This is a genomic window from Rhodospirillaceae bacterium (assembly GCA_028819475.1).
Classification (GTDB): domain Bacteria; phylum Pseudomonadota; class Alphaproteobacteria; order Bin65; family Bin65; genus Bin65.
On record JAPPLJ010000026.1, the window covers coordinates 10,851 to 67,889 of the forward strand.

Genomic DNA, 57,039 nt, shown 5'->3' on the forward strand with positions numbered 1-57,039 from the left:
GGGCCGGGGCAAACACCATATTCCCCCTGCCTTTGGGCGGGCGCCGGGGGGCCGCCTTGTCGACCGCCCCTAAACGCCGGCACCCCCCCCCCCGCCGCCCCGGGGCCCGGCCCCCCCCCGGGCCCCGCGCCTCGTTGGTCTCGATGATGACATGGAGGAATGAGGCGGCGCCGGCTTCGCTCAGCACGTCGTCCAGCATCGCAACCTCGCCGGGGCCCTTGACCTTGGTGAGCATGAAACCGGCAGGCGGGTTGGGCAGGTCGGCCAGCGCGGCCACGTCCTTCATACCGTCCAGCGAGTGCAGGCTGTTGATGCGGACCACGGTTTCCGGGCCTGCCGCCTGCGGGTCGAGATCGCGGAAGATGCCGACGGCGCCTTCTCTGGCCGCATCCTTGTCGCCGGGCGCCACGGCGTCTTCCAGGTCGATGCACACCATGTCCGCGCCGGTATCGCGCGCCTTCAGGCACAGGCGCGGATTGTCGCCCGGCGCAAAGATCATGCTGCGGCGCGGGCGGTAACGGGATTCGGGCATGGCGATCTGCCGGCTTCGGGATTTGGCTGCGGGCTGCGATGGCCGGCAGGTTTAGTGCATTTGTCCGGGCCTGTTAATGCGGCCCTTGATCCCCGTCAGCGGTTCTCTCCCGGCGTCCAAAGGACGTCGTCGGCGCCGTTATCGTTGTGCGCCCGCGCCATGACGAAGAGATGGTCGGACAGCCGGTTGATGTAGGCGACGGCCAGGGGATTGACGTCTTCGGCTTCGGCCAGCGCCGTCATCTCCCGCTCGGCGCGCCGCGCGACCGTGCGGGCGAGGTGGAGCCAGGAGGAAAGCGCAGACCCGCCCGGCAGAATGAAGGATTTGAGCGGCGGGATGTTCGCGTTCATCGCGTCGATCTCCGCCTCCAGCCGGTCCACCTGGGCCTGGGACATGCGCAGGGGCGGCCATTTCGGATCGTCCTCGTGGGGCGTGCACAGGTCGGCGCCCAGATCGAACAGGTCGTTCTGGATGCGCGCGAGCATGACGTCGGCCGCCCCGTCGTTGTCCACCCCGTCGCCCGCCGCGTGGCGCCGCGCGAGGCCGAGGACGCTGTTGCATTCGTCGACCGAGCCATAGGCCGCCACGCGGGTGTCGTGTTTCGGCACCCGCGCGCCGCTGCCCAGGCTGGTCAGCCCCTTGTCGCCGCCGCGGGTGTAGATCCTGTCCAGCTTGACCATGCTCCGCCTAACTCTGGTACACGGCGAACAGCAGCAGCAGAAGAACGACGGCGATCAACTGCAGGCCGACCCGCGCGCGCATCAGCTTGTTGCCCCACCGGGCGTTGGCCTCGCCGCCCCGGCCCATCAGCACGACGCCGGTGAACAGCGCGGCGACGACGCCGATCAGGGCGATGACGGTGAGCACGATGAGGACGGTCTTCATAAACGGAGATTAGGGGCACGGCGGGGTCCGCGCCAGAGCGACTGACTGGCGCGACCCTTGGGCCGAAAATTCCGGCTCAGACCCAGTTCGCTTCGCGCAATGCCCGGGCGTAGCGGCGGCTGACCGGCACTTCGGCGCCGTTCTCGAGAAAGGCCACCGTCCGGCCGGTGCGCCGCACGATCTTCTTCAGGGCCGTGCGCGCGATCCAGTGGGAGCGGTGGACCTGCATCCCTTCGGTTCCGCCCAGTTCCTTCAGCGCGTCGCCGAAGCGCATGAGCACCAGCTCCGAGCCCCGGTCGGTGTGGACCTCGACACAATGGTCGCGCATCTGGAGGTGCAGCAACCGCCCGCGCCGCTCCGCCGGCAGCCTGTCGAGGAGCGGTGGCGCGGCATCGCCCGCCAACGGACCGTCCATCGCTCCCGCAGCCGGATGCTCGGCGAAGGGCGCGCCGCCGCCGTAGCGCATCGGCAACTCGACGGTCCCCCAGACGATCAGGCCCAGCACGAGGTGAACGAGGGCAACGGCGAGGAACAATTCCCCGGTTCCGAACGTCTCGGGCAAAGCGCCGGAAAACAGGAATTCGAGGGCCGAGATCAGGAGCGTTCCCGGCAAGGCTGCGGCGACACTGCCGCCCAAAACGCAGGCGATGTCCGGGAGGCGTCCCGACAGCCACGCGATCGCCGGCAGGATGCAGGCCAGGGCGAACGACCAGTTGCCGGCCACCGCGATGACCCAATAGGCCATCCGCTCGCCCAGCGGCATCCGGAGGAAGGTGCCGAACGGGCCGAGATAGCCGAGAAACAGGATTGCGACGGCCAGCAGCGCCAGATGCCAGCGCAGCCGCCGCCAGACGAACCATTCGCGAAGCGTGAACGGCGTTTCCCGCACCGTTCGCGAACTATCCGGGCCGTTTGCGTAGCCGCCGTTGGTCATTGCCGTCCGCCGTGCTCCCTCAGCGGCGCAGCATACGCACTCGAAAAGGAGCACCCAACCATGAAGCGCATTCCTCCTCTTCTCGCCACCCTGCTCGCCACTGGCGCGATTCTCCCGGGACTGCCGGCTCCGGCCGCATCGGAGACCGGCGGCGCGGCGCAGGCGGCCGAACTGACCGTCGCGGTGAGCGGCGTCAACTCCGGCAAGGGCCGCGTCTATGTCGCGCTGCACCGCGTCAAGGCCGGCGTGAAGTTTCCCGATCAGAAGGGCGCCGTCGCCGGCGCATGGCGCATGGCCGGCGAGGGAGGGTTCAGCATCACGTTCACCGGGCTGGAACCCGGCCGTTACGCGGTCAACGGCTTTCACGACGCCAACGGCAACGGCGATCTCGATACCAACCTGCTGGGCATTCCCACCGAAGGTTATGGCTTCGGCAACGGCGCGACCGGCATGTTCGGCCCGGCGAGCTTCGATGATTCCTCGGTCGACCTGAAATCGGCGGCGACGATTCGGCTGCCGATCGGCTATGCCGCTTCCGCCGGATCGACGAGCGGGGAGAGCAACCGATGACCGCCGGCGGCATTCCGCGCCGCAGCTTCCTCGCTGCGTCCGCCGCCTCCGGACTGGCCGGGCTTGCGCCTTTCGCGCCGGCGCTCGCCGCATCCGGCGAGGACTGGGGCGGGGCCTTCGCCGCCGCCCTCGGGCGCAACCCGATGCTGCTCGGCTGGACGACGCCGCCGGACCGGCTGGATACGGGGTCGCTCGCCGTTACCGGCGCATGGCCCGCAGGGCTGAAGGGCCGCTTCTTCCGCAACGGGCCGTCGATCCACGACCGGTTCGGCCGGCGCTACCGCCACTGGTTCGACGGCGACGGCATGATCCAGGAGTTCGCCATCGACGGCGGCCGGATCGCCCATCGCGGCCGGACGATCCGCACGCCGAAACTCGACCGCGAGGACAAGGCCGGCAAACGGCTGTACAGCGGCTACGCCACCCACTTGGAGAACGCCGCGCCGGTCCGCGGGCCGGACGGCCTGAACGCCGCGAACATCTCCGTCCTGCATCATGGCGGGGAATTGCTGGCGCTGTGGGAGGGCGGCTCGGCGACGCGGCTCGAAGAATCGACGCTTGCGCCGTCGGGCTTCAAGCGCTGGAGCCCGCAGCTCGGCGGCGTTCCCTTTTCCGCCCATCCGAAGGTCGATCCGGACGGCACCCTGTGGAACATCGGCTGCGCCCTGCTGCCCCGGCCGGCGCTCGTGCTCTACCACATCGACCGCGCCGGCAAGCTGATAAAGGCCGCCCTGGTCGATGCCGGGCCGATGGGTCTGGTCCACGATTTCGTCGTTACGCACAAGTCGCTGGTCGTCCTGATCCAGCCCTTCCTGTTCGATCCCGGCCGGGCGGAACGGGTCAGCGTGCTCGATGCCCATGTCTGGAAGCCCCAGGCGGAGACCCGCGTTCTCGTGGTCGACAAGGCCGATTTCGGCAAGCGCCGCTGGCACGCGCTGCCGGCCTGTTTCGGCTTCCACTACGGCAACGCCTGGGAAGAGGCCGACGGCACGATCCGGCTCGACCACTGCCTCGCCGGCGACCCCGGCATCCTCACCGAAACACTGCGCTATGTGATGAAAGGGGAATTCCGGCCGTCGGCGCCGCTGCGTTACGCGCAGATCGTCCTGCCGCCGCAGGGCGACGGCCGGATCGAACGCCGGGCGGAAGAAGCAGAGTTCGCGAAAGTGGCGCCCGCCGTCGTCGGCCGGCGGCACCGCTATGTCTACACGCTCGGCGCCCCGGACAATCCGCAAGGCTGGCACTTCCGCACCGTGGTCAAGCGCGACCTCGAACGCGGCACGGCGGAGCGTTTCGACTATGGGCCGGGCCGGATTCCGGAGGAGCATATCTTCGTCCCGAAACCCGGCGGCCGGCGCGAGGACGACGGCTGGCTGATCGGAACGGTATTGGACTGGAAGAAGGGCGTCAGCGGGCTATCGGTGTTCGACGCCCGGGCGGTCGTGGCCGGCCCGGTCGCCCAGGCGTGGCTGCCCTATCCGTTGCCGCTCGGTTTCCACGGCGCTTTCGTCGGGGGCTAGCTGCGATCTCTCGACAGGTTGTCCATCCGGGACCGGTCCTGGAAGCTGATGAGTGACGAAATCCTGTCCCTTTTCATTTCTACGGATTATACGTATATTAAGCGAAGTCCCCAGGGCCTGAGGACTCTGCCATGCCCACGGTGAGCGCCCTCGAGTTCCAGCGCAAGTTCGGCCGGTTCCAGCACGAAGCGCAGCGCGAGCCGGTGGAGATAACCCGGCACGGGCGCCGCGAGTTCGTGCTCATGTCTGCGGAGCAGTATGACTGGCTCCGGGCTTCGGCACAGCGGAGCCACCGCACGGAAGACGCCGCCGATGTCGTGATCGACGCGGTGGAGCGCGCCGAAATGGATGTGGCGCACAAGCCGCTGGACGACCTGCTGACGTAAGGACAGGACCGTGGCGCTGCCCGATCCGGAGCCGGGTCTGGTCGTCCGCTACGACTATCTCTGGACGCACGAGGCCGCCGCCGGCCGCGACCAGGGCAAGACCCGGCCGGCCTGTCTGGTCGCCGCCACCGATCCGTCCGTTCGTCCGCGCTATGCCGTGCTGCTGCCGATCACCCATACACCGCCCAGTGACGATACGGTTGGCGATACGGTGGGCATCGCGATCCCGGCGCGCGTCGGACAGGCCCTCGGCCTCGACGACACGCCGGGTTGGGTGATCGTGTCGGAACACAATATCGACGAATGGCCCAATGGCGGGCTGTCTCCGCTGCCCGGCCGGCCGGACACCTTCAGCTACGGTTTCATCCCGCCGGGACTGTTCGCGCAGATCAAGGCCCGCTTCCTCGAACTGGCTCGTGCGAGGAAAGGCCGGTTCGTGCGCCGTTGACCGATAGACCCGCGAAACGCGACCGAGAGTTTTCCAACCGGGACGCCCGGTTCGCTCGTCTTTGCGCCGGTTCAATCCGAAGCGGAGGCACTCCGGGCTGCGGGATGTAGTTCAGGATGCAGCGCAGCGCGCAGGTCGGCGGCGGCGTCGTCGAACGCGGACTTCGCCGCCGTCACCGCGCCGCCCATGTTGAAATAGCCGTGGATCAGCCCGGCATAGTGGCGCTTGACGACCGGCACGCCGGCGGTCTCCAGCTTCCCGGCATAGGCGATGCCCTCGTCCTGGAGCGGGTCGAAGCCGGCGGTGTGGACGGCTGCGGGCGGCAGGCCGGCGAAATCTCCGTAGCGCAGCGGCGACATCCGCGGATCGGTGCGGTCGGCCCCGCCGGCATAGCCGTCGCCGAACCAGCTCATGTGCGGCGCTTCCAGCAGGTAGCCGTTGGCGTAGGTCTTGCGCGACGGGAAGCCGCCGGTCATGTCGGTCGCCGGATAGATCAGCAATTGGAAGCAGGGCAGGGGCAGCCCGGCCCTGCGCGCCTCGTGGCACAGCACGGCGGAGAGGTTGCCGCCGGCGCTGTCGCCGCCGACCGCGATGCGCGCCGGATCGATGCCGTAGTCCGAAGTGCGGGCCAGCAGCGTCTCCCACACGAACATCGCATCCTCGACCGCCGCCGGGAACGGATGCTCCGGCGCCAGCGCATAATCGACCGAAAGCACCCGGCATTCCGCCCCGGCCGCCAGGCCGCGGCAGGTCCGGTCGTAGGAGTCGAGGCTGCCGATGGTCCAGCCGCCGCCGTGGAGCCAGACCAGCAGCGGGTCGGCTTTCCCGGTCTGCTTCGGCGTGTAGAGGCGCGTGCGGACGAACCGGCTCTCCCGGCCGAGGGCGATCTCGACCACCGAGTCCATCGGCGCCGGATCGATGTCGAGCTTGACGGCGGTTTCGTCATACTGGGCGCGGGCGGCGGGCGGCGAAAGCGTATAGACCGGCGGGTAGGGCGACTTTTCGATCAGTTCGAGCACCCACGCGATCTGGGGGTCGATGGTCATGGGTGTCGATGGAATGGGGTAGATCGGAAGGGATGGCATTGCCGCTTCGGGCAACTGGCCGGTGCGCCCGGCCGCTGCGGGAAAGCGCTGCCCGAGGGTTCGTATCGCTGCCGCCGGGTCATACAGCGGCGGCCATCGCCGGTTGCCGGTCTTGCGCCCCGGCGCGCCTGGCGAAGGCGGCAAGGGCCCGGTTGGCGTAGGCCACCGCAGTATCGTGTTCGCGGATCAGCAGGGGCCGTTCGGGATCGCGCAGAATGACCCGCTGTTGGCCCTCCATGATCGCCTTGTCTTCCAGGAAGGTCGGGTAGATTTCGTCGAACAGGTCCCGGTTGGCGTCCGGATCGTTCAGCCGGTAGCCGTTGCCGACCGAGAAGAAATAATGGCAGGTCGTCTCGGTTTCGGGCGTGGCGTGGTGCAGGATGCGGATGCGCAGTGCACCCGGCTGGTCCGGATTTTCGCGGGCCCCGCGGCCGACATCCATTGCCGTTGTGAACTGGATCACGGAGGCCGGCGCGACATATTCGAAGTCCGCCATACGGTCGATCATGCCCTTGAAAGGCATCGCCTTGGAAAATGTCGGCGGCGGGGGGCTGTTCATCGTCCAGCGCACCATCCGGGCGCCGTTTTCCGTCCGCTTCGTCTCCTGCTCGGCCGCGACATGGAATTGCGGCGTTCCGCCGATGGTCCGGCCGTGGACATAGCCCAGATGGGTGAGGTCCATCAGATTGTCCATGACCAGCATGAAACTGCAGTCGATGGGCATATGGCTGTAGCGGAAGCACCATTCGCCGGTCCGGTCGTGCCACGGGAATTCGACGATATCGGCCGGGTCTGCCAACGCCGGGTCGCCCATCCAGATCCACACCGCCCGCTGTTTCTCCGCGACCGGAAAGCCCTGTACCCAATGGTCCGACGGATCCTCGCCCGGATTGACGGTGCAGCGGCCGTCGCCGCTGAAGGTCATGCCGTGATAGCCGCATTGCAGGCCGTCATCGACGATCATGCCGAGGGACAGCGGTGCGCCACGATGGCAGCACCGGTCTTCGAGCGCCGCGGCCCTGCCATTGGCGCCGCGGAACAGCATCAGCGGCCGGTTCAGGATGGTCCGGGCCAACGGCTTTCCGCCGGCTTCGAATTCCGGCAATTCGTCCGACCAAGCGGCGATATACCAGGCATTCGGGATCAACGGTTTGATGTTGCGGCTGGACATACTTTCGCCCCGCTGACGGTTCGACATCGTACTATGTACCGGCATTCGCGGCGCTATCCATCGCGCCCGCCGAAGTCGGTCCGCAGCGCGTCGGCGCCCCTCGCCAGCAGCAGCAGGTCGATGCCGACGGCGACGAAGGTGAAGCCCCACTCGATGTAGCGCCGGGCTTCCTCCGGATTGACGGTCAGGATGCCGGCCGGCTTGCCCGCGGCCTTCAGGCGGTCGGCGGCGTCCCGGATCGCCGCCTGGACGTCCGGGTGGCCGGGCTGCCCGACGACGCCGAAGGAGGCGGCGAGGTCGCCCGGGCCGATGAAGACGCCGTCCACGCCGTCCACCGCCGCGATGGCCTCCAGTTCGCCGAGCGCCGGCCGGGTCTCGACCTGCACGAGCACGCAGAGTTCCTCATGGGCGCGCCGGGCATAGTCCTTGACCCGGCCGTAGCGCGCCGCCCGGCCGCTGCCGGTGACGCCGCGCACGCCGGCCGGCGGATAGCGGGTCGCGGCGACGGCGGCGGCGGCCTCGTCGGCGTTCTGGACGTAGGGCAGCAGCAGGCTCTGGGCGCCGATATCCAGGATGCGTTTGACCAGCACGGTATCGTTCCAGGCCGGCCGGACGATGGCCGACGTCGCGCTGCGGCCGAGCGCCTGCATCTGGGCGAGCAGGTCGGGCAGTTCGTTGGGCGAGTGCTCGGTATCGAGCAGCAACCAGTCGAAGCCGCTGTCGCCGAGGATCTCCGCGCCGACCGTACTGCCCAACGTGCTCCACAGCCCGATCTGCAGCCGGCCTTCGGCGATGGCGCGCTTGAAGCTGTTGCGGGGGAGGTCCATGGCCCGATCTCTACGCCTCCGCCGGGTCCAGCACGATCTTGCCCATGACCTTGCGGCCGGTAATGACGCCGAACGCCTCGACGAACTCGGCCAGCGGGTAACGCGCGGAAATCGCGGAAGCGAGCTTGCCGGCCGCCAGGAGCGACAGCCAGGCGTTCACGCCCTTTTCCATCGCGGCGTAGACCATGTCGAACTGGATATCGAGCGGCGCGCCCATGACCGTGAGGTTGTTGAACAGCAGGTAGTTCGCCTTTGCCGCCGGGATCGTGCCGCCGGCGAAGCCGACGATCACCAGCTTGCCGGCGAAGCGCAGCACGCGCAGGCTGGCCTCGAACAGGTCGCCGCCCACCATCTCGATCACGGCGTCGCAGCCCCGGCCCTCCGCCGCGCCGGTAGCGGCGGCGACCTGGGCCTTGAGATGGGCCTTGAGGGCATCGACGTCCGGGGCGTTGGTGTCGATCGCCGCGTCGGCGCCGCAGGTGCGCACGAAATCCGCCTTCTCGGCGCTCGAGACCGCGGCCAGCACCGTCGCGTTGCGCGCCTTGCACAGCTGGATTGCGGCCGAGCCGACGCCGCCGGCCGCGCCGGTGATCAGCACCGTGTCGCCGGGCCGGACGCCGGCGCGCATGTCGATGGCGACCCAGGCGGTGTTGAACACGGTGATCATGGCGGCGGCGTCCTCGAACGAGACGCCGTCAGGCAGCAGGAAGCAGCGCTCCTGGGGCGCGGGGACGAGCTGGCCGAACGCGCCGGTGAAGACCTGCGCCACGACCCGGTCGCCCGGCTTGCAGCGCGTCACCCCGTCGCCGACCGCCCGCACGACGCCGGCGCAGTCGCGGCCGGGCACGAAGGGCCGCGGCGGGCGCTTCTGGTACCGGCCCTGGAGCATCAGCGCGTCCGGCAGGTTGATCCCGATGGCCCGGTTCTCGATCAGCACCTCGCCCGGGCCGGGTTCCGGATCCGGCAGGTCCGCGATGGCGTGGCTTTCGACGGGACCGAATTCGTTGACCAGAACCGCGCGCATTGTGCCTCTCAGTCTTGCTGCCGCCGCTCCCTGAGCGCCCTGGCGGCGTCCAGGCTGGCGTTGATGATTTCGTGATAGCCGGTGCAGCGGCAGATGTTGCCGCTGAGCGCGACCTTGATTTCATCGACCGTCGGGTCGGGGTTCCGCTCCAGATAGTCGCTCAGCGACATCAGGAAGCCCGGCGTACAGAAGCCGCACTGCAGGGCGAAATTCTCGTGGAACGCCTGCTGCAACGGGCCGAACGAGCCGTCGGCTTCGGCGAGCCCCTCGATGGTCTCGATCTCCGCCTCGTCGGCCTGGACCGCCAGCATCAGGCAGGCGCGCACTGCCCTGCCGCCGACGCGGACCGTGCAGGCGCCGCAGACGCCGTGCTCGCAGGCGACATGGGTGCCGGTCGCGCCGATCTCGTGGCGCAGGAAATCGGTCAGCAGCATCCGCGGCTCGGCAAAGCCCTCTTCCGGCATCCCGTTCAGGGTGAAACGGACCGGATGGCGGCCGTTGCGGTCCAGCGTCTTCATGCGCCGGCTCCGTCGGCGGCGGTCGCGTCGATGGCCCGTTTGCCCAGATGGCGCACGAGCTGCCGGCGGTGGCGCGCCGTCGCGTGGATATCGTCGCCGCCGCCGAGCGTCCAGGCGAGGTCGTTGAGCGCATCCTCCACGGCGTCGCCGGGCAGAGCGTCCCAATGGCAGACCTCCGGCCGATCCGCCACGCCGCCGACCGCCAGGCTGACCGCGTCGCCGCTGCGCTTTGCGGCGACCGCCACCACGGCAAAATCGCCGTGGCGGTGCTGAAACTCCAGAAAGGCGAAACGCTCGCCGTCTTGCGCTTTCGGCAGGCGTGCGCGCACGGCGAGTTCGTCCGGTTCCTTCGCCGTCGTCAGGACGCCCCGCTGAAATTCGTCCGCCGGAACCGTTCGCACCCCTCGCGCGCTGTGCAGGTCGACCTCGCCGCCGAGCAGGGCGAGGCAGAGCGGCAGTTCGGAGGACGGATCGGCATGGCAGATCGAGCCGCAGACCGTGCCCCGGTTGCGGGTCTGGAAATGGCCGACATGGGGCAGCGCCGCGGCGACGACGGGAAGGGCCGTTCCGAGTTCCGGCCAGTCGGCCAGATCGCCCTGGGTAACGGAGGCTCCGATGGCAACGGCATCGCCGTCGACTTCGATATGCGCAAGTTCCGGGAGGCCGCCGATGTCCACCAGTACTTCCGGCCGGACAAGCCGCATGTTGAGCATCGGCATCAGCGACTGGCCGCCGGCCAGCACGCGGGCTTCGTCGCCATGTTCGGAGAGTACGGCAACGGCTTCTTCGACGCTCTCGGCGCGCACATAGTCGAACGGCGCCGGCTTCATGCCTTGCCCCCGACCAGGCGCCGGAGCCGGCCCGACAGCCCGCCCGGCGGAGCCGTCCCGGCCTCGCCGCCGGCTTCGCGGATCAGGCCGCGCAGGAAGCGGTCGATGAGTTGCCGGGCCGCGCCGCGGACCATGCGCCCGCCGACCGCCGCGACCTTGCCGGACAGTTCGACGGCGTAGCGGTAGCGCACCAGCGTGCCGCCATCCTGCGCGACCAGTTCGAATTCTCCGCTGCCGCGCGACGAACCCAGCGGCCCGTCCGCCGCTCCGACGAGCCTTGCGCGCCGCGGCGCTTCCAGATCGGTCAGGTCGATCCGCGCCTCGAACCGGCCCCTGACCGGCCCGGCGCCGAGCACGACCGCACCGGTGAAACTTTTTTCGCCGGCTGCCTCCAGCCGCTCGCATCCGGGGACGATGCGGGCCATCCGTTCCGGATCGAGCAGCATGGCCCAGACCTGCTCCGGCGGCGCGGGCACCTGCACTTCGCCGGACCCGTCGATGGTCGGGCGCCCGGGTTCTCCGGCCTCGCCGTCCGGCGCAACCGCGGCCGAGGGCGGCGGCTCGTCCGCCTCCATCCACGCCAGCACCCTGGCCGGCTTGAGCGGCAGTTGAATGTCTTCGACGCCCAGCGCGTCGGCCACCGCGTTCGCAACGCAGACCGGCGTCGTATACTGGTTGCCCTCGGCGATGCCCTTGGCCCCGAGGCGGGTGTAGGGCGAGGGATGGGGCGTCGGATGGACCAGCCGGATCTCCGGCAGTTCGGCGGCCGTCGGCACGAGATATTCCGCGAAGGTGCCGGAGCGGAACGTGCCGTCCGCCTCGTAGCAGAATTCCTCCAGGAAGGTCGCGCCATAGGCCGAGGCCCAGGAGCCGCGGATCTGGCCTTCCGCGAGGCCGGGATTGAGGATGGTGCCGCAGTCGTGGGCCGAGACATATTGGTCAACCATCACGACGCCGGTATCCGGATCGACCTCGACGCCGCAGAAATCGAACCCGAAACCGTAGGCGAGCGACGTGTTGATCTCGTCCTTCGCGGTCGTCGGCGTCAGCTCCGGCGCGTTCCACATGGCGGTCTCGCGGATGCCGGGCTCGACATCGTCCGGCAGGCTCGACGGCGACCAGTGGGCCAGCCCGCCGATGCGGTAGAAGGGGATGGCGTTGTCCGGGTTGTTGGCGGCGTGAATATTGCCGTCGGTGAATTCGACCTCCGCAACCGGCACGTTCAGGTTCGCCGCCGCGATCCGCGCCATCTTCTCGCGCACCCGCGTTGCCGCCTGGTGGGCGGCGCTGGCGGAGGCCGGCGCGAAGCGGCAGGAGTAGTTGCCGGCGGCGATCGACCAGCCGTCCTTGGCGGTATCGGTATCGAGCGCGACCACCACGTCGTCCGGCGTCAGGCCGAGCCGGTCGGCGACGATCTGGGCGAGCGCCGTCTGGTGGCCCTGGCCCTGGGGCACCGAATCGCCGATCACGTTGACCGAGCCCAGGGCGTCGACCGAAACGGTGACCGAGGCGACGGCGCCGTCCTTCGGCCCGGCGCGCTCGCGCTCCAGGCCGGTCTTGACCGTCGAGATATAGCCCATGTTGGACTGGCTGGGCTCGACGCAGGCGGCATAGCCGATGCCGTAGAGCCGTCCTTCGGCGCGCGCCGCGTCGCGCCGTTTTTTCAACGCCGCCAGATCGCCGTGCTCGACGGCTTCGTCGACCGTCCGGCGGTAGTCGCCCGAATCGAGCAGCGAGCCGGCGACTGCCTTGTAGGGAAATTGGTCGGCGGCAACCAGGTTCTTGCGGATGACGGCGAGCGGGTCCTGCCCGGTCAGCACGGCGACGCGCTGCATCATGCGCTCGACGGCGAAATAGAGCTGCGGCCCGCCGAAGCCGCGCACCGCGCCGGTCGGGCACTTGTTGGTCATCACGATATGGTTGGTGACTTCGAGATGGCGGATGAAGTAGCCGTTGGTCGAGACGCCGTGCATCCGGTAGATCGGCGCCGGCATCGGCGCGCGCAGATAGGCGCCGTGGTCGTCCCAGTGGGTGAGCCGGAGGCCCGTGACCGTGCCGTCCGACCTGTAAGCGGCCTCGACCTTCGTAACCCGGTTGGGCGCGACGCTGGAGGCCGACAGGTGCTCCAGCCGGTCCTCGATCCACTTGACCGGCCGGCGCGCCTTGCGGGCGAGCACGCAGAGCACGACGATATAGGGGAAGATCACCAGCTTGGAGCCGAAACTGCCGCCGGAATTCTTCGGGCTGCGGTGGCGCAGGGCGGCGGTGCGGATGCGCAGGGCGAGCGCCATCACCGTGTGCACCGAAAACGGCCCCTGGAAGTTGGACAGCACGTCGAAGCCGCCGGTCTCGCTGCTGGCCTCGGCCACGACGGCGTAGGTCTCCATCGGCGTGATGGAATTGCGCGGGTAGCGGATGGTCAGTTCGGTCGTGCGCTCGGCTTCGGCGAAGGCCGTGTCCGGGTCGCCGTGCACGAAATGGCGTTTCGAGACGCAGTTGGAGTCGCTGCGCGGGTGCAGGATCGGTGCGTCCGGCGCACAAGCAGCGACCGGATCGACGGCCGCGGGCAGCACGTTATAGGTCACCTTGATCAGGTCTGCGGCGTCCTCGGCGCGGTAGCGGTCCGTCGCGGCCACCGCAACCACCGGCTCGCCGACATAGCGCACCTTGTCGACGGCGAGTCCGTAATAGTCGATCGGGTTCTCGAAGCCGACGATCATCGGATCGGTCTCGGCCGCCATGTCCGCGCCGGTCACGACCGCGAAGACGCCCGGCATGGCGAGCGCCGCGCTCGCGTCGATGGCGACGATTTCGGCATGGGCATGGGGCGCGCGCACGAAGGCGGCGTGCAGCGTGCCCCTCTTCACCGGCACATCGTCGACGAACCCGCCTTCGCCGCGCAGCAGGGAGCGATCCTCGATCCGCGGCAGGCGACGGCCGACATGGCTGTCTTCCGGGCGGACCTGTTCCGGGATGGCAAAATCGGGCATGAGGTTCCTGGCAGGTGCGGAGAGAGGCGCGCCCTCAGATAGCCGACCGGCCTTGCACCGTGCAACGGCATTGCGCCGCGGTGCGGTATCGGTCGCCTCATACGGCCGAGGCGGCAGCCATTCGGCGATGCGCCGGTCTTGTTCCTGAAGAACCGGCTCAAATGCGCAACGCGGCGCCGGAGGGTGCGACCGGCGAAAGTGCTCGCCGGGCCGCGCGGGGCGTCTCCGCCCCCGAACGGCATTACAGTACCGGCGCGCCGAAAAGCACGCCGTGAAAACCCGCCAGGAGCCCGGCGGCGATCGCGCCGACGACGACGGCAGCAATGTCCATGGCGATACGGGGCGGCGGCTCCTTCGGCGGGCCTTTGCCTCGCGCGGCTGCACTGGCGATCTCGACCGCCGCGAACGCCGCGAAGCCGCCGAACAGCACCAGGGAGCGTATTTCGCCATTGGCGAGAAGGTGGGCGAAGGCCCACAGCAGGAGCCCGAGCAGCATCGGATGCCGGACCAGGGCGCGTATCCGGGTGGGCATGTTGGCCGCAGCGAACAGCACCAGCGCGATCGGCGTCAGGATCATTGAGACCGGATGTCCCCATGCCGGGGGCGCATAGACCTGTTCGACCGGGGAGCGCGAGAAGCCCCACACGACGACCGCCAGAGCGAGCAGCGCGACCGCGCTGAACGCGCCGCGATAGGGCTTTGCCCCCAGCCGTCCCACCAGGGCAAGGCGCAATCGCGGCGCTTTCGGTATCAGGTGGACTGCCATGAACAGCGCAAGGCCGGTTATCAACAGCGACATGGATATGCTCTAGGTTCGGTTGCCGGCCACGGATAGCAGAGCAACGGACGCCGGAAAAGACTGTGCGCCGGCGCCGGAGCGGCATTCCCACGCCGCGCGCGGCGTTTGCGGTCCGTTCGGACGGGGCGGGAACGCCGCCCGGCGAGGTCGCGAGCGCCGACGACGATACGGAATACGGCCTTGCCGCGGCGGTTTTCGGCGGCGATATTGCGCGCGCGATGCTGCCGGGCGGATCGACGGACTTGCCGGGCTTCGACGGATCGAGGCGCAGACCGGACCGCAGCGGCATCCCATCCGGCTTTCCCGGCGCCGGAGTGGCAGTCATGCGCCGGCGTCAACGACGACAACCTGCCTGGGAGGTAAACATGGTCAGACATCTGGTTCCGGCGCTCGCCGGACTCGCGATTGCGGCGGCTGTGGGCGGCGGCGGCGCGCTCGCGGCCGAAATCAAGATCGGCGCATCGGCGCCGAAAACCGGTCCGCTGGCCGGCGGCGCGGCGGTGACCCATTGGCCGAACATCCGGCTGTGGGTCCATCAGGTCAACGCCCGCGGCGGCCTGAAACTCAAGAGCGGCAAGGCCAAGATCAAGCTGATCGAATATGACGACCGGACCAATCCGGGCGAGGCCATCAAGGCGATCCAGCGCCTGGCGACCCAGGACAAGGTCGATTTCATCGTCGCGCCCTTCGGCACCGGGTTCAACCTGGCCACGGCGCCGATCTTCGCGCGCTACGGCTATCCGCAGCTCGCGGTTTCCGCGATTTCCGACAAGATCGAGGTCCTGACCAAGCGCTACCCGAATATCTTCTTCATGCTCGGCTCGACGACGACGTTCGCCGGGTCCGTCGCCGATATCCTGTCGGAGATGCGCAAGAAGGGCGTGATCGGTAACCGGGTCGCGATGGTCAACGTCGCCGACGCCTTCGGTATCGAGCTGGCGAACGCGGCCCGGCCGATCTTCAAGAAGGCCGGTTTCGAGATCGTGTACGACAATTCCTATCCGCTGGGCACGCAGGACCTGTCGCCGGTCGTCAAGGCGGCCAAGGCGGCGAAGCCCGACGCCTTCGTGGCCTGGTCCTATCCGCCGGACACCTTCGCGCTCACCGAGCAGGCGAAGATCGCCGGCCTCGACGTCAAGGTTTTCTATACCGCGGTCGCCACCTGCTTCCCGGCCTACGCTGCCAAGTTCGGCAAGTCGATCGAAGGCAATCTCGGCGCCGGCGGCATCAACCCGGACACGCCCGAGATGAAGGCGTATTTCGCGGCCCACACGAAATTCATCGGCAAGTCGCCCGATTACTGGGCGAGCGCGGTGACCTACGCCAGCCTGCAGATTCTCGAACAGGCCATCGAGGGCGTCGGCTCGACCGACCGCAAGGCTGTCATCGCCTACATCAAGAAGAACACGTTCAAGACCGTCATCGGCGACGTGACCTACAAGAACCAGAACAGCGAGAAGTTCTGGACCGTCGGCCAGTGGCAGAACGGCGTGTTCTACGGCGTCCGCAGCACCGGGCGGCCGGGCGCGAAACCCGTCAAGGTCAAGCAGGGCTGGTAATTCCTGCCGGCCGCGGACGGCGGATCGCCCACCAGGGCGGTCCGCCGTTCCGGCCTTGAGGTCCGGGAATGGATATCCTCGTCCTCGGCGTCCTGCTGGGCGGTTCCTATGCGCTGATGGCGCTCGGCCTGCAATTGCAGTACGGCGTCGCCCGCATCATGAACCTCGCCAACGGGGAGGTGCTGGTCGCCGGCTCGTTCGGCGCCTTCTGGTTCTGGACCGGCCTGAAACTGTCGCCGTTCCTGTCCATCGTCCCGGCGGCGCTGCTCGCCTTCGTCGCCAACTGGCTGGTCTACCGGTATGTGCTCCGGCCGCTGGTCCGCCGCGCCAAATCCCACGGACAGCTCGAGGTCGACAGCATCCTCGCGACCTTCGGCATGAGCTTCATCCTCGTCGGCGTGATGATCGCCGTCTTCGGGGGCGAATATTTCAGCTATTCCTATCTGGCGCGGCCCTTCGAGATATTCGGCCAGCCCTACGGCCTGAACCGCATCGTCGCGTTCGCCGGGTCGGCTGTCCTGTGCATCGTCCTGGCGCTCTGGCTCACCCGGTCGCGGACCGGGCTCGCCCTGCGCGGCGTCGCCGTCAACCCGACGGCGGCCGGGCTGGTCGGCATCGACGTGCTCAAGGCGTCGGCGCTGGCCTTCGCCCTGGGCGGCGCCGTCACCGCCACCGGCGGCGCGCTCCTGAGCACCTTCCTGACCTTCGACGCCTCGCTGGGCGTCATCTTCACCATGAAGGCGCTGATCATCATCATCTTCGGCGGCGTCAGCGACATCCGCGGCGCCATCGTCGCCTCCTTCATCCTGGGCATCGTCGAATCCGCCGTCGCCCGGCTGATCGATCCGGGGCTGACCCTGGCGGCCGCCTATATCCTGTTCATCGCGGTCCTGCTGTGGCGCCCTCAGGGCCTGTTCGGCCGGAAATCCGCATGACGCCGACGGCGAAGGAGCAACGATTCTTTGCGGTCGCGGCGGCCGGATTCGTCGCGGCCGCGGCGCTGCCCGCGTTCGACGACGGCTATTGGCTGTCGATGGGCATCACGATCGCGATGTACACCGTCCTGGCGACGTCCTGGGCGCTGTTTTCCGGCCCGACCCGCTATATCGCGCTTTCGACGGCGGCCTTTTTCGGCATCGGCATGTACACGGTCGGCATCGGCATCGCGACCGTGCCCTATCCCCTGCTCGTCCTCGTCGCCGGCCTGATTGGCGCCGCGCTGGGCGGCATCGTCGGGCTGGCGACGCTCCGGGTCTCCGGCGTCTATTTCGTGATCTTCACCCTGGGGCTCGCGGAACTGGTCCGCCAGTTGTTCACCTGGGTCCAGACCACCATGGGGACGAGCAGCGGTCTCTATGTCCTGGTCGATACCAGCGAGCGGCTGGTCTACTGGCAACTGCTGGCTCTGGCGGCGGCGGTCTATCTTGCCGGCTGGGCGATCGGCCGGTCCCGGCTGGGCTTCGCGTTGCGGATCATCGGCGACGACGAAACGGTCGCCTCCCATTCCGGCATCAACACGGCGCGCGCCAAAGTCGCCCTGTTCGTCGTTTCCTGCACCTTTGCCGCCGTGACCGGCGCCGTGCTCGCGCCGCGCTGGAACTATGTCGAGCCGACCAACGCCTTCAGCGCCATGCTGTCGTTCCAGGTGGTCATCATGGCGCTGCTGGGCGGCGCGCACCGGCTGTGGGGGCCGCTGGTCGGCGTGATCCCGTTCGCCCTGATCTGGGACCTAATCTCCGCCCAGGCGCCGAACCAGTCGACCCTGCTGCTCGGCGTCGCCTTCCTGCTGATCGTCTATTTCATCCCGAACGGCGTGATCGGCCTGATCGAGAAGCAGTTCCGGCGCCGGAGGGCCGGACATGGCTGACCCGGCGCCCCGACCGGTCTTGGGGCCGGTCCTCGAAGTCCGCGCCGCGTCAAAAAATTTCGGCGGGCTGCTCGCGGTCGACGGCCTTGACCTGGCCCTCAACGACGGCGAGGTGCTCGGCCTGATCGGCCCCAACGGGTCGGGCAAGACGACGGCGATCAACCTGATTTCCGGCGCCCTGCAGCCGACCGGCGGCGCGATCCTTCTGGACGGCGAGGATATTTCCGCCCACACGGCCCACCGGCGCGCCCGGCTGGGGATCGCCAGGACGTTCCAGATCGTCCGGGTCCTGCACTCGCTGAGCGTGGTCGAGAATGTCATGGCCGGCGGCGTCTTCGGCCACACGCGGCTGTGGGGCGGGGAATTGCGCGAGGCGGCCGTCGCCCTGCTCGACCGGGTCGGCCTCCGCGGCAGCCCGGCGGCCCCCGTCGATGCGCTCACCTATATCGACCAGAAGCGGGTCGAACTGGCGCGCGCCCTGATATCCGATCCGAAGGTCGTCCTGCTCGACGAATGGCTCGCCGGCCTCAATCCGACCGAGTTGAAGACCGGCATCGAACTGGTCGAATCGCTGGCGGCGGAAGGGCGCAACATCATCGTCGTCGAGCATGTCATGGACGCCATCCGCAGCCTGTGCCGGCGCTGCATCGTGATGAATTCGGGCCGGAAGATCGCCGAGGGCTCGACCCGGGAAGTCCTCGCCGACCCGGAGGTCGTCCGGGCCTATCTCGGGGAAGACGATGCTTGAAGTCCGCAACCTCTCGGTCTTCTACGGCCAGCATCACGCGGTCGAGGACGCCTCCGTCACCGTTGGCGCCGACGAGATCGTCGTCATGCTCGGCGCGAACGGGGCCGGCAAGAGCACGCTGATCCGCAGCATCGCCGGGCTGGCCCCGGCGCGCCCGGGGTGCAGCATCCGGATGGACGGTGAGGAGATCGCCGCCCTGCCGCCCCACGAGATCGTCGAGAAGGGCATCGCCCTGGTGCCCGAGGACCGCGGCATCTTCGGCGATCTGACGGTCGACGAAAACCTGACGCTCGGCGCCTTTCCCGACAGGGCGAGGGGCGCCGAGGCGGCGAACCGGGAGCGCATCTACGCCCTGTTTCCGGTGCTGAAGGAGCGGCGGCGCCAGGCCGTGCGCACCATGAGCGGCGGCGAGCAGCAGATGGTCGCCGTCGGCCGCGCCATCATGTCGGCGCCGTCGATCCTGCTGCTCGACGAACCGTCGCTGGGCCTGTCGCCCCTGTTGTGCCGCGACCTGTTCCGTTCGCTGGCCGAAATCCGCGGCCAGGGCGTCGGCATCTTCCTGGTCGAACAGAATTCGAAGCAGAGCCTGGCGATCGCCGACCGCGGCTACCTGCTGGAGAACGGCCATGTCGTCGGCGCGGACAGCGCCGCGAACCTGCTGGCGGACGAGGCCGTCAGCCGGTTCTATCTCGGCGCCGGCGAAACCTGAACCCTCCAACCAAAAGCGAAAGAAGCCCCCATGCTCGATGGAAAAACGATTGTCGTTACCGGCTGTTCCTCAGGGATCGGCGACCGGATCTGCCGCGAGATCGCGCGCCGGGGCGGCTCGGCGATCGGCGTCGACCGGAACGACCCCACCGTCGACCTGGCCGGCTTCTTCCGGGCCGACCTTTCCGAAGCGGCGGCCATCGACAGCCTGGTCGAGGCGCTACCGGACGGCGCGGACGGCCTCGTGAACTGCGCCGGCCTGCCGCCGACCGCGCCGGCCGAACAGGTCCTCAGGGTCAACCTGGTCGGGCTGAAACATCTGACGCTGCGCCTGGTCGGCAAGCTCGCCGACGGCGCATCGATCGTCAACCTGGCCTCGCTGGCCGGTTTCGGCTGGCCGCAGGCGGTCGACCAGATCAAAGCCGCCGCGACGCTCGATTTCGACGGCGTCGCGGCGTTCGTCGAGCAACACGGGGTCGGCAACGAGGGCGGCCGGTCCTACTTCTTCACCAAGGAGGCGCTCGTCGTCTGGACCATGCAGAACCGCTGGACCTGGCGCGACCGCGGCATCCGGATGAATTCGGTGTCGCCCGGCCCGGTCGACACGCCGATCCTGCCGGATTTCATCGAGACCCTCGGCGAGCGCGCCGAAGAGGATATGCGGGTCATGGACCGCCCCGGCCGGCCGGCCGATATCGCACCCGTGGTCGCGTTCCTGCTGTCGGACGGCGCCGGCTGGATCCGCGGCACGAATATCCCGGCGGACGGCGGCATGTCCTCCCACATCCTGTGCGGCATGCACGGCTTCGAATAGCAGCAGGCGGCAGGTCGGCGGCGCGCAGACCGTGACCGCGACGCGGCGTCCGGGCTAGACTGGCGAATCGGCGGCGTCCGATTTATCCGGGAAAACAACCGATCATGGCAAAGCCGCGTACCGGATGGCTGGTCGGCGTCGATGTCGGCGGCACCTTTACGGATTTCTTTGCGCGCCGGCTCGAAGACGGCGCCACGCAGGTCTACAAGCGGCCGTCCACGCCGCACAATCCGGGCGAGGCCATCGTCCGGGGCCTGCAGGAGATGGCGGCGGCGCTGGATTTCGATCCGGCGCAGATCGACCGCCTGTGCCACGGCACCACCGTGGCCACCAACGCCCTGATCCAGCGGCGCGGCGGCGCCGTCGCCCTGGTGACGACCGAAGGCTTCCGCGACCTGCTGGAGATCGGCCGCCAGACCCGGCCGCACATGTATTCCCTGCAACAGGATCACCCGGCGCCCCTGGTGCCGCGGCGGCGGCGCTTCGAGGTGCGCGAGCGGCTGGGGCCGGCCGGCGAGGTGCTGACCGACCTCGACGAGGTGGGGCTTGCAAAGGTCGCCGAGGCCGTCGCGGCGAGCGGCGCCCAATCCTGTGCCGTCTGCTGCCTGTTCTCCTTCGTCGATCCCGCACACGAACGGCGCATCGCCGACGCCCTGAAAGCGCGCCTGCCCGATCTTTCGCTCTCGCTGTCCTCGGCCGTCCGGCCGGAGTTCCGGGAGTATGAGCGGTTTTCGACAACCGTCCTGAACGCCTATCTCCAGCCGGTCATCGCCGACTATCTGGCCTATCTCGAAGCCGAGACGGCGGCGCTGGCCCCGGACGCCGCGATCCGCATCTACCAGTCGAGCGGCGGGCTGATGTCGGTCGAAACGGCGAAGGCGTTTCCGATCCGCACCGCACTGAGCGGCCCGGCGGCGGGCGCGGTCGGCGCGGTCCACACCGCGAAGGGCGCGAACCGCCCGAACGTCATCACCCTTGACATGGGCGGCACGAGCGCAGACGTCGCCCTGATCCGCGGCTACGACGCCGGGGTCGGCCTGGACCGGGAGGTCGCCGGCTTCCCGGTGCGCCAGCCGATGGTGGATATCCACACGGTCGGCGCCGGCGGCGGCTCGATCGCCTGGTTCGAGCGCGACGGGCTGCTCAAGGTCGGGCCGCGCAGCGCCGGTGCCGATCCCGGACCGGCCTGCTACGGCCGCAGCGGCACGGAGCCCACGGTGACCGACGCCAATCTCGTGCTCGGCCGCCTGTCCGCCGAAGGGCTGGCGGGCGGCGAACTGGCGCTCGATGCCGATGCGGCCCGGCGCGCCATCGAACCCGCCGCGCAGCGGCTCGGCTTCACGGTCGAGAAAACCGCGCAGGGCATTCTCGGCATCGTCGTGGCCAACATGGTGCGCGCGGTGCGCACCATCTCCGTCGAGCGCGGCCTCGATCCGCGGGACTACGCGCTGATGCCGTTCGGCGGGGCGGGGCCGCTGCACGCGGTCGAGGGGGCGCGGGTGCTCGGCATCCGGGAGATCGTCGTCCCCGGCGCGCCGGGCATCCTGTGCGCCCAGGGGCTGATCGTGTCCGATCTGAAGGAGGAATTCGTGCGCAGCGGCCGCTTTGCCCTGAACGAGGAGGGCATGGCGCGCATCGCCGGCACGATGGACGGTCTGGAAGCGGAGGCGCGCGCCTGGTTCGACGCGGAAGGAGTCGCGCCGGACGACCGCGGCGCGGCCCTGTGCTTCGACGCCCGCTACGTCGGCCAGAATTTCGAACTGCCGGTTTTCTTTGCCGGCGGACCGCAAGGCGCGCTGGCGCGGCCGGCCGGTCCCGACGCGGTCGCCGCGGCCTTTCATGCCGAGCACGAGCGGCATTACGGCTTCCACAGCGCCGGCGAGCCGATTGAAATCGTCAACGTCCGCGTCGCCGCGACGGGCCGGATCGCGTCGGCCGCCGCGCCCGCTTCCGGAGAAGCGGCGGAACGCACGCCGGCGCCGTCCGGCCGCCGCCCGGTCTGGTTCGACGGCGGCAGCGCGGTCGAGACGCCGGTCTACCGGCGCGACTCGCTGACAGCCGGCATGGACTTTGCCGGCCCGGCCATCGTCGAGCAGCTCGATTCCACGACCGCCGTGTTTCCCGGCGACCGGGCCGCGGTCGACGAGGCCGGGAACCTGGTCATCGCTGTCGGAGACGCAGGATGAGCGCCGTTGCAACGCCGGTCGATCCGGTCACGCTGGAGATCATGGCCAACGGCCTGCGCTCGGTCGCCGACGAGACCTTCGCCGCCCTGATGAAGAGCGCCTATTCCACCAACATCAAGGAACGGCGCGACCATTCCACGGCGGTCATGGACCCGGCCGGCCGGCTGATTGTCCAGGCCGACGCCTCCCTGCCGATCCATCTCGCTTCGATGGGCGGGCTGATGGAGAGCCTGCTCGCCCGCTTTGGCGACGAGCTGCGCGACGGCGACCTGTTCGTTGCCAACGACCCCCACGTCGCCGGCGGCACCCATCTGCCGGACATCAATATGGCGATGCCGGTGTTCCACGGCGGCGAGCTGATCGCCTTCATGTGCAACATCGCCCATCACGCCGATGTCGGCGGCGCCGTGCCCGGCAGCATGGCCGGCGGGCTGACGGAGATTTACCAGGAGGGCCTGCGCATCCCGGTGGTGCACCTGTTCCGCGAGGGCGTGCTGCAGCAGGACCTGCTCGACCTGATCCTGCTCAACGTGCGCGTGCCCACCGAGCGGCGCGGCGACTATTTCGCCCAGATCGCGTCCTGCCGGCTCGGCCGCAGCCGGCTCGTCGAGATCGTCGACACCTACGGGGTTCCGGCGCTGCGCGACGGCTTCGAACAGATCGTCCGGCGCAGCGCCGACCGACTGCGGGCCGCCGTTGCCGAACTGCCCGACGGCGTCTACCGCTTCGAGGATGCGATGGACGACGACGGCATGGGCGCGACCGACATCCCGATCCGGCTCGAAATCACGGTGAACGGCGGCGATATCCATTTCGATTTTTCCGGCTCGGCAAGGCAGGTCACGGGCAACATCAACGTGACCCGCAACGCCACCCAGGCTTCGGTCTGCTATGCGCTCAAGGCGCTGCTCGATCCCGACGCGCCAAACAACCAGGGCGTGCTCGACCTGCCGCGGCTCACGGTCGAGAAGGGCAGCCTGCTAGACGCTGCCTTCCCGGCGCCGGTGGCGGCCCGGGCCAACACCTGCCAGCGCATCATCGACGTCATCCTCGGCGCGCTGGCGCCGGCCCGGCCTGAAGCGGCGGTCGGCGCGGCCAACGGCGCCAACACCACCGCCGTCTTCGCCGGCACCGATCCGCGCACCGGCGACGACTATGTCTATCTGGAAACCCTGGGCGGCGGCTTTGGCGGGCGCGCAACGAAGGACGGCAAGGACGGCGTGCAGGTCCACATCACCAACACGTCGAACCTGCCGGTCGAAGCGATCGAGATGGAATATCCGCTGCGCGTCCGCTCCTACGGTCTGATCGCCAATTCGGGCGGGCCCGGCCGGCAACGCGGCGGCATGGGCCTCGAACGGATCGTCGCGCCGGTCGATCATGCCTGCACGTTCAACGGCGCTGGCGAGCGCTTTGCCCGGCAGCCCTGGGGCGTCTTCGGCGGCGGGGCCGGGGCGACCGGCGCGTTCCGCCATGTCGCGGCGGACGGCACGGCGGCCCGCCTGCCCAACAAGCCGATCGCCGTGACCATCGCGCCGGACGAGGCGGTCGTCGTGCGCACGCCCGGCGCCGGCGGCTACGGCGATCCCGCCGAACGCGCGCCGGCGGCGCTGGAGGACGACCTGACCAGCGGAAAGTTCGATGAAACCTGGCTCGCGGAGCACTATCCGCGGCGCGACGGGGGCAGCGAAGAGTATTGAATTCGCCGGGCCGGCCCTCCGTAGCGGCGCCGCTGCCCCGTACGATCGGACGTTTATCGGCCCGATCTTGAATTTGTACCATGGGCGCAACACTTCTATTTTGCTTTCGGGTATTTTGCCTTCGGGCGCTGCCGTTCGGGATCGAAATCCGGCGTTGGGCATAGGCCGGCCTCCTGCCCGAAATTTCCGCCGGAACTGTCTCTCGGGTATTGACCGCGCAATACAAGCGGCACGAAAATTCGCGTCGACCGATGTAAACGGGGATCGCACGATGGCTGAGAACATTGCGGTACCTGACGGTCCGGACCCGGCGGCTGCAAGAACGGTCGAGCCGTCCTTCTTCAACGCCCTGCCGCAGTTTCTGCCGCTGGCAGTCTTTCCGCTGATTTTTCTCGCCCTGGTTTACGGCGGCTGGTGGATCGTCGCGCCGCTCGTCTTTTTCATGCTCGCCGGACCGCTCGATCTGGCGTTCGGCGACGACGAGCGGACCATGGACCCGGCGAAGACGCCGGAACGGAAGCTGTTCTGGCACAACCTGCCGGTCTGGGGATGGGCGCTGCTCTGGCCGCCGACGCTGGCATTCGGGCTCTGGCAGATCCTTGTCTCCGGCCAGTTCACGGTCTGGGAAGGCATATTGCTGGCGCTGATTCTGGCCGTCGAGGCCCAGGCGGTCTTCATCGTCGGCCACGAGCTGATCCACCGGCGCGCGACCTGGGAGCGGCGGCTCGGCGAGTTCCTGCTCGCGTCCGCGTCCTACCCGCAATACGCCACCGAGCACGTCTACATCCACCACGCCCAGGTCGGTACGCCGCTGGACGTCGGCTCCGCGCCCAAGGGCCAGAGCTTCTGGCACTACTTTCCCCGGGAGGTTGCGAGCAACCTGACCGGTTCGTGGCGGGTCGTCCGGGAGCGGCTGGCCCGCAAACGCCTGCCGGTCTGGCACTACAGCAACCCGTTCTGGCGCTACGGCGTCGAAACCGCGTTCTGGTACGGGCTGGTCTTCTGGATGGGCGGTATCTGGGCGGTCCTGGCCTACGCCTTCCTGTGCCTCGGCGCCGTCTTCTCGATGAAGATCAGCAACTACATGCAGCATTACGGGCTGCGCCGGGTCCGCCTGCGCAGCGGCCGGTTCGAGAAGGTCCGGCCCCGGCATTCCTGGAACGCCAACTACAAGTTCAGCAACTGGATGTTCTTCAACATGCAGCGCCACCCGGATCACCATGCCGTGGCGAGCCGGCCCTACCCGCTGCTGCAGAATTGCGGTCCCGACGAGTCGCCGCAACTTCCGTACAGCTACGCCAAGATGTTCAACCTGGTCGTGCGTCCGAAACGCTGGTTCGCGACGATGGACCCGCTGGTCGACCGGTGGCGCGCGCAATTCTATCCCGAAATCGAGGACTGGAGCGCTTACGACAGCCTGGTCTCGGCCGCGCGCCCGGAAGCGTTCGACGCGATCGTCGAGATTTACGGCGCTGCGCCCCGGCTGGCCAAATGGATCGAGCGGCACCCGGAATTGCTCGACAACCTGCAGGACAGGGAATTCACCGATCTCGACCTGCCGAAGGGGTTCGGGCCGGACCCGGCGGCCGAGGCGATCGCGCGCCGGGGCCTGACGCGCCTCTATTGGACGCACGAATTCGGCATTGCGGAAATGAAGGAGCGGATCGCGGAAACCCCGGTCCAGGATGTCCGGGACAGCGTGGAGACCGTGCGCAACTGGTCGAACGACAAGGCGTTCCAGATCGCCATGCACACCCTGCGCGGCAACCTGACTCCGGTCGAGGCGGGAACGGCCCTGTCCAACCTGGCCGAAGCCGCGATTGCCGCCGTCCTGTCCGCCGTCGCGGATGAATTTGCCGACCGGCTCGTGCCGGGCGGCGAGGGCGGGGTGGCCGCCGCAGTGCTCGGCGACCTGGCGAGCCGGGAGGCCGCGCCCGGCGCGGCGCTCGATATTCTCTTCGTCTACGAAGGGAGTTCCGTCGACAGCTACGACGGCCTGTGCTGGCGTTTCCTCGACGCGCTCAGGGAACTGTCGCGGGACAGCCTGTTCCTGGCGCCGATCCCGGGCGGCCGGAAGGGGCGTCCCGTCCGGTCCCTGGCCGGATTCGCGGAGCATATCCGGACCGCCGCGCCGGCCGGCGAGCTCCTGGAGCTGACCCGGGCGCGTTGCATCTTCGAGCATGGCGCGGCCGGTATCGGGCAGCGTTTCGAAGAGGCGCGGCGCGAGGCCCTGGGCGCCGGCGCCGCGCGAGACACGCTGATCGCCGAATTGCGCGAGGCGGCAAACGGCGCCGCCGAGCCGGGCCTGTCCGCGCTGGAGGATATGCGCGGCGGCGTGCAGCATGTCGAGCGCACCGCGCGGTGGCTTCAATTGCACCTTGCCGGCGCTGCGCCGGACGACCCGGCGCCCGCTGCCTCTTCGGTCTTCCGCGCCGCCGCCGCACAGGGTCGGATCGCCGAGGGTGCGGCAGAGGAACTGGCGGACGCCGCGACGCTGTGGCGGAACCTCCGAGGCGCCCTGCGCTTGGTCGCGGACGACGGCGATTCGGTCGAAGCCCTGGGCTCCCGCGCCAGGGCCGTGCTCGCGCAGTCGTGCGGCCGGGACGATGTCGACGCGCTGCGCGCCGCGATCGGCGAAACGGCGGCGCGCGCCGCGGCGCAGATCGACTCCCTTGACGATACGGCCGATTGTGCTCCGGCCGGAAACGGGCGCGCGGCGGCGCCGGACGATCCGGCCTGAGACCGTTTCTGCCGGATGTCTGACAGACTGCAACCGGGCGACGATCCGGCGCCGGGGCGCCGGCCGATGCCTCAGGGAATTCTCACGAAGGTTTCGGCGGAAGACCGGGGCCTTGTCGAACGGCCGGCGCTGACCCCGCATCTCGACTTTCATCCTGTCGAGGAAGGGCGGACCCTGCTGGTTTCCGAATCCTTCAATACCTTGCTGCACGGGCCGATCTACGGCGATCTGCTGCCGCTGCTCGACGGCCGCCCGCAGGACGACATCGTCGCGGCCCTCGACGGCGTTCACGGCGCTGCCGACGTTCGCGCGGCGCTGGCAGGGCTGGCCTCCCGGGGCTATGCGGTTTCCGGCGACCATTCGATGGACCGGGGCAGGGCGGCCTACTGGTCGTCCCTCGGCGCCTCGCCGCGATGGGCGGAACAAAGCCTGGCGGCGGCGAAGGTGGCGGTCGACGGCGATGGCGGCCATCTCTCCCGGCGGCTCGAAGCCATGGGCGTTGCGACAGACGCGGATAACCCGACGCTTTCGGTCGTCGTCTGCGCCGACTATCTCGACGCGCGTTGCGATACGATCAACCGGCGCCACCTCGCCTCCGGCGCGCCGTGGATCCCGGTCCGGCCCAAGGGATTGCAGCCGCTGTTCGGGCCGGTTTTCCGGCCGGCGGAGGACGGACCCTGCTGGGCCTGCCTCGCCTACCGCCTGCGCAGCCATCGGGAGGTTCACAATTTTCTGCGCAATCTCGCCGGCGACGAGGCGGCCTTCCGGCCGGGCGCTGCCGAGCCGGCGGTGCTGGATACGGTCTACGGGCTGGTCGCGGCCGAAATCGCCAAATGGCTGGTCCTGGAGGAAACCGCGCCGCTTCATGCGCACGCCATCTCGCTGGATGTCGGCAAACTGGGGAGCGAGCGCCACCCGGTGATGCGCCGGCCGCAGTGCTTCGCCTGCGGGGACGCGGACCTGTACCGCGCCGACAGGCCACCGGTGCCCCTGCAACTGCGGCCGAGCCCGACGGGCGTCAGCAACAGCGGCGGTGTGCGGTCGGTCTCCCCGGAGGCGACGCTGGCCCGCTACCGCCATCTGGTCAGCCCGGTCAGCGGCGTCGTCACCTGGGTTGCGCGCACCACCGACGAGGCCGATCCCTGGCTCCATGTCTACTGGGCGGGAACCAACTACGGATTGCGCAGCCGGAAGCTCAGTTCGTTGCGGCGCAGCCTGCGCAGCAAGAGCGCCGGCAAGGGCAGCACGCGGGAACAGTCGGAGGCGAGCGCCCTGTGCGAGGCGATCGAGCGCTATTCCGGCGCCTTCCACGGCGATGAGATCCGCTGCCGCAAACGCTTCGCCGAATTTGATGCGGCCGGCGGCCCGGCGGCGATCCATCCGAACGACGTGCAGCTGTTCAGCGAACGCCAGTTGGACGACGCGGAAACCATCAACGCCCGGGGCCATCCCTACAATGTCGTGCCGCCGCGCCTCGACCCCGAGGCCGAAATCGACTGGTCGCCGGTATGGTCGCTGACGCAGGCGCGCCACCGCTATCTGCCGACATCGATGCTCTACAGCATGCCTGCCGAGCAGCGGGGCGCCGCAGACTTCATCGCCGATTCGAACGGCTGCGCGGCGGGCAACACCCTGGAAGAGGCGATCCTGCAGGGCTTCCTCGAACTGGTCGAACGCGACGCCTTCGCGATCTGGTGGTACAACCGGCTGGCCATGCCGGGCGTGGACCTGGAGAGCTTCGGCGACGACTATCTCGCCTCGGCGCCGGACTATTACCGCCGGCGCGAGCGCGATATGTGGGTCCTCGATGTCACCGCCGATCTCGGCATTCCCGCCTTCGTCGCCGTCTCGCGCCGGGCCGGCGGCGACAGCGAGGACATCATCTACGGTGCCGGGGCGCATACCGATCCGCGCATCGCCGCCCTGCGCGCGGTGTGCGAGCTGAACCAGTGCCTGACCTGGCTGCCGCGGCCGGGCGGCGGCCCGGGGCCGGCGATCGACGATCCGCTGGCGCTGCGGTGGTGGAAAACCGCGAAACTGGCGGACCATCCCTGGCTGGCGCCGGCGGCCGATGCAGCGCCGCGCGGCATGGCGGACTATCCGGTATCCGATGCGGCGGACGCGCGCGACGCGGTCGAGCGATGCCGCGCGCTCGTCGAGGCCCGCGGCATGGAATTCCTGGTGCTCGACCAGACGCGGCCGGATATCGGCATGCCGGTGGTGCGGGTCATCGTGCCCGGCCTGCGCCATTTCTGGGAACGCTTCGCGCCCGGCCGCCTCTACGATGTGCCGGTCGAAACAGGCCGGCGCGATCGCGCGCTCGCCGAAGACGAACTCAATTCCGTGCCGGTCATTGCGTAAGCGCCAGGCGCAAACCGCCGCCGAAGAGTTCCGGAATCCGGCCTAACAGCCAAGGCCCTGGGACACCTGGGCGTAGCTGGTCAGAGGGACCGCGCACATCCGGTCCCGGTCCGCCTTGTCGATGACCGGCCGGTTCAACAGTCCGATCATGTCGTCGAACTTGCCGAGCGCATCGCAATCCACCGCCTCGGGGTCCGCTGCCGTGCGGTGTTTCGGCCAGGCGGTGTCGCGGGCGTAGCGCCAGAATTCGCTGTCATACCGTGAGCCGGCGGAATAGTGCCAGCCGACGAACAGGCCGTAGCGCAGCATGGTGTCGACGAGGAAGCGGTTGACGACCGGCGCGTCGCGCTCGAGATGCTCGCCCGGACGGTTGAACCGTAAAAGGAGGACCATTCTGATCTGCAACTGGGCGGACACGATGGCGGTCGCTTCGAGGGGCTCCATGAAGGCCGCCGCGTTGCCGATGCGGGCCACCGCGCCGTCGTAGATCCGGCGGTGGACGAAATTGGGAAACGGAATGACGGCGCGCTGCTCGAATTCCGTCACGCCGTCGGTGTCCAGGAACGCATCGAAGTCCGCTTCGACCTCTTCGAGGCTGGAGACATCGCGGTTGAAGATGTAGCCGTAGGATGTGTGCACCGTCAGCGGAATGACGAAAATCCAGCCATGCGGCCGCGCAACCGCGCGGGTGTAGGTATGGTGTAGAACCGGCCCGTTCTCTTCTTCGACGATTGCCGGACAGCGGCGGATGACGGCCGTATCGGTGGGGATGAAGGAAATGTCGATATGCTCGTCGGGATCGAGTTCCTTCGGAAACCCGCGGGCATCGAAGACCAGATCGTAGCGTTCCGGCGCCCGGCCCTCGAATTCCACCTGGGCGCCGCCGTCAACCCTCGTGATCCTGTGCACTTTCGCGTCGATGTGGCGCGCGCGGGTGCTTTCGTGCAGCATATCGGCCAACAGATCGGCGGACAGGTGATAGGCGTAGGACACCTGCTGCGGCGTGAAATAGTGGGTAAAGTCCCGGTCGCGGTGCCCCCATCCCTCGAACGCAACGCCGTATTTGCGGGTTCCTTTCAGGCGCTGCTGAACGGCTTCGTGGGGCAAGTCCGTCAGCTCATGCAATTCCTGAACCAGACTCGGCCAGCTGCCTTCGCCCACGCCGATGATCGGGATACGCGAATCGAAAATGTGATGCAGTTCGTGATCGTCGTCTGGGTGAAGGCGCGATACGCTGGCAGCCGCAAGGGACCCGGCGGTTCCCCGGCCGACGACCGCGACCTTCCGTAAGGATCTGCTGCGCACGACTAGCCCCCACGGACAGGTTCCGTTCGAAAGTTAGTGCATCGACGGTCTGACGGGCAAGCTGGCTGGAGGAACGCGGCAGGGCCGCTTCGCCCTCGATCGGCGGAGCGGCTCTTGCCCCGCGTCGGCCTTCGGTGTGTATTGTCGCGAACGCTAAATGCCTCGATCGTCTTACATTTCGATTCTGCAGGTTCGGAGCATGAGTCTGTATTGGATTGCCCCCGGCGCAGCCGGGCTCCAGGCTGCAGGTTCGCGGGATTGCCGTCCGGCCGCAGGGCTTCTGTCGCAATGAAGCCCGGCGCGCCGCCTGCCCCCGGGGAGCGTACGAAACCAATGGCGCCGGTTCCGTGGACGAGCACGGCATAGCAAGAGAGCCGTTCGCAAAGCGATTTGCAGAACGGGTGCTCGCGGCCCGCTGGCCGGTCATTCTGGGCACGCTTCTCTTCGTTGCGGCCGCGTCCGGCGGCATTGCGCTGCTCGAATTCTCGGCCAACTACCGCATCTTCTTCGACGAAGACAATCCGCAGCTTCGGGCGCTGGAAACGCTGGAGGATACCTACGGCAAGAACGACAACGTCGCCTTCCTGATCGTTCCGGACGATGGCGACGCCACGTCGCAAAAGGCGCTCTCGGCTGCCGTCTGGCTCACGGAAGCCGCCTGGAATACGCCGCATTCCAGGCGCGTCGACTCGCTCGCCAATTTTCAATACACGACCGCCGACGGCGACGATCTGTATGTTCAGGATCTGGTCGATCCCCAGGAACTCGGCCGGGCGGACGTGCGGTCGCGTATCCGGTCCGTCGCGTTGTCCGATCCGCGTATCGCAGGGAGCATTCTGGCCCGGAACGGGGATGTCAGCGTTGTAAGCGTCACCATCGAACTGCCGGAGGAGGGCCTCCTGGAGGCTTCGGCCGAAGTTGCCGAATTTGTCAGGTCGGTCGCCGCGGAGGCGGAGAAACGATTTCCCGGCATCGATCTGCGCGTCGTCGGCACGGTCATGGTCAACCAGACCTTCGTGGAGGCCTCGATCGGCAGCCAGACGGTCTTCCTGCCGGCAAGCCTCCTGCTCATGGCCTTGATTCTCGGCGTTCTCATCCGGGGCTGGGCCGGGGTGGCGGCGACCGGGCTGGTCATCGTCTTTTCCATACTCGCGTCGATGGGCCTGGGCGCCTGGGTCGGATTGCCCTTCAGTCCGCCGATCTCGCCGGCGCCGACCATCGTGCTGATGATCGTGGTGGCGAACTGCGTGCACCTGCTGGTGGCTTTGCAGCAGCGCTTGCGCGCCGGGGATTCGAGGCACGATGCCATCGTCGAAGCCGTCAGGCTCAACCTGCACCCGGTGTTTCTGGCCAGCCTCACCACGGCGCTCGGTTTCCTGAGCATGAATTTTTCCGAAGTGCCGCCCTACCGTCATCTCGGTAACTTCGTCGCCTTCGGTATCGCCGCCTCTTTCATCCTTTCCGTCACCTTCCTGCCGGCCGTGCTTTCGCTTCTGCCCGTCCGCGCCGCAAAGGACCGCCGGTTCCGCGGACCCACGATGAACCACCTGGCGGAATTCGTTCTGCGCTACAGGAAGGCGCTGATCTGGGGATGGCTGGCGTTCGTGGCCGCGATGGCCCTGGCCGTTCCGCGCAACGAACTGAACGACGTCCTGGTCCACTTCTTCGACAAGAGCGTCGAGTTTCGCCAGGACACCGACTTCATGGACGAGCGCCTGAGCGGCAATACGCTGCTCGAATACTCGCTGCGGGCGTCCGCCGAGGGCGGCGTTACCGATCCGCGTTTCCTCTCCGAGGTTTCGAATTTCGCCGCCTGGTACCGCAAGCAGCCCCGGGTACGCCATGTATCGACCGTCACCGATACCTTCCGGCAACTCAACAAGAGCATGCACGGCGACGATCCGGCCGCCTACCGGATTCCGGAAAGCCAGGACCTGGCGGCGCAATATCTGCTTCTGTACGAAATCTCGCTTCCGCAGGGTCTGGACCTGAACAATCAGATGGACAGTTCCAGATCGGCCACGCGGGTTTCGGTGTCGGCGCAGACGCTCAGCTCGCAGGAGCTTCTCGAACTGAACGCGCGCGCCGAGGCGTGGCTGAAGGAAAACGCACCGCACGTTGCCGGCGTCAACAGCACCGGCCCCGCGGCGCTGTTCGCCTATATCGGCCAGCGCAACATCCGCGCCATGCTGATCGGGACGATCGTCGTGCTCCTGGCGATTTCCGCCATTCTCCTCTTCGCCCTGCGATCGCTGCGGCTGGGGTTGATCAGCATCGTTCCCAATCTGGTTCCCGCCGTGCTGGGCTTCGGCGTGTGGGGATTGACGGTCGGGCAGGTCGGTCTCTCGCTGTCCGTCGTGGTGGCCATGACCATCGGCATCGTCGTCGACGATACGGTGCATTTCCTCGCCAAGTACCGCCGCGCGCGGCAGGAACACGGCCTGGGCCCCGAAGACGCGGTGCGCCAGACCTTCGACACGGCCGGCCGGGCCCTGTTCACAACGACGGTCGTGCTGGTGGGCGGCTTTTTGATTCTGGTGTTTTCGCCGTTCGTTCCCACCGCGCAGGTCGGGGTTCTGACCGCAACGATCATCGGCTTTGCGCTGATCGCCGACCTGACGCTCCTGCCGGCGCTGTTGACGGCGTTGGATCGGAGTCCTGCGGAGCGGGCCGAGCCGGCGGCCTGATCTGCCGCTTTCCCGAATCCGGTTTCCGGAATTTCAGACCGGCCGGGCCTCTCCCGCGGATTTTTTCGGCTTGACCTTGTGCCGGAGCGGCGTTACCTGCGCATAAGGATTGGGTTCGTTCGCCACATGTGTCGAAGGAATATTGCCATGCGAAGTGGCGATGAAATGCTGCAGCAAATTGTCGAGAAGTCCGCCCTCGACGCGGATTTCAGGCAACAGCTGATCGCGGATCCGAAGTCTACCATCTCTGAGGAACTGGGTATTACGATTCCCGATTCGATGAATATCCAGGTCCATGAGAGCGACATGCAGACGGTGCATCTTGCATTGCCGCCGGACCCGCACATTACAGAGGAGCAGCTCGAAGCCATCTCGGCCGGCCTTTGCTGCTGCTGGTAGTCTTAAATCCCGGCGGGTAGCCGGTCGGGATTCGGAGCGGTCCGAATCCGCATTTGAATACAGTCCGGACCGAATGCACCCGCCCCCGGCCGGGGGCGGGTCCGGCGCGTCTTGATTCAGGCTGAAATTCAGTGGGCGACCGCGCCGGATAGCACCATGAACACGTAGGCCTTGGCTTGCCGAAGCCGGTTTCCGGATATGACCAGCTTTATGTGGTGAATGCCGCGTAACAGAATAAAGCGGCCGGATTTCGCAAACAGGGTTGTCGGTTTCGAGACCCAGTCGGCAAGCGCCGTGAGTTTTTCCGGAACGACAAGCTCCTCATGGCTCAGGGCTTCGAGAAACGGATCCCAGTCCGTCAGGCCGTCGAGCCAGTAACGGGAATCCTTCGTATATCTCTGCTTGACGATGAGCGTGAGGCCCAGCGTCGGGCCGACACCCTCTTCCCGCACGTCGATATTTGCCCCGATCCTGACGATGTTCACGCGTTTCCCGAGGCGAGCAATCACGGAATCGACGGCCGGGATCCGGCCCGGCCAACCCGTTTTTTCGAGATAGGAACATAGGTCCCGCCGCGATTTGAAGCCCATGATCGCCAGGCGGATCGCCCGCGAGCGGGACGGGAACACACCGAACGAATCCATGCGCGTATCTTCCGGCTGCGCCAGGTAGACCCGTTCGACATTCTCCCGCTCGGCGTCGGTCATCGTCCAGCCGACGCAGGAAACGAGCGCATCGACCACCGTCGCGACATCGTTCTCCTGACCGCCGGCGCCGACGATCGGCCGTTCGCCGGGCCGCAGGAACATGCCCGGAAAAGACCGGTCGCCGTTCCGCGCCGACCCGATATCGTATTCCAGCATCAACTTGCGGCCGACGATCTCGCGCAAAGGCGAGCGTTCGGCTTCCATTTCCCTGAACAGCCGCACGATCGCGCTCGCGGTCTCATCCGTCGTGTCGGTGCGCGCGCGCTCCTCGAAAAACGCCGCCGGTCCGGTGCCGCTCGCCAGGGATGCGCCGAAATCCGCCTCCGGCCTGCGTTCATGCAGCGGCAGTTCGAAGCCGAACGGCAGGGCGCCCATCGCGATCGGAAGTTTCCCGGCGCATTCGAGCACGCGCTCCCATTCCGCTTCGCCGATGAGAACCGGCGAAATCCGGTTGCGAAAGTACCCCAGCAGATCGCCCATCGTGCCGCCCTCTCCCGCGAGACGGTCCTGGGTCAGGGTGACTGCTTCATCGATATCCATGCGGCCTCCTCACGCAACGAAGGGGCGGAATTATCCGGCCTTCAGGATTTCGACGAGACGTTCCAGAGCCTCGATGCAGAACGCAGAGGTCACGGCTTCGGCGCCATGCCCGATCTGTCCGACCGTGCCCCATTTCAACTCCTGGTCGCCGAATGCGAGAAGTTCCGGCCAGCTGCCGTCCTCACGCTGCGAACTCACGATCCGTTCGGTCTCGCATTTCGCATCGATGCGTTCGAGGCTTCCGGCATTGTAGAGCGCCGACACGGCCAGCGCGGTCTGCAGTATGTTGCCGAAGCCTTCCTGCCCGGCGTGCAATTCCAGGATTCGATCCGCAAGGATCGGGCGCAGCCGTTCGAGGGCAGTCGGCGCGCGGACCATGGCGCGGGCGATCGCATAGTAGATCGCGACCGCGTCGGGATACCATTTGGACGAACCGTCGACTCCGTCCTCGGCAACCATGGTTTCCAGCCACCTTTGGGCATCCACGGTTTCCGGGCAGTCGCCGAGATACGCGATGATGTTCGCGTTGACGACGGGATCGGCTTCGATACGAAACCTCGAGACGACATCGGGTTCATCTTCTGCCAGGACCCAGGTCATGAACCGGCCCGCCTCGTCGCGATTGGCCAGTATTGGCGGAAGGTTCCTTTCAAGAAAAATCCAGGGGTGGGCCGCGATGACAATCGAACAGAGCGCGGTGCTGTCGAGATCCGGGGGAAGATGGCGGTAGTAGCGCCACAGGCCGGGAAATTCGATGGTGTCGACGAGATAATCTCCGGTCGCGGCGCACAAGGCCTTCGCCTGCGGTTCCTCGCTGCATTCGAGGGCCAGGACGCAGAGCGCCGAAACAAAGGGCGGCCTTTCGAAATGCCGGGGAATGTCCGGGTCGGCTATGTTGAACCGGATGCAGGACCAGGCTCCGTTTTCGTCGACGGTCGATTCCAGGAAATCCAGGCCGCGGCGGATGCTTTCCCTGCCGGCTGCTGCAAGGTCCCCGGACGCGGCAGCGCGCTCTCCGGGCGTCGTCCGTTCGACGGCGGGGGGACGAAGGGGCGGCGCGGGGTCGTACATTGTCTTGCGAAGAAACTCGAGCGACGCGGCGCCGGTCTTTGCCGCCTCCCGCTCGGCCTCGCTGAGCTTGCCGGGCGGCGGAAGCACCAGATGGGTGGCGTTATAGGTTTCTTCGTGCACATGAATTTCATGGCTTCCGGCCAGCGTCACGCCGAATTCCTTTTCTATCGTTTCCCTCGGGCTGGCGAGCAGACGTTCGCGAAAATCCCTGTCTTCGCCAGCTCTCGAAACGAGATTTTCTGCCGAACCGACCAGCTTCTTCATTGATGTCTTCCAATTTCGCCGGTTCCGGCGGAGCGTGAATTTCCGGCAGCCGAAATCAAGCCGGAGCGCAAATCACGACGAGACCGGTCGCGCGAGGAGTGCGGTTGCCGGATCAGGCGATCTGCCTCTTGACCAGTTCGCTGAACACGCCTTCGACCTCCATGAGTTCGTTGAACGAGCCGCTTTGCACGACTTTCCCGGCTTGCAACACATAAATGCGGTCCACCTGTTCCAGCGTGGACAGGCGGTGGGCGATGACGAGCCGGGTGGAGGTCAGGGCTGTGAGGTTCGACATGACCTTAGCCTGGTTTTCGTTGTCCAGCCAATTTGTCGCTTCATCGAACAGCATGATTCGCGGGCTGCCGATCACCGAGCGGGCGATCGTGACGCGCTGGCTTTCTCCGCCTGACAGGACAGCCCCGCTGGTGCCGACCATGGTCATCATGCCCATCGGCATGCCCTTGATTTCGTCTTCGACTTCGGCGATCCGGACCGCCGCCCACACGTCTTTGCTCGCCACGTCGTCGTGGTGACTGACGAGGTTGTCCCACAGATCCTGGGGGTGAAGCCCGACCGATTGCGGCACGGCGCCGATTCTCCGGCGCACCTGCTTCAGGTTCAGGTGCCGCAGATCGCGGCCGTCGTAATACACCGCGCCGGCGATCGGCCGGTCGATGCCGAGCGCGAGCCGGAACAGGGTGCTCTTGCCGGCGCCGGATTCGCCGGCGATCGCAACGATTTCGCCGGGGCGGGCGCGAATCGTGACATCGTCGAGAATCAGCGGACCGTCGGATTCGTAGCGGAAGGAAATGCGGTCGAACAGAATATCGCCGCCCAGATATTCGACCGGTTCGCCTTCGACCGCGGCTTCCGGGACGGCGGCGAAAAGAGGGCGCATCTGGTCGAACGCCGGCAGCATGGCGGCAACGGTGCCGAAAGACTCGCCGAGCCGCGCGATGGCGGACTGGAAGGCGATGAAAACGGTGTAGACGACAAGAAAGTCGCCGACCGGGAGGTTGCGGTCGCCCACCGCAACCACCGCGAAAAGCAACGCGCCGCCGGCAAGAAAGGGGAGCGCGGCGCCGAATGCCTGGGAATGCCCCTCAAGCGCGCCCAGGTCGATCTCCGCGCGTTTCTGCTCGCGATAGTCCCGCGCCCAAATGGCGAAAGCCGACCCTTCCGCGTTTTCGACACGCAGCTTGGCGATGCCGCCGACGATCTGGAACAGCCGGCCGACGACGCGACGGGCTGCGCTGATCATCCGTCCATAAGGCGAAATCTGGCGCAGCCCGAGAAGTACGGTGATCGACAGCGACGCCAGACTGAAGACGAGGGCGATGACGCCGAGGGTGGCATCGTAGAAAAAGATGACGCCGAAAACCGGAAGCAGAAAGATGACGGACAGCAGGCTGTCGGCGACGACTCCCTGCACGCCGTCGCGAATATTCTGGAACGTCATTCCCGACATGGCCAGATCGCCGGCCGGCTGGCGCCGCAGGGCGCTGGGCGGAAGGCGCATGAGGCGGTCCCAGAACGCCGCCTCGACCCGCGACGCCGCGCGCCCCTCGAGCCGCATCATCGCCGTGCTTTGAAGCAGGTGCAGCAGTGCCCCGAGCAGCCCGAACGCCGCCACCGTCGCGGCCACGGCATAGAGCGCTCCGGCACTTCCGCCCGCCGTAACCTGAACTGCAACGAAGCCGAGTGCGAGCGCCGGCACCAGTTTGATCAGGCCGCCCGGCAGCCCGGCGATGACCAGCCGCGCCAGATCCGCGGCCGATCCGTGCAGGGCGATTCGCAGCAGGTCTGCGGGTTTCACGTTCCGTGACGGCAACGGCCGGTAGAACATCCAGGCTTCGTCGCGCAGCGTGCCGGCGCGACCCGCCGTAATCCGGACGCTGCGCTTGGTGACCGGGTCGAATTCCCGGTAATGCCCGAACGCTCCCGGCAGCAGCGCTACGGGCCGGCCGTCCTCGGCGCGGAATCCCAGCATCACGTTGCTGTCTCCGCGCCACCAGTCGCCTTCGGCCTTGAAGCTGACGCGCCGGGCGCGTACGCCCGACGCATCGAGAATGTCGACGAGGCCGACCGGAGATTCGGAAGGTTCCGAGCGCACCGGAAATTTGAAGTCGATTCCTTCGCGGCGGCCGATGGCCTGCAGGGCTTCCGCCAGCGCCGTGTCCTCGACATCGGCATCACGGCCGATCGGCAGGTCGTAGATATTGAAAAGCCGCTGGCGCGCGGCTTTTTCGGCCGTACGGCGGCTGGCTGTCCGCGCGCGTTCGAGATTCGCCTCGTCGACCACGGCCAGCTGGCGGTTGAGGCGTTCCAGCGTGAAGGCCACCGCGTGGAACGTGGCGAGCGCCGGCAGCAGCGTGCCTTCCTGCGCCAGTGTTTCGGTCGATTTGCCCGCAAGCGTCGTCTCGTCGAACAGGGTGAGCCAGCTTGTCCGCGTCAGCGGTATCGCCGGTTCGTGCGGGCCGCCTGCCTCGGCAAGCTCCGCCTGGTCGACAATGTCCATATACAGGCTTGCGCCGCGCGGCGGTTCGGAAACCCAGACCACGCCGCGTCGTACAGACAGGGTGCCGGGGGCCAGGGTCTGCGTCAGGCCGGGTTCGGCCAGGGCGGTCGGACGCGGAAGGCGGCTTGCGAAACGCGAAAGCGTGTCGGTTATGGCGGTCAGCCAGGTATCGGTCTGTTCCGCCAGTTCTGCCGGATCGACCTCGGAAAGCAACGAGGCCGGCAGACGTTTCAAAAGGGTGCCGGGCGATCCCTTGGCAATCAGGCTAAGCGTGGTGTCTTCTTCGTTATTGCGCCGGTCCGGCGCGACGCCCGGCAGCAGCCGGCCCGCTTTGCGGCGCAGCAGATGCTGGGGCGCCGCCTGCTCGACCCCGTCCCTGAACTCCACCAGGAACAGATTGACGGCGCCCCGGTCGATGAACCAGACGCTATCAGGGTCGTCGAGATTCACCGGCAGATTGCCCGCGCAGGGTACGGACGTGCCGGAGCGGGCCGCCAGTCCGGAAATCGACGTGTAGGTTGGTCCGGTGCCCTGCATCAGCCTGACTTGACCAGTTTGTAGTAGGTGCCATCCCGGTCGGCGATCAGTTCGTCGTGCACGCCGCGCTGCACTTCCACGCCCTTGTCGAGCACGATGATTTCGTCGCAATCCCGCACGGTGCTCAGCCGGTGCGCCACGATCAGGCAGGTGACGCCGCGCCGCCGCAGGGCCTCGTCGACAAATTCCTCCGTTGCGGCATCGAGGGCGCTGGTCGCTTCGTCGAGAATAAGCACCGTCGGGTTGCCCACCAGCCCGCGGGCGATTTCCAGCCGCTGCCGCTGGCCGCCGCTGAAATTCGCCCCGCCTTCCTCCACGACGGTCGCATATCCCTGCGGCCTGAGCAGGATTTCGTCGTGGATACAGGCGTCGCGCGTTGCGGCGAATATGGCTTCATCCGGAACGGCCGGGTTCCACAAGGTGATGTTGTCGCGCAGGGACGCGAAAAAGAGCGCGTTTTCCTGCGCCACCATGGAAATGGACCGGCGCAGCACTTCCTCGGGAATCTCGTCCCGCAGATGGCCGTCGAACAGAACCTCGCCCGACCAGGGCTGGTAGAGGCCCGAGACCAGGCGCGCCAGGGTCGACTTTCCGGAACCGCTGGGACCGACCACGGCGACGCGCTGCCCCGGCTTGATCACGAGGTTGAAATCCTTGATCAGGGGCGGCCGGCTCTTGTTGAACCCGAAGGTGACGTTTCGCAGTTCGAGCTGGCCTGCAAGCTGGAGCCGGCCTTTGAAGGTGGGGATCGATTCCGATTCCGGGTTGCGGCGGTCGAAAACAGGGTCTTCGGCGGCTTTGGAGATGTCCTCGACCCGTTGCAGATCCGTTTCGAGCGCCTGGCGTTTGTCGGCGAGCTCCAGAAAGCGTCCGACCGGCGCCAGAAACATCTCCGCCAGGATATAGAAGCCGACCAGCGCTCCGAGGGTCATGTCTCCGGCCACGACCAGACTTCCCCCGACGGCAAGGATCGCCGCGCTGCGAAGCGCCGCGATCAGGCCCGGCAGCGCTGTATTGGCGGAAACCGGTACGGAATAGAGTTGCCGCGCCCGCAGCTCGCGGGCCTGCTGACCGCTCCAGCGCGAGAAGAACCGGTCGTCCGACCCCGTCATGCGCAGGTTGTCGGCATGACTCAGCATCTGCATGCCGAAGCCGATCAGCAATCCCTGTTCGCGCCTCATCGCCTGGCTTCGAACGGCCCGGAAGGCGTTGAGAAAGTAGGCCAGCATGCCGTGCAGAAGGGCCAGCAGCAGCACAATCAGGGTGAGCAGGACATCGTAGACCAGCATCGCGACGAGCAGCACGACGCTCATCGCCATGTCGATCAGGAGCACCAGAAACCGGTCCGTCAGATTCTTCGCGATTCGGTCGATGGACGAGACGCGGTCGGTCAAATCGCCCGTCAGTCTGTGCTCGAAAAACTCGACCGGCAGCCGCAGCAGCCGCGACACGCTCCGGCTGTAGCCGCTCACCGAAATCCGGACAGCCAGGCGCTTCAGGAACCGGTGCTTGAGCATAAACAGGATGTACACCAGGACCCCGCCGCCGAGCAGGGCCGCCACCAGCCCCTCCCAGGGCGCGCGGTTTTCCAGAACGCCGTCGACGAAAATATGGAGAGACGCGGGAACGATAAGGCTCAGCACCGTCAACATGAGCCCGCAGGCGATCACGCCGGTAAGCGCACTCCACGTTCCGGCGAGCAGGGCGCTCAATTGCTCGAACAGGCTCTTCCGTTCCCCGCCGGGTTCGAAATCGGGACCGCGTTTGAAACGCAGCGCAATGCCGCTGTACCCCCTGGCGAACTCTTCGGCGGAGAGCCTTCGTCTGCTGGTAGCCGGATCGTTGAGAAAGAAATTCCGGCTGTCATACCCTTCGAGAACGACGAAATGGCTGAATTGCCAGAACAGGATCAGGGGCAGCCGCAGCTTCTTCAACTGTTCGGCGCGCAGGCTGAGTCCGTTGCATTCCAGACCGTAATGCCTGGAGGCGCGCGCGATACTCGCGGCGCTGCTGCCGTCCCGGCTCACCTCGCATTTCTCGCGCAGTTCGGTAAGCGGCACCCAGCGGCCGAAGTAAGCCAGTATGCTGCCGAGGCATGCAGCGCCGCACTCGGACGCATGCATCTGCAATGTTATCGGCGTTACGACCTTTTGTTCCGAGGATTCCGTTGCAGATTTGTCGCTCGTCCCTTTGGGGGCTTGCGCCATATTACTGCCGCCTTGTCTGCAAGAGTGCGACGGGAGACTGTCTGCCGAGTTCGACTACGATCCGGCACTCCCGGCTCGCAAGGGACGCAATATCGAGGCTATTCCCGAGCGAAACAACGATCCGGTGCGCGGACACCGGCACCGCCGGCCCGAGCGCCTCCAGCACCCTGGACGAGGGTACGGCGGAAATTGCCGCGATCTCTCCGTCGAAGGTTTCCGCTTTTCCGTCCGGCGTCTCCAACTCTATCGCCGCCGGCATCCCGGCCCCGATCTGCGCTGCGGCGCTTCTCTCGATCCAGACGATCGCCTGCACGGACTTTTTACTCCCGGAGTTTCCGCTCCCTGACTGGGTTTGGGCAGGTGGCACCAGGACGCCTTCCAGCGTAACGGTGTGCGCAATTATGCTACCGAAGAAAAGCCATGCCACGAGGATAACCGATAACAGGGCGATGCCGACAACAAGCAGGCGCTCGCGCGGTGTCGAAATAGTCAGCAAACGGTCGAGTTGTTCGCGTTCTTCCTTGGCTTCGGCAACAGTATTATGAAATGAGTCGAATGGATTATTGAACACGATCGCACCCGGCCATTTCTCAGAGTTCAAGCAAGTACAAAGAAAATCTGTTTCAGCTTGAGTGAAGATTCAAGAAGTTATATACAATTTTGAACAATAAAGGTCAAGTCCGCCAGATGCCGGGCAAACCGGTGGTGTGCATCGGTTAACGGTTTGCCGCGCAGGCCGGTTTCAGTCTTGCAGTTCCGGCCAGGCGCCTTCTTTCGGGGCTTTTGTCCGGCGGCGAAATTGCGGCCGTTCGCCCGTCCGGCGTTGACCGCGACTCGAATCGTTAGTGCCTACCGCGCTTTTGCCTTGCGGCCGGCCGACTGTATCTGTGTCATAGAGGCCGGCAGAGTCGTGCAGCGCGGCGCCGAACGACGGTCGATGGAACAGCCAGCCGAAGCGGTCCAACATGATCGAGCAACTCAGCCCTGTGCCGTCGCGGCGCCACACCGGCGAAACCCCGACGCGCGGGGTGCATCACCTGGCGCTGACCACCGAGGACATGAAGGCGACCGTGGAATTCTACGTCGGCGTGCTGGGCATGCCGCTGGTCCACGCCATGAAGGTGCCGCCCGGCCTCGGCAGCGGGCCGGGCAACCGCGGCAACCCGCCCTACGAGGAAATCCGCCACTATTTCTTCGACATGGGCAACGACGCCCTGATGGCCTTCTTCGAGATTCCGAAAGGCGCGGAGCCGCAGTCCAACCGCAACGCCGTCGGCGGCATGCAGCATGTCGCCATCGCCTGCACGCCGGCGCGCTTCCGGGACATCCTGGAACGGCTGGAACGGCACGATATCCCGAACAGCGGCCCGATCGAACAGTTGCCCGGCATGGTCGGCGTCTATCTGCGCGATCCCAACGGCATAAGGCTGGAATTCGCCTGCCAGCCGGCCCAGGGCGCGCGCCAGCGCAATATCGAAGCGGTCACCCAGACCGGGGCGGAGGCCGCGGTCGAACTCCTGACGATCGACGGCGTCGATGCGGCCTGGCTGGCCGAGTATGCCGGCGACCTGCCGGACAACTGAGCGGGAGGAGAGCATGTTCATCAGGAACGGCTGGTATGTCGCGGCGGCGGCCGGAGAGGTCGGCCGGTCGCTGCTGGCGCGCTGGATCTGCGGCGAGCCGGTGGTCATGTTCCGCAAGGAGGACGGTGCGCCGGTCGCGCTGGAGGACCGCTGCCCGCACCGCAAGACCCAGCTCTCGCTCGGCAGTCTGGTCGGCGACGAGGTGCAGTGCCTGTATCACGGGCTGCGCTTCGATTGCGACGGCGTCTGCACCTTCATTCCGGGGCAGGACAATATCCCGCCGCGCCTCAAGGCGCGGGTCTATCCGCTGTTCGAGAAATACACCTGGCTGTGGATCTGGCTCGGCGACCCGGCGCTGGCGGACCCGGAATCGATCCCCGACTATCACTGGAACGACGCGCCGGGCTGGACGCCGGTCAGCGGCTATCTGAACTTCAGGGCCGATTACCGGCTGCTGGTCGACAATCTGCTCGACCTGACCCACGAGACCTATGTGCATGCGCGCACGATCGGCAATATGGCGGTCGCCCATACACCGCAGCAAACCGAGGTCGACGGCGAGATCGTACACGTCACCCGATTGATGAAGGACTGCGATCCGCCGCCGCTGTTCAAGCGGGCGCGGGGTATCGCAGGCAATATCGACCGCTGGCAGAAGATCCGGTTCGAACCACCGGCGCATATCAAGATCGACGCCGGCGGCGCCCCGGTCACCCCGGCCGAGAAAGACAAGGTTCTGAACTGGTGGATCCTGAACGCGCTCACGCCGGAAACGGAACGGTCGACCCACTATTTCTGGGCGGTATCGCGCAACTTCTCGCAAGACGACGAAGACCTCTCGAAGATGGTGCACCAGCAGACCGTCCAGACTTTCGAGGAGGATCGCGACGTGCTGGAAAGCCAGCAGCGCATGATCGAGACCGACCCTTCCGGCGGGACTCTCCTTGCGATCAACTGCGATGCCGGCGGCGTCGCCGCGCGGCGGATCATCGACGCCCGGGTCCGCGCCGAGGCCGCTTAACGTATCAAGTGCCCAGCCGGTGCCTGAGCAGTTTGCCGGCCGCGTTGCGCGGCAGGGGCGTCTCCGACAGTTCGACCCGCTTCGGGATCTTGAAGCGCGCCAGCTTCCCGGCGCAGAAGCGGGCCAGTTCCGCGTCGTCCGGCGCCGCCGCGCCGGGTCTGGAAACGATCACCGCGGCCGGAACCTCTCCCCATTTCGCATCCGGCCGGCCGACGACCGCGGATTCGGCGATCGATGGATGGGTTTCGAGCACGGCCTCGACCTCCGCCGGGTAGATGTTTTCGCCGCCGGAAATGATGACGTCCCGGCTGCGGCCCCTGATCCGGAGATAGCCGCCGCTGTCGAGGCTGCCGAGATCGCCGGTGCGGTACCAGCCGCCGGCGAAGGCCTCGGCCGTCGCCGCCGGATTGCGCCAGTAGCCGGCGAACAGGTGCGGCGCCCGCACCTGGATTTCGCCGACCGTATCGGCAGGCAGGGCCGTCCCTGCGGCGTCGGCGATGCGCACATCGGTGTGGAAGAACGGCAGCCCGGCCGCGCCGGCTTTGGCCTCGGCATGAGCGGCGTCGACGACGGTCGCCGGCCCGGCGGTTTCGGTCGTGCCGTAGGTCTGCATCACCGGTATGCCGCGCCGTCCGAAATCCCGGATCAGCTCCGGCGGCACCGGCGCGCCGCCGGCCATGATCCAGCGCAGGCTCGAGAGGTTTGCCCGCGCGAAGCCCGGGGCGCCGAGCAGGCCCTGGAGCATGGCGGGGACGGCGAAGAAGTGGTTGACCCGCTCCGCGGCGATCAGTTCCAGAACGGCGGCCGGCTCCCAGGCCGGCGGCAGGATCGCCGTCGCGCCGGCATGGACGAAGAAGGTGACGAAGGACATGCCGCCGACATGGAACATCGGCGCCGGGATCAGGCTCGCGTCCCGGCGGCGGTAGTCCAGGGTGTGCGCCATCGTCGCCGACACCCAATACATGCCGGCGTGGGTCATCACCGCGCCCTTCGGCCGGCCCGTCGTGCCTGAGGTGTAGACCAGCAGCAGCGGGTCGGCCGCAGCCACCGGCGCCTGGTCGCAAACGGCTGCGGTCGCGGCCGCTGCGCGCCTAGCGGCCGATTCTTCGGGCGGCGGCGGCATCGGTGCTTCGTCAAACTGCCAGACGAGTCCGATTCCGGTCCGCGCAGCAAGTGTACGGGCAAGTCCGGCGAAATCCGGATGGGCGATCAACAGCGCCGGCTCGGCGTCCGCCAGAATCCAGGCGAGTTCGTCTGCGGTCAGGCGGACGTTGAGATTGCACAGGATGGTGCCGCGGCGCGCCGCCCCGTAATACAGCGCAACGCCCTCTGCGCTGTTGCGCGAGAGCACGGCAACACGGTCGCCCTTGCCGACCCCGGCGGCCGCAAGGGCAGCGGCGACCGCTTCGGCCCAGGCCTGCAACTGCCCGAAACTCAGGCGCAGCGACCCAGCGACGAGCCCCGGCGTGTTGCGGTCGAGCAGGGCGCGGCGCTCCAGCAGGGCGCCGACGGTCGGGACCGGTCCGGCCGGGCTTTCAGGTCCGGTCACGGTTTGCGGGAGGATGCATCCGGCCGCGCGGTTTCCCTGAACGGCCCGTCCCGCGCTTCGAGAAAGCCGCGCATGCCTTCCTTCTGCAGAACTTCCTGAAGCGCGCGCTGTTCCGGAAAATCGCCGCCAATCACCAGCGTGTCGGCCAGGGCGTGCTGCCGGATGGCGGTGCCGAAGCCCATCGCATCGTAGGCGGCGCGCAGGCTGCGCTTCTTCATCTGAAGGCCCCAGGGCGGTACCAGCGCCAGGCGCGACGCGGCGCGCATCGCTTCGTCCGCCAGCTCCTCCGGCGGAACCACCGCATTCGCCAGCCCCAGGCGGACCATCGCCTGCGCGTCCAGCGCGTCGCCGGTGTAATAGAACTCGTGCACCGCCTTGGCGTGGGTCAGGAAGGGCAGGATCAGAAACGGCGAAAGCGCGCCGTGGCGGATTTCCGGTTCCGCGAGCCGCGCGGTCTCCGAAACGATGGTCAGGTCGCCGGCCATGGCGATGGCGGCCCCGGTGCCGACCGCATGCCCGTTGACCGCCGCGATTACCGGCTGGCGCAGGTGCCAGACTTTCAGGAACAGGTCGGTATTGGCGCGGATGAGGCCCTCGAGTGCCGGGATCGAGGTGTCCTCGATCAGCGACAGATCCCAGCCGGTGGAAAAGGCGCGCTCGCCGGCTCCGGTCAGGATGACGGCGCGCACCTCGCCGTCCGCCTCGAAACCGTCGAGCGCGTGGATCAGTTCACGGTCGGTGATCGTCATGCGCAGCGCGTTCAGCTGGTCCGGCCGGTTGATGACGATCCGGCCGACCGCGCCGCCGCGTTCCAGCGCATGGCGTTCGACGAGAATGTCCCGATATTCCAAGGTCCGCCTCCCCGTCCGGTCGTCGGCCCGCGAGCCGGAACTTCTTTCACAGCGTCACTTTTTGAACTAGCATATGAAACGGTTACGAATACAGCCCAAGCGGGCGTTCCGGGATTGTCTTCGTCTCAATGGAGGAAAATTCGCTCATGTATCGCACGATTTCCGTTATTGCGGCTGCCGCCGCGCTGACCGCCGCCGGCGTGGCCCAGGCGGATACCACGATCCGGCTGGAAACCTACGCCGGCCCGCGCCATGCCATGAATACCAACGGCTGGCCGACCTGGATCAAGGACCTGACGAAAGCCAGCGCCGGCAAGGTCAAGGTCCGGATGACCTATCCGCCGATCAACCCGCGCGTCCTCTACGACCGGGTGCGCGACGGCATCGCCGACATGGCCTGGATCACCCACGGCTACACCACGGGCCGCTTCGTGCTGACCCAGATGGTCGAACTGCCGGGCGCGGACGGCAACGCCGAGCAGATGTCCCGGGCCTTCTGGCGCACCTACACCGGCCGTTTCGGCAAGCGCGACGAGCACAAGGGCGTGCAACTTGTGGCCCTGTTCACCCACGGCCCCGGCCTGGTCCACTCCCGCGGCCCGATCGCCAACATCGGCCAGGTCAAGGGCATGAAGGTGCGCACCGGCGGCGGCGTCCAGAGCCAGATCGCCAAGCGGCTCGGCATCGTGAGCGTTTCCGCCCCGGTGACCAAGGCGCAGGAAATCCTCCAGCAGGGCGTTGCCGACGGCATCTTCTTCTCGATCGAGACGATCTACAGCTTCAAGCTGGGCGGCGTGGTAAAGCATCACTACGCGCTGCCGGGCGGCCTCTATTCGGCCAGCTTCGCCGTGGTGATGAACCAGCGTAAATACGACGGCCTGAACGCGGCCGACAAAGCCGCGCTGAAGAAGGTCGGCGGCGAGCACATGTCCGGCATCATGGGCCGGACCTGGGACGGCGCCGACAGCCTGGCGGTCGAGAAGCTGACGGCCGCGGGCAACAAGGTCGGCGTCTTCGACGCGGCGACCGCAAAGGCCGTCAAGGCCAAGTTGGCCGGGCTCGACGACTGGTGGATCAAGCGCGCCGTGGCCGAGGGCGCCAAGGACGCCGCGGACGTGCTGAAGGCGCTGCGCGCCGAGGTCCAGAAGGTCAAGAAGGGCATGTAGGCAGGACGCGCGCAAGCGCCCTGCCGCCATGCCGAACGCTTCGTCCGATTCGGCGACAGAGCTTCCGCCAGCCCGCTTCACCCAGGGAATTCACCGGGTGTCCGGCGGGCTGGCGGGGCTGTTCCTGTTCTTCATCATGCTGGTCAGCGTGGTCGACGTGTTCGGCCGCGAACTGCTCAATGCGCCCCTGCCCGGCGGCTCTGAGATTACCGAAGTGCTGATGGCGGCGCTGATCTATGCCGGGCTGCCGTCGGTGTGCCGGCAGGAAAGCCATGTCACCATCGACCTGCTCGATCCGTTGACGCCGGAAGCCCTGGTGCGGCCGCGCCAGATCGCGATCAACCTGGTCTGCGCCGCCATCCTCGCCGTCCTCGCGTGGCGGCTCTGGCTCTATGCCGTCAAGATCGCCGACTACGGCGACGTCACGGAATATCTGCGGCTGCCCCAGGCGCCCCTCATCTATTACATGGCGGTGCTGGCCGGGGTCGGCGCGCTGATCTTCCTGGCGAATATCGGGCGCTATCTGCGCGGCCATACCGAGCCGGCGCCGGGGCTGATCTAGCGCGCAGCCGGCAACGCCAGCCATGCTCGCCGCCGCCCTGGGCTTTGCCGTCCTCCTGGTCCTGGTCTTCCTGCGCCTGCCGATCGCCTTCGCCATGGCGCTGGTCGGCGCGGTCGGCTACGCGATCCTGATCGACTGGCCGCCCGCCTTTTCGCTGATCGCCCAGATCGCGCGCGACACGGCGGAATCCTATGCCCTCTCGGTCGTGCCGCTGTTCATCCTGATGGGCAATTTCGTCAGCCGGGCCGGCCTGTCGGAACAGCTCTACACCGCCTCCAACGCCTTCCTCGGCCATCGCCGCGGCGGCCTGGCGATGGCGACCATCGTCGCCTGCGGCGGCTTCAGCGCGATCTGCGGCTCGTCCCTCGCCACGGCGGCGACCATGGCCAAGGTGGCGATGCCGTCGATGCGCCGGTTCGGCTATGCCGACAGCATCGCGACCGGCTCGATCGCCGCCGGCGGCACGCTGGGCATCCTGATCCCGCCCAGCGTGGTCCTCGTCATCTACGGCCTGATCACCCAGTCCGACGTCAGCAAGCTGTTCGCCGCCGGCATCCTCCCCGGCATCGTCGGGATTCTGTTCTACGTCGGCGCGGTGCAGTTCATGATCCAGCTGAAACCGGAACTCGGCCCGCCCGGCGAGCGAACGGCTTGGCCCGAGCGCTGGCGTGCCCTGCGCGACGTCTGGGGCGTGGTGCTGCTGTTCGTCGTCGTGATCGGCGGCATTTATGTCGGCGCGTTCACGCCGACCGAGGCGGCCGGCATCGGCGCGTTCGGAGCGCTGCTGTTCACCCTGTTCAAGCGGGTGCTCGACCGCCGGATGCTGTTCCGGGTGCTGGCGGAGACCGGCGTCACCACATCCATGCTGTTCGTGGTGCTGATCGGCGCGTTGATCTTCGCCAACTTCATCAACGAAACCGGCATGCCGAACCAGCTCGCGGAGTTCGTGCGTTCTCTGGCGATCCAGCCGATCTTCGTGATCTTCGGCATCATGGTGATCTACATCCTGCTCGGCTGCGTGTTCGAGAGCCTGTCGATGCTGCTCCTCACCGTCCCGGTCTTCGTACCGCTGATCGTGGCGCTCGCCGGCGGTCTCGGCATGACCAAAGTGGAAGTGCTGATCTGGTTCGGCATCGTCGTGGTGGTGGTGACCGAGATCAGCCTGATCACGCCGCCGGTCGGCCTGAATGTCTACGTCCTGCGCGGGGTGCTGCCCGACGTCAGCACCGGCACCATCTTCGCCGGCGTGACGCCCTTCTGGTGCGCCGACATCCTGCGCCTCACCCTGATCGTGCTGGTGCCGCCGCTTTCGCTGTTCGTCCCGTCGCTGCTCTGAGGCCGCGCGGGCTTCAGGACGGTCGGCCGGCGTCCTTCCGGTAGGCGTGGTTGGCGTTGAAGCTGGCGGTGAGGTAGTCGCCCCACACGACCGGATCGTAGCGCGGCGGGTTGCCGGGGCCGGTGCAGCTTTCCAGGCAGGCGACCTCGGTCTCGAAATCCGGGTCGAAGAAGAAGGGCAGCGAATAGCGGTCCCGGCCCGGCGCGTTGATGACGCGGTGTACCGTCGAGCGGAAGCGGTCGTTGGTCCAACGCATCAGCATGTCGCCGATATTGACCAGGAACACGCCGGGCAGGTTGGGCGCATCGATCCAGTCGCCGTCGCGGGTCTTGACCTGCAGGCCGCCGACATCGTCCTGCGCCAGGATGGTGATGAAGCCGAAATCGCTGTGCGGTGCGGCGCCATACTGCTCCGGGTCGGCGTCTTCCGGCGCCGGCGGATAGTGCAGGGATCGCACGAACCCCATCGGATTGCGGTAGCGCACGGCAAAGAAGCTTTCAGGCAGATCGAGCGCAGTCTCGAACAGCGGCAACAGCCGCAGGCCGAGGGTCGACATGGCGTCGCGGTAGCCGGCGAGGGCGTTCCGGAACCCGTCGAGCCCGTCCGGCCACGGGTTGACCCCGTGCAACGGCCGCCGTTCCACGACCGCCGGGTCGTCCTCCGCCAGTTCCGGACCGATCAGGAAGGATTCGCTGAGGTTCGGTTTCGCCGCATCCGCCCGGTGCTGATCCGCCATCGGCATATAGCCGCGGTGGCCCATGTTGATCCGGACCGTCAGCTTGTCGGCCATCGGCTGGCCGAAAAAGCGCTGCGCTGCGACGAAGGCGTCCCGGACGACGCGCTTCGCAACGCCGTGATTCGCGATGCCGAAGAAGCCGATCCCCTCAAGCGCAGCGCAGATGTCCGCCGCCGCGGCGGCCCGGCCTGCCTCGACGCCGGCCAGGTAGTCGTGCAGGTCGACAATGGGAATCCGGGATGCCGGAACGTCGCTCATCCTGCCGTTTCCTCGCTGATCCGTTTCAAATTGTATCTCAATATCCTTCTGTCAGAAACCCGCTGCTGTTAACATGGCCGGACGAACGCGCCGCCGGGCGCGACAATTTCGGGCCCGATGCAGCTTTTCCACCCGACCACGATCGACGAAGCCGTTGCCCTCCTCGCCGCGCATGACGAGGCACGCTGCATCGCCGGCGGCCAGAGCCTGGTGGCGATGTTGAACCTCGGCCTGCTCGACCCGCCCGCCCTGGTTTCGCTCCGCAAGGTGGCGGGCCTCGATCGCCTGACCCGGCACGCCGACGGCAGCGTGGCGATGGGCGCGGCCGTCACCCAGGCGGCGCTCGCCTCGGCCGGTCTGCCCGGTGCGCTGGCCGTGCTCAGCGAGGCCGCCCAACAGGTCGCCCACCCGGCGATCCGCAATTTCGGCACCGTCGGCGGCGCGCTGTGCCACGCCGATCCCGCGGCCGACCTGCCGCCCGCCTTCGTCGCCGCCGACGCCCGGCTCACCGCCATCGGGCCGGGCGGCGCGAGACGCATTCGCGCCGATGACTTTTTTCTCGACTATCTGACGACGGCGCTCGCGGAGGATGAAATCCTGACGGAAATCCGCCTGTCCCCGCCGCCGCCCGGCTCCGTCGGCGCCTACCACAAATTCGCCCGGGTCGACGGCGACTATGCCACCGTGTCGGTCGCGGTCGCCCTGACCCTGGAGGGCGGGATCTGCCGGGCCGCGCGGGTCGTGCTGGGCAGTTGCGCCGCGCAGCCCTTGCGCCTCGATGCGGCGGACGCGGCGCTGGCGGATACGCGGCTGGACGACGAAGCCGTCGCGAGGGCCGGCGCCCTGTTGCAGGATGCCGCCGAGCCGCTCGCCGACATGCGCGGCTCCGCCGAGTATCGCCGGCGCATCATTCCCGGCCTGGTCGCGCGCACGGTCGAGGCAGCCAGAGCCAGGTCGGAGGCCCCGGCATGACCGCGGCGGTCGTGGTCGCCCTCGCGGTCAACGGCGAAGCCCTGAGCCCGCTTGCCGGGCCGGGCGAGACGCTGCTCGACATCCTGCGCAGCCGGGCGGAACTGACCGGCAGCAAGCGCGGCTGCAACACCGGCGTGTGCGGCGCCTGCACCGTCCTGGTCGACGGCAAGGCGGCGCGAAGCTGCCTGATGCTGGCCGCCGACTGCGCCGGGCGGGAAATCGTCACGATCGAAGGGTTGGACGGCGACCCGCACGCCGCGCTCCTGCGCGAGGAGATGGCCGGCGCCGGCGCCGTCCAGTGCGGCTACTGCACGCCCGGCATGATCGTCGCCCTGACGGACCTGTTCCGGGGCGCCGCCGAACCGCCCGACGCCGGGGCGGTGCGCCATTGGCTCGGCGGCAACATCTGCCGCTGTACCGGCTATGTCAGCATCGTCGAGGCTGCCGTGAACGCTGGCCGCCGTGCCGTCGGGAGCGAACCCGGAATGGCCGGGCGATGAACGGACTTCCCGAATCGATCGGCGCGCGGCTGCCGCGCCGCGACGCCGCCGACAAGCTGGCCGGTGCGGCGCGCTATACAGACGATCTTTCGCGGCCGGGCATGCTGCACGCCGCGATCCTCAGCAGCCCCTGGCCGAGCGCGCGGATCCTCGGCATCGATACGGCCGCCGCCCGGGCGCTGCCCGGCGTCAAGGCGGTGCTGACCGGGGCCGACCTGCCGGCGCGCCGCTGGGGCCTGTTCGTCTACGACGAGACCCCGCTCGCCGCCGGCGTGGTGCGCTATGTCGGCGAGCCGGTCGCCGCGGTCGCCGCTACCGACCTCGCCACGGCCCGCGCGGCGGCGGCGCTGATCGAGGTGGACTACGAAGAGCTGACGCCGGTGCTGAGCATCGCGGCGGCGTTGGAAGACGGCGCGGTCCCGGTCCATCGGGAATTCGAGAGCTACGAGAAACGCCCGGACCTCGGCTTCGAGCGCGTCAACGAGATCGCGCGCCAGGAGTTCAGCGAAGGCGACGTCGAGGCGGCCTGGGCCGATTGCGATGTCATCGTCGAGGGCGTCTACGAGGTGCCGTCCCAATCGCACGTCTATCTGGAACCGGTCTCCGCGATTGCCGAGTTCGACCGCGCCGGCAAGCTGACCGTCCGGTCCGCCAACCAGTCGGTCAACAAGGTGCAGGCGACCCTGTCGCGGGCCCTCGACCTGCCGATGTCGAAGATCCGCGTCGTCACGCCGGCGGTCGGCGGCGCGTTCGGCGGCAAGTCCGGCGTCACGATCCAGCCGCTGGTCGCCCATCTCGCCCGGGCGACCGGCAGGCCGGTCAAGCTGACGCTGACCAGGGAGGAAGACTTCATGGCGATGCGCCGGCGTCATCCGGCCATCGTCCGCGTCAGGACCGGCGCGAAGGCCGGCGGCACCCTGGTCGCCCGCGATCTCGACATCGTCTACGACGGCGGCGCCTATGCGGAGGACAGCCCGGCCGTGCTCGGCTTCGGCCTGCTGATGGCGCGCGGCCCCTACAAAATCCCAAACTGCCGGCTGCGGGGACGCGCCGTCTACACCAACCGGCTGCGCGCCGCCGGCTTCCGCGGCTACGGCAACCCGCAGGTGACCTTCGCCACCGAAGCGCAGATCGACGAGCTGGCCGACCGGTTGGGCCTCGATCCGGTCGAGTTGCGGCTGAAAAATGCCGTCGAGGCCGGAGGGCGCTGGATCGGCGGCCAGACGATCACGTCCTGCGGCCTGGGAACGTGCCTGACCGAAGCGCGCGACGCCTCCGGCTGGGCCGAAAAGCGCCGGGACGGCGGCATCGGCGCGGGCGGGAAGCGCCGCGGCATCGGCGTCTCCGCCTTCGCGCATATCTGCGGCCTGCTCGGGACGTCGGCGACGGTGCGCCTGCTCGAAGACGGTGCCGTCGCGCTCGCCCACAGCGCCGTCGATCTCGGCCAGGGCGCGGAATCGGCGCTGGCGCAGATCTGCGCCGGCGCGCTCGATATCGATGTCGACCGGGTCGATTCAGCTCCGGCGGACAGCGGCGCGGCGCCCTACAACTGGAGCACCGGCGGCAGCCGGGTGACCTATATGGTCGGCCGCGCCGTGACGCAGGCCGCCGATGCGGTGCGCGAGCAGATCGTCCGCCATGCCGCCGAAACCTTCGAATGCGCGCCCGGCGACATCGAGATCCGGCCGGGCGGCCGGGCGGGGATCGTCGGGGTGCCGGAGCGGGAATTGAGTTTCGGAGAAATCTCGCTGCGCGCGCACTACCGGACCGGCGGCCCGATCATCGGCAGCGGGGCGCTGGTCTATGACGGCGAGGCGTTCGACTACAAGGAAGCGGTCATCCGGAACTATCCTTTCGAGCGCGTCGGCACCTATGTGTTCGGCGCCCATGTCGTCGAGGTCGAGGTCGATACCGTGACCGGAAAGGTGGAGATCCTGCGCGCCTGGGCGGCCCACGACGTCGGCCGCGCGATCAATCCGACGTCGGTCGAGGGCCAGATCCTGGGCGGCTTCGTCCAGGGCGCGGGCTATGCCCTGCTTGAGGAACTGCTTTGGGAAGACGGCCAGCCGGTCAATCCCAGCATGATGGACTACAAGGTCTTCGGCGCGCTCGACCTGCCGCTCGACATTCATCCCATCATCGTCGAAGAGCCGGAACCGTCCGGCCCGTTCGGCGCCAAGGGGATCGGCGAGCCGCCCCTGGTCGGCGCGGCGCCCGCCATCGCCAACGCCGTCGCCCACGCCACCGGCCTGCGGCTGCGGACGATCCCGATGACGCCGGAGCGCGTGCTCGACGCGCTCGGATCGACCGCCCCGGCCGGTTCGCAGGAAGTGGTGGGCCCGGCAGGACTCGAACCTGCAACCAGACCGTTATGAGCGGCCGGCTCTAACCGATTGAGCTACGGGCCCCGGCGCTGCCGCGCCGGTCGGGAAACGTCTGCGGCGATGCTTCCACACCGGCCGCGGCGCGGAAGCCCTACATAGGCCGAACGGTAAACGGCTGCAATTGCCGCCTGCCCGACCGCCCCGGCCTTGTGCTCCGACCGCCTGTTCCCTGCCACGCTCCGGGGCGCTGCCCGCGGTTGCGGCCCGGAGTCCGGTTGCCAGCCGGCCCCGGCCGTCCAACATTCCGCAGAACCATCTCCGGCCCCTGCCGCCCGTCCGCCGATGACCGACATCGCCGCCCCGCCCCGTGCCCATGCGTCCCGTCCCGATGCGCCCCGTCCGGTGGTGCTGTGCATCCTGGACGGCTGGGGCCATCGCGCCGAGGCGGCGAACAATGCCATCGCCCTTGCCGAAACCCCGGTGTGGGACCGGCTCACGGCAGCCTGCCCCTATGCGCTCGGCGATGCGTCGGAACACCATGTCGGGCTGCCGGGCGGACAGATGGGCAATTCCGAGGTCGGCCACATGACGATCGGTGCCGGCCGGGTCGTGCTCCAGGACCTGCCGAAGATCGACGCAGCGGTTGCCGACGGCTCGCTGGCAGACCGGCCGGCCTTCCGCCGCTTCGCCGAATCTCTGTCCGCGACCGGCGGCACCGCCCACCTTCTGGGCCTCATGTCGCCGGGAGGGGTGCATTCCCACCAGCGCCATATCGCGGCAGTGGCGAACGCCCTCGCCGCGCGGGGCATTCCGGTTGCGGTCCACGCCTTTCTCGACGGGCGGGATACGCCGCCCAGAAGTGCCAAGGGTTTCATAACAGACTTCGAGGAGGCCATTGCCGGCAAGGGCCCGATCCGGATCGCGACGGTGAGCGGCCGTTACTTTGCGATGGATCGCGACAGGCGCTGGGATCGCACCGCCGACGCCCATGTAGCGCTGGCGGAGGGGAAAGGCAGTTTGGCGGCCCGCGCCGGTTCGGCCGACGAAGCCATCGATTTTGCCTGGGTGGCCGATGAGACCGACGAGTTCGTCCGGCCGACCGTAGTCGGCGACTACGAGGGCATGAAAGACGGCGACGGCGTGTTCATGGCGAACTTCCGGGCCGACCGGGCGCGGCAAATCCTCAGCGCGCTGCTCGATCCGGAATTCGATGGCTTCGCCCGGCCGCGGGCCGTCCAATTCGCTGCCGCGCTGGGCATGAGCGAAGTTTCCGCGCAGCACAGCGAATGGATGGACACGCTGTTTCCGCCCGAGGCGCCGGCCAACGTGCTGGGTGAGGCGGTCGCCGCCGCCGGCCTGACGCAACTGCGCATCGCGGAGACCGAGAAATACGCCCATGTCACCTTCTTCCTGAACGGGGGCCGGGAGGCGCCTTTCGCCGGCGAGGAGCGAATCCTGGTCCCGTCGCCCAAGGTGGCGACCTACGACCTGCAGCCGGAAATGTCGGCGCCGGAACTGACGGACCGGCTGGTCGCGGCGGTCGATGGCGGCGCGTTCGACCTGATCGTCGTCAACTATGCCAATACGGATATGGTCGGCCATACCGGCGACATGGCGGCGGCGGTCAGGGCGGTGGAAACGGTCGATTCCTGTCTCGGCCGGCTGGAGGCGGCGGTGACGGTTGCGGGCGGGGCCCTGCTCATCACCGCGGACCACGGCAACGCCGAACAGATGGCCGATCCCGAGACCCGGCAGAACCACACCGCCCACACGCGCAATCCGGTGCCGATCCTGCTCGCCGCAGGCGCAGCCGGGCGCACCCTGCGCAGCGGGACACTGGCCGATATTGCGCCGACGGTCCTGGATCTCATGGGGCTTGCCCAGCCTCGCGAAATGACCGGCGCGTCCCTGCTCGGCGGCCGCGCCGCAGGCTCGGCGACCATTGCTGCCTAGTGCCGCCCGGTCGCTGCTTGCGGCGGTCGCCGCGATGGCCGCCGTATCCGCCATGTTTGCATTGCAAACGGGCGAAGCGGCCGCCCGGAACGAACGGGACCGGCTGGAGGACGTCGAGCGCCGGATCGACAAGGGCCGCGGCCGGGATGCCGCGCTGACCCGGCACGCTGGCAAACTCGCCGTGGAGGTGCGCGCCCTTCGGCAACGGGTCGTTTCCGTGGCCCGCCGCCTCCAGGTCCAGGAAAGCGCGCTGATGCGCGTCAAACTCGGCCTGGCGCGGCTGGAAGAGGCAATTCGCCGGGACAACGCCGAATACCGGCGCAACGAACGGCAGTTCCTGCGCATTGTCGGGGCGCTTCGGCGCATCCGGAGCAACCCGCCGGGCGTCCTTGCCATGCATTTCGCCGACGCGCAGGACGCAATTCGCAGCACGATCGTCCTGCGCTCCCTGGTGCCGCGGCTGCGCGCCCGCGCGGATCTGCTGCGCCGCAAGGCGGCGGACTACAACAAGCGCCGCCGCAACGTCTCGCGGCAGCGCGAAGACATCGCGTCGAAGGCCGGGCAACTGCGCGGCACCCGGCAGGAGCTCGCCGCCTTGCTGGGGCGCCAGGTCCGCCTGTTGGCCGAGACCCGGGAGGAAAAGGCCGAAGTCCGCCGCCGCCTCGCCCGGCTGACCCGGCAGGCGGAGACGCTGCACGACCTGATGGCGAACCTGGAACGGGAGACTACCGTCGCCTCGCCGAAACGGCCGGCACGCGCGGCCACGCTGACACGGCCGGAACGGCTCCGCC

At 67.8% G+C, this 57,039-nt stretch carries 49 protein-coding genes and 1 tRNA gene (1 of these 50 cut by a window edge); 25 read left to right on the top strand and 25 right to left on the bottom strand.

Going from position 1 to position 57,039, the window contains the following annotated elements:
- The 4 genes from OXM58_06820 to OXM58_06835 all read right to left on the bottom strand — a co-directional run.
- A partial coding sequence (locus OXM58_06820) for an aldolase/citrate lyase family protein (GenBank protein MDE0148068.1) occupies positions 1–532 on the bottom strand: 532 nt, incomplete at its 3' end.
- A gap of 95 nt (positions 533–627) precedes the next feature.
- A complete protein-coding gene (locus OXM58_06825) occupies positions 628–1,212 on the bottom strand; it encodes a cob(I)yrinic acid a,c-diamide adenosyltransferase (GenBank protein ID MDE0148069.1) in 585 nt (194 codons plus the stop codon).
- Between the two features lie 7 nt (positions 1,213–1,219).
- Positions 1,220–1,417 carry a twin transmembrane helix small protein gene (locus OXM58_06830; GenBank protein MDE0148070.1) on the bottom strand — a complete coding sequence of 66 codons (198 nt, stop codon included), beginning with the start codon at positions 1,415–1,417 and terminating at the stop codon, positions 1,220–1,222.
- A gap of 76 nt (positions 1,418–1,493) precedes the next feature.
- A complete protein-coding gene (locus OXM58_06835; GenBank protein ID MDE0148071.1) occupies positions 1,494–2,351 on the bottom strand; it encodes a LytTR family transcriptional regulator DNA-binding domain-containing protein in 858 nt (285 codons plus the stop codon).
- Between the two features lie 60 nt (positions 2,352–2,411).
- Here OXM58_06835 and OXM58_06840 point away from each other — a divergent pair, with 60 nt between their 5' ends.
- The 4 genes from OXM58_06840 to OXM58_06855 all read left to right on the top strand — a co-directional run bounded on the left by OXM58_06840 (position 2,412) and on the right by OXM58_06855 (position 5,275).
- Positions 2,412–2,921, top strand: a complete 510-nt coding sequence (locus OXM58_06840; GenBank protein ID MDE0148072.1) for a DUF2141 domain-containing protein — start codon at positions 2,412–2,414, stop codon at positions 2,919–2,921.
- Positions 2,918–4,441: a carotenoid oxygenase family protein gene (locus OXM58_06845; GenBank protein MDE0148073.1), complete on the top strand. Its 1,524-nt coding sequence runs from the start codon at positions 2,918–2,920 to the stop codon at positions 4,439–4,441. The genes OXM58_06840 and OXM58_06845 overlap by 4 nt, the downstream gene beginning before the upstream one ends.
- 131 nt (positions 4,442–4,572) lie before the next feature.
- On the top strand, positions 4,573–4,827 hold the full coding sequence (locus OXM58_06850; GenBank protein MDE0148074.1) for a type II toxin-antitoxin system prevent-host-death family antitoxin: 255 nt from the start codon (positions 4,573–4,575) through the stop codon (positions 4,825–4,827).
- Positions 4,828–4,837: 10 nt separating this feature from the next.
- Positions 4,838–5,275, top strand: a complete 438-nt coding sequence (locus OXM58_06855) for a hypothetical protein (GenBank protein MDE0148075.1) — start codon at positions 4,838–4,840, stop codon at positions 5,273–5,275.
- A 71-nt stretch (positions 5,276–5,346) separates the two neighbouring features.
- Here OXM58_06855 and OXM58_06860 read toward each other — a convergent pair whose 3' ends face one another.
- The 8 genes from OXM58_06860 to OXM58_06895 form a co-directional block, all read right to left on the bottom strand.
- Positions 5,347–6,321 carry an alpha/beta hydrolase gene (locus OXM58_06860; GenBank protein MDE0148076.1) on the bottom strand — a complete coding sequence of 325 codons (975 nt, stop codon included), beginning with the start codon at positions 6,319–6,321 and terminating at the stop codon, positions 5,347–5,349.
- 118 nt (positions 6,322–6,439) lie between these two features.
- A complete protein-coding gene (locus tag OXM58_06865; GenBank protein MDE0148077.1) occupies positions 6,440–7,531 on the bottom strand; it encodes an aromatic ring-hydroxylating dioxygenase subunit alpha in 1,092 nt (363 codons plus the stop codon).
- Positions 7,532–7,584: 53 nt separating this feature from the next.
- Complete coding sequence (locus OXM58_06870; GenBank protein ID MDE0148078.1) at positions 7,585–8,358, bottom strand: aldolase/citrate lyase family protein; 774 nt, start codon at positions 8,356–8,358, stop codon at positions 7,585–7,587.
- A gap of 10 nt (positions 8,359–8,368) precedes the next feature.
- Positions 8,369–9,382, bottom strand: coding sequence for an NADPH:quinone oxidoreductase family protein (locus OXM58_06875; protein MDE0148079.1), 1,014 nt, complete (start codon positions 9,380–9,382; stop codon positions 8,369–8,371).
- An 8-nt stretch (positions 9,383–9,390) separates the two neighbouring features.
- Entirely contained in the window at positions 9,391–9,900 is a 510-nt protein-coding gene (locus OXM58_06880) for a (2Fe-2S)-binding protein (GenBank protein MDE0148080.1), read from the bottom strand.
- Positions 9,897–10,730 (bottom strand): FAD binding domain-containing protein, encoded by an 834-nt coding sequence (locus OXM58_06885; protein ID MDE0148081.1) that lies wholly within the window; start codon positions 10,728–10,730, stop codon positions 9,897–9,899. The genes OXM58_06880 and OXM58_06885 overlap by 4 nt, the downstream gene beginning before the upstream one ends.
- Positions 10,727–13,720, bottom strand: a complete 2,994-nt coding sequence (locus OXM58_06890) for a molybdopterin-dependent oxidoreductase (GenBank protein ID MDE0148082.1) — start codon at positions 13,718–13,720, stop codon at positions 10,727–10,729. The genes OXM58_06885 and OXM58_06890 overlap by 4 nt, the downstream gene beginning before the upstream one ends.
- Positions 13,721–13,961: 241 nt before the next feature.
- Entirely contained in the window at positions 13,962–14,519 is a 558-nt protein-coding gene (locus OXM58_06895) for an NnrU family protein (GenBank protein ID MDE0148083.1), read from the bottom strand.
- A gap of 365 nt (positions 14,520–14,884) precedes the next feature.
- Here OXM58_06895 and OXM58_06900 point away from each other — a divergent pair, with 365 nt between their 5' ends.
- The 10 genes from OXM58_06900 to OXM58_06945 all read left to right on the top strand — a co-directional run bounded on the left by OXM58_06900 (position 14,885) and on the right by OXM58_06945 (position 29,202).
- Positions 14,885–16,078 (top strand): amino acid ABC transporter substrate-binding protein, encoded by a 1,194-nt coding sequence (locus OXM58_06900; protein ID MDE0148084.1) that lies wholly within the window; start codon positions 14,885–14,887, stop codon positions 16,076–16,078.
- A 68-nt stretch (positions 16,079–16,146) separates the two neighbouring features.
- Positions 16,147–17,013 (top strand): branched-chain amino acid ABC transporter permease, encoded by an 867-nt coding sequence (locus OXM58_06905; protein MDE0148085.1) that lies wholly within the window; start codon positions 16,147–16,149, stop codon positions 17,011–17,013.
- The gene (locus OXM58_06910) at positions 17,010–17,945 is read left to right on the top strand and encodes a branched-chain amino acid ABC transporter permease (GenBank protein MDE0148086.1); all 936 of its coding nucleotides are present in this window, start codon (positions 17,010–17,012) and stop codon (positions 17,943–17,945) included. Before OXM58_06905 ends, OXM58_06910 begins: the two co-directional genes overlap by 4 nt.
- Positions 17,938–18,693: an ABC transporter ATP-binding protein gene (locus tag OXM58_06915; protein ID MDE0148087.1), complete on the top strand. Its 756-nt coding sequence runs from the start codon at positions 17,938–17,940 to the stop codon at positions 18,691–18,693. Before OXM58_06910 ends, OXM58_06915 begins: the two co-directional genes overlap by 8 nt.
- Entirely contained in the window at positions 18,686–19,402 is a 717-nt protein-coding gene (locus tag OXM58_06920) for an ABC transporter ATP-binding protein (protein MDE0148088.1), read from the top strand. The genes OXM58_06915 and OXM58_06920 overlap by 8 nt, the downstream gene beginning before the upstream one ends.
- Before the next feature lie 30 nt (positions 19,403–19,432).
- The gene (locus OXM58_06925; GenBank protein ID MDE0148089.1) at positions 19,433–20,215 is read left to right on the top strand and encodes a coniferyl-alcohol dehydrogenase; all 783 of its coding nucleotides are present in this window, start codon (positions 19,433–19,435) and stop codon (positions 20,213–20,215) included.
- A gap of 104 nt (positions 20,216–20,319) precedes the next feature.
- Complete coding sequence (locus OXM58_06930; GenBank protein MDE0148090.1) at positions 20,320–22,401, top strand: hydantoinase/oxoprolinase family protein; 2,082 nt, start codon at positions 20,320–20,322, stop codon at positions 22,399–22,401.
- Positions 22,398–24,101, top strand: coding sequence for a hydantoinase B/oxoprolinase family protein (locus tag OXM58_06935; protein MDE0148091.1), 1,704 nt, complete (start codon positions 22,398–22,400; stop codon positions 24,099–24,101). Before OXM58_06930 ends, OXM58_06935 begins: the two co-directional genes overlap by 4 nt.
- A 271-nt stretch (positions 24,102–24,372) precedes the next feature.
- On the top strand, positions 24,373–26,841 hold the full coding sequence (locus OXM58_06940; GenBank protein MDE0148092.1) for a fatty acid desaturase: 2,469 nt from the start codon (positions 24,373–24,375) through the stop codon (positions 26,839–26,841).
- A gap of 15 nt (positions 26,842–26,856) precedes the next feature.
- Positions 26,857–29,202 carry a TOMM precursor leader peptide-binding protein gene (locus OXM58_06945; protein ID MDE0148093.1) on the top strand — a complete coding sequence of 782 codons (2,346 nt, stop codon included), beginning with the start codon at positions 26,857–26,859 and terminating at the stop codon, positions 29,200–29,202.
- Between the two features lie 42 nt (positions 29,203–29,244).
- Here the strand turns inward: OXM58_06945 and OXM58_06950 are convergent, their stop codons facing one another.
- Positions 29,245–30,507 (bottom strand): tryptophan 7-halogenase, encoded by a 1,263-nt coding sequence (locus OXM58_06950; protein MDE0148094.1) that lies wholly within the window; start codon positions 30,505–30,507, stop codon positions 29,245–29,247.
- A gap of 347 nt (positions 30,508–30,854) precedes the next feature.
- Here OXM58_06950 and OXM58_06955 point away from each other — a divergent pair, with 347 nt between their 5' ends.
- Together OXM58_06955 and OXM58_06960 are read left to right on the top strand one after the other, a co-directional pair.
- On the top strand, positions 30,855–33,194 hold the full coding sequence (locus OXM58_06955) for an MMPL family transporter (GenBank protein ID MDE0148095.1): 2,340 nt from the start codon (positions 30,855–30,857) through the stop codon (positions 33,192–33,194).
- 147 nt (positions 33,195–33,341) lie between these two features.
- Positions 33,342–33,593 carry an NHLP leader peptide family RiPP precursor gene (locus OXM58_06960; protein MDE0148096.1) on the top strand — a complete coding sequence of 84 codons (252 nt, stop codon included), beginning with the start codon at positions 33,342–33,344 and terminating at the stop codon, positions 33,591–33,593.
- A 128-nt stretch (positions 33,594–33,721) separates the two neighbouring features.
- Here OXM58_06960 and OXM58_06965 read toward each other — a convergent pair whose 3' ends face one another.
- The 6 genes from OXM58_06965 to OXM58_06990 all read right to left on the bottom strand — a co-directional run bounded on the left by OXM58_06965 (position 33,722) and on the right by OXM58_06990 (position 42,404).
- Positions 33,722–34,840: a hypothetical protein gene (locus OXM58_06965; protein ID MDE0148097.1), complete on the bottom strand. Its 1,119-nt coding sequence runs from the start codon at positions 34,838–34,840 to the stop codon at positions 33,722–33,724.
- A 30-nt stretch (positions 34,841–34,870) separates the two neighbouring features.
- A complete protein-coding gene (locus OXM58_06970; protein ID MDE0148098.1) occupies positions 34,871–36,175 on the bottom strand; it encodes a hypothetical protein in 1,305 nt (434 codons plus the stop codon).
- A 112-nt stretch (positions 36,176–36,287) separates the two neighbouring features.
- On the bottom strand, positions 36,288–39,143 hold the full coding sequence (locus tag OXM58_06975) for an ATP-binding cassette domain-containing protein (protein ID MDE0148099.1): 2,856 nt from the start codon (positions 39,141–39,143) through the stop codon (positions 36,288–36,290).
- An 86-nt stretch (positions 39,144–39,229) separates the two neighbouring features.
- The gene (locus OXM58_06980) at positions 39,230–41,437 is read right to left on the bottom strand and encodes a cysteine peptidase family C39 domain-containing protein (protein ID MDE0148100.1); all 2,208 of its coding nucleotides are present in this window, start codon (positions 41,435–41,437) and stop codon (positions 39,230–39,232) included.
- Between the two features lies 1 nt (position 41,438).
- Positions 41,439–42,038, bottom strand: a complete 600-nt coding sequence (locus OXM58_06985) for a hypothetical protein (protein ID MDE0148101.1) — start codon at positions 42,036–42,038, stop codon at positions 41,439–41,441.
- Between the two features lie 141 nt (positions 42,039–42,179).
- A complete protein-coding gene (locus tag OXM58_06990; GenBank protein MDE0148102.1) occupies positions 42,180–42,404 on the bottom strand; it encodes a hypothetical protein in 225 nt (74 codons plus the stop codon).
- Between OXM58_06990 and OXM58_06995 the strand changes: the two genes are divergently transcribed.
- Together OXM58_06995 and OXM58_07000 are read left to right on the top strand one after the other, a co-directional pair.
- Positions 42,403–43,020, top strand: a complete 618-nt coding sequence (locus OXM58_06995; GenBank protein ID MDE0148103.1) for a VOC family protein — start codon at positions 42,403–42,405, stop codon at positions 43,018–43,020. The two genes, OXM58_06990 and OXM58_06995, sit on opposite strands and share 2 nt — an antisense overlap.
- A 13-nt stretch (positions 43,021–43,033) precedes the next feature.
- Positions 43,034–44,041 carry an aromatic ring-hydroxylating dioxygenase subunit alpha gene (locus OXM58_07000; protein ID MDE0148104.1) on the top strand — a complete coding sequence of 336 codons (1,008 nt, stop codon included), beginning with the start codon at positions 43,034–43,036 and terminating at the stop codon, positions 44,039–44,041.
- A 4-nt stretch (positions 44,042–44,045) separates the two neighbouring features.
- Here OXM58_07000 and OXM58_07005 read toward each other — a convergent pair whose 3' ends face one another.
- Together OXM58_07005 and OXM58_07010 are read right to left on the bottom strand one after the other, a co-directional pair.
- On the bottom strand, positions 44,046–45,590 hold the full coding sequence (locus OXM58_07005; protein MDE0148105.1) for an AMP-binding protein: 1,545 nt from the start codon (positions 45,588–45,590) through the stop codon (positions 44,046–44,048).
- Positions 45,587–46,441 (bottom strand): enoyl-CoA hydratase/isomerase family protein, encoded by an 855-nt coding sequence (locus OXM58_07010; protein ID MDE0148106.1) that lies wholly within the window; start codon positions 46,439–46,441, stop codon positions 45,587–45,589. The genes OXM58_07005 and OXM58_07010 overlap by 4 nt, the downstream gene beginning before the upstream one ends.
- Positions 46,442–46,587: 146 nt before the next feature.
- Between OXM58_07010 and OXM58_07015 the strand changes: the two genes are divergently transcribed.
- The 3 genes from OXM58_07015 to OXM58_07025 are packed head-to-tail and all read left to right on the top strand — an operon-like array spanning position 46,588 to position 49,505.
- Positions 46,588–47,607: a TRAP transporter substrate-binding protein gene (locus OXM58_07015; GenBank protein ID MDE0148107.1), complete on the top strand. Its 1,020-nt coding sequence runs from the start codon at positions 46,588–46,590 to the stop codon at positions 47,605–47,607.
- Between the two features lie 28 nt (positions 47,608–47,635).
- Positions 47,636–48,169, top strand: coding sequence for a TRAP transporter small permease (locus OXM58_07020; protein ID MDE0148108.1), 534 nt, complete (start codon positions 47,636–47,638; stop codon positions 48,167–48,169).
- A 22-nt stretch (positions 48,170–48,191) separates the two neighbouring features.
- Positions 48,192–49,505 carry a TRAP transporter large permease gene (locus tag OXM58_07025; GenBank protein MDE0148109.1) on the top strand — a complete coding sequence of 438 codons (1,314 nt, stop codon included), beginning with the start codon at positions 48,192–48,194 and terminating at the stop codon, positions 49,503–49,505.
- A gap of 13 nt (positions 49,506–49,518) precedes the next feature.
- Here OXM58_07025 and OXM58_07030 read toward each other — a convergent pair whose 3' ends face one another.
- A complete protein-coding gene (locus tag OXM58_07030) occupies positions 49,519–50,499 on the bottom strand; it encodes an isopenicillin N synthase family oxygenase (protein MDE0148110.1) in 981 nt (326 codons plus the stop codon).
- A gap of 117 nt (positions 50,500–50,616) precedes the next feature.
- Between OXM58_07030 and OXM58_07035 the strand changes: the two genes are divergently transcribed.
- Both OXM58_07035 and OXM58_07040 read left to right on the top strand, forming a co-directional pair.
- Positions 50,617–51,471, top strand: coding sequence for a xanthine dehydrogenase family protein subunit M (locus tag OXM58_07035; GenBank protein MDE0148111.1), 855 nt, complete (start codon positions 50,617–50,619; stop codon positions 51,469–51,471).
- On the top strand, positions 51,468–51,971 hold the full coding sequence (locus OXM58_07040) for a (2Fe-2S)-binding protein (protein ID MDE0148112.1): 504 nt from the start codon (positions 51,468–51,470) through the stop codon (positions 51,969–51,971). The genes OXM58_07035 and OXM58_07040 overlap by 4 nt, the downstream gene beginning before the upstream one ends.
- Here the strand turns inward: OXM58_07040 and OXM58_07045 are convergent.
- The 3 genes from OXM58_07045 to OXM58_07055 form a co-directional block, all read right to left on the bottom strand.
- Positions 51,893–53,398: a hypothetical protein gene (locus OXM58_07045; protein ID MDE0148113.1), complete on the bottom strand. Its 1,506-nt coding sequence runs from the start codon at positions 53,396–53,398 to the stop codon at positions 51,893–51,895. The two genes, OXM58_07040 and OXM58_07045, sit on opposite strands and share 79 nt — an antisense overlap.
- An 87-nt stretch (positions 53,399–53,485) precedes the next feature.
- Positions 53,486–54,211, bottom strand: coding sequence for a hypothetical protein (locus OXM58_07050; GenBank protein MDE0148114.1), 726 nt, complete (start codon positions 54,209–54,211; stop codon positions 53,486–53,488).
- Between the two features lie 91 nt (positions 54,212–54,302).
- A tRNA-Ile gene (locus OXM58_07055) sits at positions 54,303–54,379 on the bottom strand.
- Between the two features lie 258 nt (positions 54,380–54,637).
- Here OXM58_07055 and gpmI point away from each other — a divergent pair.
- Both gpmI and OXM58_07065 read left to right on the top strand, forming a co-directional pair.
- The gene (gpmI, locus tag OXM58_07060; GenBank protein ID MDE0148115.1) at positions 54,638–56,248 is read left to right on the top strand and encodes a 2,3-bisphosphoglycerate-independent phosphoglycerate mutase; all 1,611 of its coding nucleotides are present in this window, start codon (positions 54,638–54,640) and stop codon (positions 56,246–56,248) included.
- A gap of 34 nt (positions 56,249–56,282) precedes the next feature.
- Positions 56,283–57,039 carry the 5' portion of a peptidoglycan DD-metalloendopeptidase family protein gene (locus tag OXM58_07065; GenBank protein MDE0148116.1) on the top strand. The gene runs 410 nt beyond the window's last position, so only the first 757 of its 1,167 coding nucleotides appear in the window; the start codon lies at positions 56,283–56,285; its stop codon lies beyond the right edge, outside the window.

What these genes read in the sequence shown, in the direction of transcription:
- OXM58_06825 (MDE0148069.1), bottom strand. Translation starts at nt 1,212, where the DNA reads ATGGTCAAGCTGGACAGGATCTACACCCGCGGCGGCGACAAGGGGCTG.
- OXM58_06830 (MDE0148070.1), bottom strand. Translation starts at nt 1,417, where the DNA reads ATGAAGACCGTCCTCATCGTGCTCACCGTCATCGCCCTGATCGGCGTC.
- OXM58_06835 (MDE0148071.1), bottom strand. Translation starts at nt 2,351, where the DNA reads ATGACCAACGGCGGCTACGCAAACGGCCCGGATAGTTCGCGAACGGTG.
- OXM58_06840 (MDE0148072.1), top strand. Translation starts at nt 2,412, where the DNA reads ATGAAGCGCATTCCTCCTCTTCTCGCCACCCTGCTCGCCACTGGCGCG.
- OXM58_06845 (MDE0148073.1), top strand. Translation starts at nt 2,918, where the DNA reads ATGACCGCCGGCGGCATTCCGCGCCGCAGCTTCCTCGCTGCGTCCGCC.
- OXM58_06850 (MDE0148074.1), top strand. Translation starts at nt 4,573, where the DNA reads ATGCCCACGGTGAGCGCCCTCGAGTTCCAGCGCAAGTTCGGCCGGTTC.
- OXM58_06860 (MDE0148076.1), bottom strand. Translation starts at nt 6,321, where the DNA reads ATGACCATCGACCCCCAGATCGCGTGGGTGCTCGAACTGATCGAAAAG.
- OXM58_06865 (MDE0148077.1), bottom strand. Translation starts at nt 7,531, where the DNA reads ATGTCCAGCCGCAACATCAAACCGTTGATCCCGAATGCCTGGTATATC.
- OXM58_06870 (MDE0148078.1), bottom strand. Translation starts at nt 8,358, where the DNA reads ATGGACCTCCCCCGCAACAGCTTCAAGCGCGCCATCGCCGAAGGCCGG.
- OXM58_06875 (MDE0148079.1), bottom strand. Translation starts at nt 9,382, where the DNA reads ATGCGCGCGGTTCTGGTCAACGAATTCGGTCCCGTCGAAAGCCACGCC.
- OXM58_06880 (MDE0148080.1), bottom strand. Translation starts at nt 9,900, where the DNA reads ATGAAGACGCTGGACCGCAACGGCCGCCATCCGGTCCGTTTCACCCTG.
- OXM58_06885 (MDE0148081.1), bottom strand. Translation starts at nt 10,730, where the DNA reads ATGAAGCCGGCGCCGTTCGACTATGTGCGCGCCGAGAGCGTCGAAGAA.
- OXM58_06890 (MDE0148082.1), bottom strand. Translation starts at nt 13,720, where the DNA reads ATGCCCGATTTTGCCATCCCGGAACAGGTCCGCCCGGAAGACAGCCAT.
- OXM58_06895 (MDE0148083.1), bottom strand. Translation starts at nt 14,519, where the DNA reads ATGTCGCTGTTGATAACCGGCCTTGCGCTGTTCATGGCAGTCCACCTG.
- OXM58_06900 (MDE0148084.1), top strand. Translation starts at nt 14,885, where the DNA reads ATGGTCAGACATCTGGTTCCGGCGCTCGCCGGACTCGCGATTGCGGCG.
- OXM58_06905 (MDE0148085.1), top strand. Translation starts at nt 16,147, where the DNA reads ATGGATATCCTCGTCCTCGGCGTCCTGCTGGGCGGTTCCTATGCGCTG.
- OXM58_06910 (MDE0148086.1), top strand. Translation starts at nt 17,010, where the DNA reads ATGACGCCGACGGCGAAGGAGCAACGATTCTTTGCGGTCGCGGCGGCC.
- OXM58_06915 (MDE0148087.1), top strand. Translation starts at nt 17,938, where the DNA reads ATGGCTGACCCGGCGCCCCGACCGGTCTTGGGGCCGGTCCTCGAAGTC.
- OXM58_06920 (MDE0148088.1), top strand. Translation starts at nt 18,686, where the DNA reads ATGCTTGAAGTCCGCAACCTCTCGGTCTTCTACGGCCAGCATCACGCG.
- OXM58_06925 (MDE0148089.1), top strand. Translation starts at nt 19,433, where the DNA reads ATGCTCGATGGAAAAACGATTGTCGTTACCGGCTGTTCCTCAGGGATC.
- OXM58_06930 (MDE0148090.1), top strand. Translation starts at nt 20,320, where the DNA reads ATGGCAAAGCCGCGTACCGGATGGCTGGTCGGCGTCGATGTCGGCGGC.
- OXM58_06935 (MDE0148091.1), top strand. Translation starts at nt 22,398, where the DNA reads ATGAGCGCCGTTGCAACGCCGGTCGATCCGGTCACGCTGGAGATCATG.
- OXM58_06940 (MDE0148092.1), top strand. Translation starts at nt 24,373, where the DNA reads ATGGCTGAGAACATTGCGGTACCTGACGGTCCGGACCCGGCGGCTGCA.
- OXM58_06945 (MDE0148093.1), top strand. Translation starts at nt 26,857, where the DNA reads ATGTCTGACAGACTGCAACCGGGCGACGATCCGGCGCCGGGGCGCCGG.
- OXM58_06960 (MDE0148096.1), top strand. Translation starts at nt 33,342, where the DNA reads ATGCGAAGTGGCGATGAAATGCTGCAGCAAATTGTCGAGAAGTCCGCC.
- OXM58_06965 (MDE0148097.1), bottom strand. Translation starts at nt 34,840, where the DNA reads ATGGATATCGATGAAGCAGTCACCCTGACCCAGGACCGTCTCGCGGGA.
- OXM58_06970 (MDE0148098.1), bottom strand. Translation starts at nt 36,175, where the DNA reads ATGAAGAAGCTGGTCGGTTCGGCAGAAAATCTCGTTTCGAGAGCTGGC.
- OXM58_06980 (MDE0148100.1), bottom strand. Translation starts at nt 41,437, where the DNA reads ATGGCGCAAGCCCCCAAAGGGACGAGCGACAAATCTGCAACGGAATCC.
- OXM58_06995 (MDE0148103.1), top strand. Translation starts at nt 42,403, where the DNA reads ATGATCGAGCAACTCAGCCCTGTGCCGTCGCGGCGCCACACCGGCGAA.
- OXM58_06990 (MDE0148102.1), bottom strand. Translation starts at nt 42,404, where the DNA reads ATGTTGGACCGCTTCGGCTGGCTGTTCCATCGACCGTCGTTCGGCGCC.
- OXM58_07000 (MDE0148104.1), top strand. Translation starts at nt 43,034, where the DNA reads ATGTTCATCAGGAACGGCTGGTATGTCGCGGCGGCGGCCGGAGAGGTC.
- OXM58_07015 (MDE0148107.1), top strand. Translation starts at nt 46,588, where the DNA reads ATGTATCGCACGATTTCCGTTATTGCGGCTGCCGCCGCGCTGACCGCC.
- OXM58_07020 (MDE0148108.1), top strand. Translation starts at nt 47,636, where the DNA reads ATGCCGAACGCTTCGTCCGATTCGGCGACAGAGCTTCCGCCAGCCCGC.
- OXM58_07025 (MDE0148109.1), top strand. Translation starts at nt 48,192, where the DNA reads ATGCTCGCCGCCGCCCTGGGCTTTGCCGTCCTCCTGGTCCTGGTCTTC.
- OXM58_07030 (MDE0148110.1), bottom strand. Translation starts at nt 50,499, where the DNA reads ATGAGCGACGTTCCGGCATCCCGGATTCCCATTGTCGACCTGCACGAC.
- OXM58_07035 (MDE0148111.1), top strand. Translation starts at nt 50,617, where the DNA reads ATGCAGCTTTTCCACCCGACCACGATCGACGAAGCCGTTGCCCTCCTC.
- OXM58_07040 (MDE0148112.1), top strand. Translation starts at nt 51,468, where the DNA reads ATGACCGCGGCGGTCGTGGTCGCCCTCGCGGTCAACGGCGAAGCCCTG.
- gpmI (MDE0148115.1), top strand. Translation starts at nt 54,638, where the DNA reads ATGACCGACATCGCCGCCCCGCCCCGTGCCCATGCGTCCCGTCCCGAT.